54 protein-coding genes and 3 pseudogenes (1 of these 57 running past the window's edge) are annotated in these 56801 nt (G+C 72.6%); 32 read left to right on the top strand and 25 right to left on the bottom strand.

What is annotated here, in order from left to right; genetic code table 11:
• Window positions 1–267 carry the 3' portion of an AMP-dependent synthetase/ligase gene (locus tag ENC19_RS09580; RefSeq protein ID WP_164446847.1) on the top strand. The gene continues 1563 nt to the left of window position 1, outside the view, so 267 of the gene's 1830 nt are visible here — the last part of the coding sequence; its start codon lies beyond the left edge, outside the window; it ends in the stop codon at window positions 265–267.
• Here the strand turns inward: ENC19_RS09580 and ENC19_RS09575 are convergent.
• The 3 genes from ENC19_RS09575 to ENC19_RS09565 are packed head-to-tail and all read right to left on the bottom strand — an operon-like array spanning window position 261 to window position 2478.
• A complete protein-coding gene (locus tag ENC19_RS09575; protein ID WP_328824194.1) occupies window positions 261–941 on the bottom strand; it encodes a lysoplasmalogenase in 681 nt (226 codons plus the stop codon). The two genes, ENC19_RS09580 and ENC19_RS09575, sit on opposite strands and share 7 nt — an antisense overlap.
• Window positions 938–1765, bottom strand: a complete 828-nt coding sequence (locus tag ENC19_RS09570; RefSeq protein WP_164446846.1) for a sterol desaturase family protein — start codon at window positions 1763–1765, stop codon at window positions 938–940. The genes ENC19_RS09575 and ENC19_RS09570 overlap by 4 nt, the downstream gene beginning before the upstream one ends.
• Window positions 1762–2478 (bottom strand): FadR/GntR family transcriptional regulator, encoded by a 717-nt coding sequence (locus ENC19_RS09565; protein WP_164446845.1) that lies wholly within the window; start codon window positions 2476–2478, stop codon window positions 1762–1764. Before ENC19_RS09565 ends, ENC19_RS09570 begins: the two co-directional genes overlap by 4 nt.
• 148 nt (window positions 2479–2626) lie before the next feature.
• Here ENC19_RS09565 and ENC19_RS09560 point away from each other — a divergent pair, with 148 nt between their 5' ends.
• Window positions 2627–3880: a hypothetical protein gene (locus ENC19_RS09560; RefSeq protein ID WP_164446844.1), complete on the top strand. Its 1254-nt coding sequence runs from the start codon at window positions 2627–2629 to the stop codon at window positions 3878–3880.
• Window positions 3881–4042: 162 nt separating this feature from the next.
• Complete coding sequence (locus ENC19_RS09555) at window positions 4043–4753, top strand: hypothetical protein (RefSeq protein WP_164446843.1); 711 nt, start codon at window positions 4043–4045, stop codon at window positions 4751–4753.
• An 86-nt stretch (window positions 4754–4839) separates the two neighbouring features.
• On the opposite strand, the gene ENC19_RS09550 is transcribed toward ENC19_RS09555, so the two are convergent.
• Window positions 4840–6414, bottom strand: a complete 1575-nt coding sequence (locus tag ENC19_RS09550; RefSeq protein WP_164446842.1) for an FMN-binding glutamate synthase family protein — start codon at window positions 6412–6414, stop codon at window positions 4840–4842.
• A 236-nt stretch (window positions 6415–6650) separates the two neighbouring features.
• Between ENC19_RS09550 and ENC19_RS09545 the strand changes: the two genes are divergently transcribed.
• The 5 genes and pseudogenes from ENC19_RS09545 (at window position 6651) to ENC19_RS31780 (ending at window position 13315) form a co-directional block, all read left to right on the top strand.
• Window positions 6651–8336: a serine/threonine-protein kinase gene (locus ENC19_RS09545; protein ID WP_164446841.1), complete on the top strand. Its 1686-nt coding sequence runs from the start codon at window positions 6651–6653 to the stop codon at window positions 8334–8336.
• Window positions 8337–8383: 47 nt separating this feature from the next.
• Window positions 8384–9154, top strand: coding sequence for a hypothetical protein (locus ENC19_RS09540; protein ID WP_164446840.1), 771 nt, complete (start codon window positions 8384–8386; stop codon window positions 9152–9154).
• Between the two features lie 541 nt (window positions 9155–9695).
• Window positions 9696–10310 carry a lytic polysaccharide monooxygenase auxiliary activity family 9 protein gene (locus tag ENC19_RS09535; protein WP_309246035.1) on the top strand — a complete coding sequence of 205 codons (615 nt, stop codon included), beginning with the start codon at window positions 9696–9698 and terminating at the stop codon, window positions 10308–10310.
• A 269-nt stretch (window positions 10311–10579) separates the two neighbouring features.
• Entirely contained in the window at window positions 10580–11677 is a 1098-nt protein-coding gene (locus tag ENC19_RS31785) for a mechanosensitive ion channel family protein (protein WP_164446839.1), read from the top strand.
• Window positions 11678–11898: 221 nt separating this feature from the next.
• Window positions 11899–13315 (top strand): annotated as a pseudogene (locus ENC19_RS31780) (hypothetical protein).
• Here ENC19_RS31780 and ENC19_RS09515 read toward each other — a convergent pair.
• The 4 genes from ENC19_RS09515 to ENC19_RS09500 all read right to left on the bottom strand — a co-directional run bounded on the left by ENC19_RS09515 (window position 13291) and on the right by ENC19_RS09500 (window position 15693).
• Window positions 13291–13710: a YchJ family protein gene (locus tag ENC19_RS09515; protein WP_281603983.1), complete on the bottom strand. Its 420-nt coding sequence runs from the start codon at window positions 13708–13710 to the stop codon at window positions 13291–13293. The pseudogene ENC19_RS31780 and the gene ENC19_RS09515 overlap by 25 nt on opposite strands.
• Before the next feature lie 216 nt (window positions 13711–13926).
• Window positions 13927–14394, bottom strand: a complete 468-nt coding sequence (locus ENC19_RS30910) for a hypothetical protein (RefSeq protein WP_164446838.1) — start codon at window positions 14392–14394, stop codon at window positions 13927–13929.
• A gap of 66 nt (window positions 14395–14460) precedes the next feature.
• Entirely contained in the window at window positions 14461–15075 is a 615-nt protein-coding gene (locus tag ENC19_RS09505) for a class F sortase (protein ID WP_164446837.1), read from the bottom strand.
• 126 nt (window positions 15076–15201) lie between these two features.
• On the bottom strand, window positions 15202–15693 hold the full coding sequence (locus ENC19_RS09500) for a hypothetical protein (RefSeq protein ID WP_164446836.1): 492 nt from the start codon (window positions 15691–15693) through the stop codon (window positions 15202–15204).
• A gap of 698 nt (window positions 15694–16391) precedes the next feature.
• Here ENC19_RS09500 and ENC19_RS09495 point away from each other — a divergent pair.
• Window positions 16392–16994 (top strand): hypothetical protein, encoded by a 603-nt coding sequence (locus tag ENC19_RS09495; RefSeq protein WP_164446808.1) that lies wholly within the window; start codon window positions 16392–16394, stop codon window positions 16992–16994.
• 148 nt (window positions 16995–17142) lie between these two features.
• Window positions 17143–18423 (top strand): lycopene cyclase family protein, encoded by a 1281-nt coding sequence (locus ENC19_RS09490; protein ID WP_164446835.1) that lies wholly within the window; start codon window positions 17143–17145, stop codon window positions 18421–18423.
• An 8-nt stretch (window positions 18424–18431) separates the two neighbouring features.
• Here ENC19_RS09490 and ENC19_RS09485 read toward each other — a convergent pair whose 3' ends face one another.
• A complete protein-coding gene (locus ENC19_RS09485; protein ID WP_208020854.1) occupies window positions 18432–18965 on the bottom strand; it encodes a GNAT family N-acetyltransferase in 534 nt (177 codons plus the stop codon).
• A 74-nt stretch (window positions 18966–19039) separates the two neighbouring features.
• Here ENC19_RS09485 and rnhA point away from each other — a divergent pair, with 74 nt between their 5' ends.
• On the top strand, window positions 19040–19519 hold the full coding sequence (gene rnhA, locus ENC19_RS09480; protein WP_164446834.1) for a ribonuclease HI: 480 nt from the start codon (window positions 19040–19042) through the stop codon (window positions 19517–19519).
• A 112-nt stretch (window positions 19520–19631) separates the two neighbouring features.
• Here the strand turns inward: rnhA and ENC19_RS09475 are convergent, their stop codons facing one another.
• Window positions 19632–20489, bottom strand: a complete 858-nt coding sequence (locus ENC19_RS09475) for a pentapeptide repeat-containing protein (protein WP_164446833.1) — start codon at window positions 20487–20489, stop codon at window positions 19632–19634.
• Between the two features lie 154 nt (window positions 20490–20643).
• Between ENC19_RS09475 and ENC19_RS09470 the strand changes: the two genes are divergently transcribed.
• The 5 genes from ENC19_RS09470 (at window position 20644) to ENC19_RS09450 (ending at window position 27611) form a co-directional block, all read left to right on the top strand.
• Window positions 20644–23433, top strand: coding sequence for a WD40/YVTN/BNR-like repeat-containing protein (locus ENC19_RS09470; protein ID WP_164446832.1), 2790 nt, complete (start codon window positions 20644–20646; stop codon window positions 23431–23433).
• A gap of 26 nt (window positions 23434–23459) precedes the next feature.
• Window positions 23460–24311 carry a carbohydrate ABC transporter permease gene (locus tag ENC19_RS09465; RefSeq protein WP_164446831.1) on the top strand — a complete coding sequence of 284 codons (852 nt, stop codon included), beginning with the start codon at window positions 23460–23462 and terminating at the stop codon, window positions 24309–24311.
• Window positions 24308–25639: an ABC transporter substrate-binding protein gene (locus ENC19_RS09460; protein WP_166458382.1), complete on the top strand. Its 1332-nt coding sequence runs from the start codon at window positions 24308–24310 to the stop codon at window positions 25637–25639. Before ENC19_RS09465 ends, ENC19_RS09460 begins: the two co-directional genes overlap by 4 nt.
• Complete coding sequence (locus ENC19_RS09455) at window positions 25636–26670, top strand: ABC transporter ATP-binding protein (RefSeq protein ID WP_164446830.1); 1035 nt, start codon at window positions 25636–25638, stop codon at window positions 26668–26670. The genes ENC19_RS09460 and ENC19_RS09455 overlap by 4 nt, the downstream gene beginning before the upstream one ends.
• A gap of 71 nt (window positions 26671–26741) precedes the next feature.
• Window positions 26742–27611, top strand: a complete 870-nt coding sequence (locus tag ENC19_RS09450) for a carbohydrate ABC transporter permease (RefSeq protein ID WP_164447343.1) — start codon at window positions 26742–26744, stop codon at window positions 27609–27611.
• Here ENC19_RS09450 and ENC19_RS09445 read toward each other — a convergent pair.
• Together ENC19_RS09445 and ENC19_RS09440 are read right to left on the bottom strand one after the other, a co-directional pair.
• On the bottom strand, window positions 27577–28128 hold the full coding sequence (locus tag ENC19_RS09445; RefSeq protein ID WP_281603975.1) for a DUF1772 domain-containing protein: 552 nt from the start codon (window positions 28126–28128) through the stop codon (window positions 27577–27579). The genes ENC19_RS09450 and ENC19_RS09445 overlap by 35 nt on opposite strands.
• A 357-nt stretch (window positions 28129–28485) precedes the next feature.
• On the bottom strand, window positions 28486–30117 hold the full coding sequence (locus ENC19_RS09440; RefSeq protein ID WP_164446829.1) for an LLM class flavin-dependent oxidoreductase: 1632 nt from the start codon (window positions 30115–30117) through the stop codon (window positions 28486–28488).
• Window positions 30118–30167: 50 nt separating this feature from the next.
• Here ENC19_RS09440 and ENC19_RS30010 point away from each other — a divergent pair.
• Together ENC19_RS30010 and ENC19_RS09430 are read left to right on the top strand one after the other, a co-directional pair.
• Window positions 30168–30476 (top strand): annotated as a pseudogene (locus tag ENC19_RS30010) (MarR family winged helix-turn-helix transcriptional regulator); the annotation flags it as partial.
• A gap of 376 nt (window positions 30477–30852) precedes the next feature.
• Window positions 30853–31455 (top strand): MBL fold metallo-hydrolase, encoded by a 603-nt coding sequence (locus tag ENC19_RS09430; protein ID WP_164446828.1) that lies wholly within the window; start codon window positions 30853–30855, stop codon window positions 31453–31455.
• Window positions 31456–31568: 113 nt separating this feature from the next.
• Here the strand turns inward: ENC19_RS09430 and ENC19_RS09425 are convergent, their stop codons facing one another.
• Window positions 31569–32261: a B3/B4 domain-containing protein gene (locus ENC19_RS09425; RefSeq protein WP_164446827.1), complete on the bottom strand. Its 693-nt coding sequence runs from the start codon at window positions 32259–32261 to the stop codon at window positions 31569–31571.
• 18 nt (window positions 32262–32279) lie between these two features.
• Complete coding sequence (locus tag ENC19_RS09420; RefSeq protein ID WP_164446826.1) at window positions 32280–32891, bottom strand: LysE family translocator; 612 nt, start codon at window positions 32889–32891, stop codon at window positions 32280–32282.
• Window positions 32892–32949: 58 nt separating this feature from the next.
• On the opposite strand from ENC19_RS09420, the gene ENC19_RS30005 reads away from it, so the two are divergent.
• The 3 genes from ENC19_RS30005 to ENC19_RS09405 all read left to right on the top strand — a co-directional run bounded on the left by ENC19_RS30005 (window position 32950) and on the right by ENC19_RS09405 (window position 34909).
• Window positions 32950–33309, top strand: a complete 360-nt coding sequence (locus tag ENC19_RS30005; RefSeq protein WP_235944638.1) for a GntR family transcriptional regulator — start codon at window positions 32950–32952, stop codon at window positions 33307–33309.
• 159 nt (window positions 33310–33468) lie between these two features.
• Window positions 33469–34725: an aminotransferase-like domain-containing protein gene (locus tag ENC19_RS30000; protein ID WP_328824193.1), complete on the top strand. Its 1257-nt coding sequence runs from the start codon at window positions 33469–33471 to the stop codon at window positions 34723–34725.
• 43 nt (window positions 34726–34768) lie between these two features.
• Window positions 34769–34909, top strand: coding sequence for a hypothetical protein (locus ENC19_RS09405; protein WP_164446802.1), 141 nt, complete (start codon window positions 34769–34771; stop codon window positions 34907–34909).
• On the opposite strand, the gene ENC19_RS09400 is transcribed toward ENC19_RS09405, so the two are convergent.
• From ENC19_RS09400 to ENC19_RS09375, 7 genes are all read right to left on the bottom strand, one after another.
• Entirely contained in the window at window positions 34893–35612 is a 720-nt protein-coding gene (locus tag ENC19_RS09400) for a tetratricopeptide repeat protein (RefSeq protein ID WP_164446824.1), read from the bottom strand. The genes ENC19_RS09405 and ENC19_RS09400 overlap by 17 nt on opposite strands.
• Window positions 35613–35652: 40 nt before the next feature.
• The gene (locus tag ENC19_RS30905; protein WP_268968004.1) at window positions 35653–35781 is read right to left on the bottom strand and encodes a hypothetical protein; all 129 of its coding nucleotides are present in this window, start codon (window positions 35779–35781) and stop codon (window positions 35653–35655) included.
• A gap of 67 nt (window positions 35782–35848) precedes the next feature.
• Window positions 35849–36379, bottom strand: coding sequence for a hypothetical protein (locus ENC19_RS09395; protein ID WP_164446823.1), 531 nt, complete (start codon window positions 36377–36379; stop codon window positions 35849–35851).
• 48 nt (window positions 36380–36427) lie between these two features.
• On the bottom strand, window positions 36428–36844 hold the full coding sequence (locus tag ENC19_RS09390; protein ID WP_164446822.1) for a hypothetical protein: 417 nt from the start codon (window positions 36842–36844) through the stop codon (window positions 36428–36430).
• Window positions 36841–38598: an ABC transporter permease subunit gene (locus ENC19_RS09385; protein WP_164446821.1), complete on the bottom strand. Its 1758-nt coding sequence runs from the start codon at window positions 38596–38598 to the stop codon at window positions 36841–36843. Before ENC19_RS09385 ends, ENC19_RS09390 begins: the two co-directional genes overlap by 4 nt.
• On the bottom strand, window positions 38595–39872 hold the full coding sequence (locus ENC19_RS09380; RefSeq protein WP_164446820.1) for an extracellular solute-binding protein: 1278 nt from the start codon (window positions 39870–39872) through the stop codon (window positions 38595–38597). Before ENC19_RS09380 ends, ENC19_RS09385 begins: the two co-directional genes overlap by 4 nt.
• Complete coding sequence (locus ENC19_RS09375; protein ID WP_164446819.1) at window positions 39869–40531, bottom strand: ATP-binding cassette domain-containing protein; 663 nt, start codon at window positions 40529–40531, stop codon at window positions 39869–39871. Before ENC19_RS09375 ends, ENC19_RS09380 begins: the two co-directional genes overlap by 4 nt.
• Window positions 40532–40621: 90 nt before the next feature.
• Between ENC19_RS09375 and ENC19_RS09370 the strand changes: the two genes are divergently transcribed.
• From ENC19_RS09370 to ENC19_RS09345, 7 genes and pseudogenes are all read left to right on the top strand, one after another.
• Window positions 40622–41272, top strand: coding sequence for a phosphotransferase (locus ENC19_RS09370; RefSeq protein ID WP_164446818.1), 651 nt, complete (start codon window positions 40622–40624; stop codon window positions 41270–41272).
• A gap of 63 nt (window positions 41273–41335) precedes the next feature.
• A complete protein-coding gene (locus ENC19_RS09365; protein ID WP_164446817.1) occupies window positions 41336–42820 on the top strand; it encodes a flavin-containing monooxygenase in 1485 nt (494 codons plus the stop codon).
• A 188-nt stretch (window positions 42821–43008) separates the two neighbouring features.
• Window positions 43009–44094 carry an S-(hydroxymethyl)mycothiol dehydrogenase gene (locus ENC19_RS09360; protein WP_164446816.1) on the top strand — a complete coding sequence of 362 codons (1086 nt, stop codon included), beginning with the start codon at window positions 43009–43011 and terminating at the stop codon, window positions 44092–44094.
• A complete protein-coding gene (locus ENC19_RS09355; RefSeq protein WP_164446815.1) occupies window positions 44094–44723 on the top strand; it encodes an MBL fold metallo-hydrolase in 630 nt (209 codons plus the stop codon). Before ENC19_RS09360 ends, ENC19_RS09355 begins: the two co-directional genes overlap by 1 nt.
• 93 nt (window positions 44724–44816) lie before the next feature.
• Window positions 44817–45626 (top strand): annotated as a pseudogene (locus ENC19_RS09350) (DUF3626 domain-containing protein); the annotation flags it as partial.
• Window positions 45627–45735: 109 nt separating this feature from the next.
• Window positions 45736–45918 (top strand): DUF3626 domain-containing protein, encoded by a 183-nt coding sequence (locus tag ENC19_RS30900; protein WP_328824235.1) that lies wholly within the window; start codon window positions 45736–45738, stop codon window positions 45916–45918.
• Between the two features lie 208 nt (window positions 45919–46126).
• The gene (locus tag ENC19_RS09345) at window positions 46127–46825 is read left to right on the top strand and encodes a hypothetical protein (protein ID WP_164446814.1); all 699 of its coding nucleotides are present in this window, start codon (window positions 46127–46129) and stop codon (window positions 46823–46825) included.
• Between the two features lie 9 nt (window positions 46826–46834).
• Here ENC19_RS09345 and ENC19_RS09340 read toward each other — a convergent pair whose 3' ends face one another.
• Window positions 46835–48313: an MFS transporter gene (locus ENC19_RS09340; RefSeq protein ID WP_235944637.1), complete on the bottom strand. Its 1479-nt coding sequence runs from the start codon at window positions 48311–48313 to the stop codon at window positions 46835–46837.
• A gap of 46 nt (window positions 48314–48359) precedes the next feature.
• Window positions 48360–48596 (bottom strand): hypothetical protein, encoded by a 237-nt coding sequence (locus tag ENC19_RS09335; protein ID WP_164446813.1) that lies wholly within the window; start codon window positions 48594–48596, stop codon window positions 48360–48362.
• A 106-nt stretch (window positions 48597–48702) separates the two neighbouring features.
• On the opposite strand from ENC19_RS09335, the gene ENC19_RS09330 reads away from it, so the two are divergent.
• A complete protein-coding gene (locus ENC19_RS09330) occupies window positions 48703–49854 on the top strand; it encodes a geranylgeranyl reductase family protein (protein ID WP_164446812.1) in 1152 nt (383 codons plus the stop codon).
• 183 nt (window positions 49855–50037) lie between these two features.
• Window positions 50038–50940: an SDR family oxidoreductase gene (locus ENC19_RS09325; protein ID WP_164446811.1), complete on the top strand. Its 903-nt coding sequence runs from the start codon at window positions 50038–50040 to the stop codon at window positions 50938–50940.
• A 54-nt stretch (window positions 50941–50994) separates the two neighbouring features.
• On the opposite strand, the gene ENC19_RS09320 is transcribed toward ENC19_RS09325, so the two are convergent.
• Complete coding sequence (locus tag ENC19_RS09320; protein WP_164446810.1) at window positions 50995–51666, bottom strand: nucleotidyl transferase AbiEii/AbiGii toxin family protein; 672 nt, start codon at window positions 51664–51666, stop codon at window positions 50995–50997.
• Window positions 51663–52004 (bottom strand): hypothetical protein, encoded by a 342-nt coding sequence (locus ENC19_RS09315; RefSeq protein ID WP_164446809.1) that lies wholly within the window; start codon window positions 52002–52004, stop codon window positions 51663–51665. Before ENC19_RS09315 ends, ENC19_RS09320 begins: the two co-directional genes overlap by 4 nt.
• A 556-nt stretch (window positions 52005–52560) precedes the next feature.
• On the opposite strand from ENC19_RS09315, the gene ENC19_RS09310 reads away from it, so the two are divergent.
• A complete protein-coding gene (locus tag ENC19_RS09310; protein WP_164446808.1) occupies window positions 52561–53163 on the top strand; it encodes a hypothetical protein in 603 nt (200 codons plus the stop codon).
• A gap of 400 nt (window positions 53164–53563) precedes the next feature.
• A partial coding sequence (gene fdh / locus ENC19_RS09300; RefSeq protein ID WP_328824192.1) for a formate dehydrogenase occupies window positions 53564–56801 on the top strand: 3238 nt, incomplete at its 3' end.

Below are 56801 nucleotides of genomic sequence, written 5' to 3'. Positions count from 1 at the left end.
TGGACGCGCTGGCGGGAGCAGCACGGGCATCCCGGTGCGTCGGTGTCCGCGTTGCGGGACGACCCGGAGCTACGTGACGAGATCCAGGTCGCGATCGACCGGGCCAACCGCAGCGTCTCCCGGGCCGAGCAGGTCAAGACCTTCCGGATCCTGCACCGGGATCTCACCGAGGTGGACGGGGAACTCACCCCCACCCTCAAGATCAAGCGGGAGGCCGTGCAGGACCACTTCGCCGACGACGTGGCCGCCCTGTACCACGGTCACTGAGGCCGGTGCCGCACCACCGCCCAGCCGGTGCTGATCAGGAACAGCGCGGCGCTGTAGGTCGCCATCACCAGCACGCCGTGCCCGGGCACCGTCGTACCGGCCGCGCCGAGACCGATCAGCAGGTCCGAGACGAGGAACAGGCCCCCGCCGAGCGCGACCCGTCGGCCGAGGGCGGTGGCGGTCGCCGCCATCAGGCACAGCGCCAGGCTGTACCCGAGCACGGGTAGCCGCAGCTCGCCCAGCCGTGGCCACAGCACCGCGTTCGCCACCGCCCACAGCGCCAGGTATCCGGTCACCGCCGCCGGTCGGGGCCGGCGGCGAGGCACGAAAGCGCTGACGAAGGCCAGTTGCGTACCGAGGAAGCAGCCCATGCCGACCAGGAACGCGACGTCCGACGGCACCAGGAGTGCGACGTCCCCGGCGGTGGCGAGGGCCAGTCCGACCGCGATCGGGACGTCCGCCGCGCGGATCCGCCACAGCCAGGCCAGCAGCAGCGGCGCCAGCAGCGGCTTGGCCAACCACTGCACCTCGGGTACGTCGGTGGCGACGGCGACCAGTTCGACGCCGACCACGACGGCGAACGTCCAGAGCAACGCCGAGTCCCGGTGCGGCCACCGCTGCCGTACGCCCACGGGTCGCCGCTCCGGGCCGGTGCTGCTCGTCGCGGCGGTCACCGGGCCGGCTGCCAGCCCGGTCGGCGCAGCAGGTAGCCGATCCGCTCCCGCCACGATCTGGCGGTGCGCAGATCCCGCCAGATCGCCGCGTACTCGTGGGTCGCCACCCGCAGCGGGTTGTAGGTGCCGATGTTCTTGGTCAGGCCGTACCGGACCGCGTCCCCCTCGGCCTGGAAGGTGCCGAAGATCCGGTCCCAGACGATCAGGATGCCGCCGTAGTTGCGGTCCAGGTACTCGGTGTTCGAGCCGTGGTGCACCCGGTGGTGGGAGGGGGTGTTGAACAGCAACTCGATCGGCCGGGGTAGCAGATTGATCCGCTCGGTGTGCAGGAAGAACTGGTAGAGCAGGCTGATCGACTGCTGTAGGAAGATCATCCACGGTGGGATGCCGAGCAGGGCCAGACCGAGCCAGAAGGGCAGGGAGGTCATCGGCGTCCAGCTCTGCCGCAGCGCCGTGGAGAAGTTGAAGAACACGCTGGAGTGGTGCACCACGTGCCCCGCCCACAGCAGACGGACCTCGTGGTGCGCCCGGTGGAACCAGTAGTAGGCGAAGTCGTCGGCGAAGAACAACAGCACCCAGACCCACCAGTCACCGGGGGAGAGGCGCAACGGCGAGATGGTGTACGCGGCGGCGTACAGGCCGATCGTGAGCAGCTTCCACGGCACCCCGATGACCTGGCTGCCGGCGCCCATGGTCAGGCTGGTTGCGGTGTCCCGGGCCTCGTAGCCGCGCTCGGCGTCATCGGGCGCGAACCGGTACGACAGCGCCTCGACGGTGATGAGCAGGAGGAACGCGGGGATGGCGTAGAGCACGGCGGGGATCATGCCCGGCTGTCCTTTCTGGTCGGAGCGGTCAACGCGGCGGTGAGCAGGGACCGGGCCTGTTCGGCGGCCTCGACGTCCCGGCCGTCGGCGATGGCCGAGGCCAACCGGCGGTGCCCGGCCACGTCGAGCAGTTCGGTGGCGCGCCGCTGCGGCGGCACCTCGGCCACCGCCAGGGCACCGGCCACCAGACTGTTGAAGGCCAGCAGGTACGCGGTGTTGCCGCAGCCGTCCAGGATGAGCCGCCACACGGCGATGTTGGCCTCACCCATGGCGGTCAGGTCGGGCGCGAGGTCGGCGAACTCCTCGACCGCCCGTAGGATCCGTCGTCGCGCCACGTCGTCGGCGCGCCGGGCGCACAGGCGGGCGGCGTCCACGCCGATACAGGCCCGCATGTCCATCATGTCGCGTACCAGGGTGGCGACCGGCAGGACGTCGCCGGAGCGTACGAGTGACAGCGCCAGGTCCAGGCCGGCGTGCACCCGCCAGTCCAGCACCCGGGTGGCTCCGCCCTGACTGATCCGGACCAGGCCGAGCTGCTGCAACCGCCGCAGCGCCTCCCGTACCGCGTGCCGGTTCACCTCGAAGGCCGCTGCCAACTCCCGTTCGCCGGGCAGGGCGTCGTCGGTGCGGTATGTGCCGCTGACGATCGCGTCGCGCAACTGTCCGAAGACCAGGTCGGAGACGGAGGCCCGGGTGACGGGGACGAATGCCATGCCAGGCAGTGTGGCTCAGCACACATCAACCCGTCAACTGGTTGGACCAGTTGGACCGCGGATCGACACGCCCGTGGCTCGTGACCATGCTGTCGCGGTGAGTTAGGGTGCGTTCGCAGTGGGTGGCGGTCGGGTACGGGAGGCGCCGGTGCGGAGACGACGGCCTGGCCTCGTCCGGGCGGCCCTGCGACTCGGGTTCCTGACCGTGGTCGCCGGGGCGGCGTGGTACGCCTACGACGTCGCCGTGACCGATGTCGCCCAGGCCGGCGAGAAACCGCCGGCCGCCGTTGGTGACGAGCGGGCCGCCGATCGCGACGAGGCTGCTTCCCACGCCGCCGACCTCGTTCGCGGCCTGCTCGCTCCGGTCCTCCGGTCGGATCCGCCCGTCCTGGCCCGCCCGCCCCGGGACCGCCCGCCGCCGGCCCCACCCGCGCCGCCGGTCCGTCCACCCAGGGCCGATCCGCCCCCACCGCACCCATCCGACGAGCCGGCACCACCCGTCGACGCGGGGCCGGCGGGACGGCCGGCACCCGCGGGTGGGCAACCACGGCAGGACGCCGCGCCACCGGCCGACGCGACGACGCCGGCTGGGCAGGTGCCGCCGTCGACCGGTCGGAGCGCGGCGAGACCGAAGCCGACCTCACCTCGGGTAGCGACCGGGACGCCGCACGCGGCACCGCCAGCGAAGCCCTCCGCCACGCCGCCCAGCGCGAGCAGGCCCGACGACCCGTCGGCGCGGCCGCCCGCGCTGCCCGAGGCCGAAGCCGGGCCGCTCACCGCCGTGCTCGCAGAGCTGCTGGGTCCCGCGTCGCCGCTGCCCGACTCCGTCGTGGCGGGGACGGACCCGGTCCTCCGGGAGCTGACGCCGGTCCTCGACCCGCTGGAGCCGGTCCTCGACGTGCTGGAGCCGGTCGTGGAACTGCCCCAGCCCGCCCCGACTCCGGCGGACCCGACCCCTCACCCCAACCCGGACCCCACCATGCCGCCGGCACCGGCAGGTGATCCCACGCCACCGGCACCGGGGGCCGAACCCGCGCGACCGGGCAGCCCCGACCGGATCGGCCTCGGTCCGGGCAGCGCCCGACCACTCGGCGCCGCCGACCACCGCATCCGTCACCTGTCCGACTACCCGGCGGCATCGCTGTCGGCCCCCGACCAGGGGGCCGTCGACGGTGGACAGCACGACCGGAACCGGCAGGCCGACTCCACGCCGGACACTCCGCCCTCGTCACCGGCACCTGGCACCAGCGGCGCCGAGCCGGCGCCGAACTCGCACAGCGGTACGGCCGACCTGGCTGCGGCCGGCTGGTCGCCCCCGCCGGTCAGCGGTCGGGTGACCCGATCGACGCGTGACCGGCGGCAGCCCTCCCGCTCGCCACGTCCGCGCAGCCGGCCCGCCTGACCGGAGCGCAGGTCCCGTCCACGCCGCCCCGCCGGTCGTGGTCGCACGCCGCGGCACCCTCCGACGGCCGCACACCGCGGACCGTCCCCGGGCCTGCGCGCCTGTCTCCGTGGCGCGGGCCCGTCACCGTCCTATCGACCTCATGCCTTGCCAGGAGTAGTCATGCACGTCAACCTGCCGGTCAACCGTGCCCGATGGTGCGATCTCGACTGGATCGTCGACCTGCTCACCGCCACCATCGTCCCGACCCACCTCGGCGCGTGGCTCGTGCCCGACGAGCGGCGGCGCCCCGCCGTGATCGCCGCCGTCGCCCGCATCTGGACCGAGCACGCCCTGCTGTTCGGCGACGCGTTCCTGCTCCGGGACGGGACCGCCGCCACCGTCTGGTTCCATCGCTACCGCCCGATCCCGCCGCCACCTCGCTACGACGAGCGACTCGACGACGCCAGCGGAGAACACGCCGTGCGCTTCCGGCGGGTCGATCACCTCCTTGCCGCGCGGCGTCCCGCCGAGGCGCACAACCACCTCGCGTTCCTCGCCGCCCCGCCGGATCCCGACCGGGCCGGTCAGGCCGCCGCCGTCCTCGCCGGCAGCCACCGCCACATGGACAACGTCGGCCTGCCGACGTACGCGGAGGCGCACGGCGACGACGACCTCCGGCTCTACCGCCGGCTGGGCTACCGCAGCCGGCAACGTCTGTCGTGTCCCGGCGGGGCCACGGTCAACCTGCTCTGGCGACCGGTTCGACCGGTACCGATCATCCCGTCCACCCTCGCGACCCGACCGGTACGACCCGCGGGGGCAACGACACCGAACCGACCCCTCGTGGTGGCCGTCGACGTCGCCGGAGGAGGAGCCGGGGCCCGCCGCTGACCCGCCATGCGGCGGAGCCACCGTGCGGGCCGACCTCGACCGGCCCGCACGGTGGCTCCCGACGACGGCCGGTGTGACCGCCGGCGTCAGCCCTGGGCGGTCGGTGACGGCGGAGCACTGCCGCCCTGGGGCGCCTCGGTGGACATCAGCTCCACCACCGCCTTGCGGTCGGCCGCCGACGGCAGGCCCCAGCCGGGCCGGTACCCGTACACCTCGCGCAGCGGGGTGGCGCTGGTCCGCCCGCCGAGAATCTCCACGGCGTCGGCGTCGATCAGCCCGGGATGCTCCACCCCGCACGCCTCGGCGACCTTCATCAGGTCCCGGCGCAGCGTCTTGATGTAGTGCGCCGCCCGGACCGCCTTCGATGCCGGGTGCAGCCCTCGGGTCAGCCAGGCGTTCTGGGTGGCCACACCGGTGGGGCAGGTGTCGGCGTGGCACTTCTGCGCCTGGATGCAGCCGATCGCCAGCATCGCCTCCCGCCCCACCGCCAGCATGTCGCAGCCGAGCGCGAACGCGACCACCGCGTTGTCGGGCAGACCGAGCTTGCCGGATCCGACGAAGACGACCTGCTCGTGCAGATCACGTTCGGCGAAGACGGGGTAGACGCGGGCGAAGCCCTGCTGGAAGGGCAGCGACACCGAATCGGTGAAGATCAGCGGCGCGGCACCGGTGCCGCCCTCGCCGCCGTCGATGGTGACGAAGTCGACGCCCCGGCCGGTGTCGCGCATCAGGTCGGCCAGCTCGGTCCAGAAATCGAGGTCACCCACGGCCGACTTGATACCGACCGGCAGACCCGTCTCGGCGGCCAGGAGTTCCACCCAGTCGAGCAGGCTGTCGCAGTCGGAGAACTCCGCGTGCCGCGACGGACTGACGCAGTCCCGCCCGATCGGGATCCCCCGACTGGCGGCGATCTCCGCCGACACCTTCGCCGCCGGCAGCAGGCCACCCAAGCTGGGTTTGGCCCCCTGACTGAGTTTGATCTCCAGCGCCCGTACCGGCGCGCCGGCCACGGCCTCCTTGAGCCGGGCCAGGTCGAAGCGGCCCTGATCGTCACGGCAGCCGAAGTACGCGGTACCCAGCTGCAGGATCAGCTCCCCGCCGTGGCGGTGGTACGCCGACAGCCCACCCTCGCCGGTGTTGTGCAGGCAGCCGGCGATCGCCGCGCCCCGGTTCAACGCCTCGACGGCCGGACCGGACAGGGAGCCGAAGCTCATCCCCGAGATGGTCACCACCGACTCGGGGCGGAAGGCGTGGGTACGTCGGCGGGCGCCTCCCAGCACCTTCGCCGCCGGCAGCCGTACCTCGTGCCCGATCGTCGGCGTCGAGGCAGGGACCGCCCGGCCGAAGGTGCGGTGCTTGATGACCGGGTATCCCGGGGTGTACTCGATGTCGTTGTCGGTGCCGAACCCGAAGTAGTTGTTCTGCCGTTTCGCCGAGGCGTACACCCAGCGGCGCTGGTCCCGGGTGAACGGACGTTCCTCGTTGTTGCCCGCCACGATGTACTGGCGCAGCTCCGGCCCGACCGATTCGAGCAGGTAGCGGGCCCGACCCAGCAGCGGAAAGTTGCGCCTCAGCGCGTGCTCGCGTTGCAGCAGATCACGGGCGGCGAGCGCGGCGAGCGCGGTGACGGCGGCGGGTACGGCGTGACGGGCCCATCTCATCCCGCCACACTTTCCGCCACCGCCCCCGGTCAAACGTCGGGGCGGTGCAGCTCAGGGCCGGTCGGCCACCAGGCGCAGCGGAAGGCCGCCGACCGTGCCCACCGGACGACTCGCCAGGTATCCACCCGGTGAGGTCGGTGCACCCGCCGGGCCGATGGCGTCACCGGCGGCGGTGGCGATAATGATCGCGTGTTCAGCGGCACCGTCCACTTGCGCCTGTCGCGGATAGTGGCGACATGAACGGTTGGCAGGTCTCCGGCTACACCTCGGTCCGTCGGCTCGGTGCCGGTGCCTCCGGCAGCGTCGATCTCGCCGTGCACGACGCCACCGGCACCGCGGTGGCGATCAAGTATCTGACCACCGGGCCCGACGACGAGCTGTTGCGGGCCGACTTCCGGGACGAGGCGCGGCGGCTTGCCGACATCGACGACCCGCACATCTGTCGCCTCTACGAGTACGTCGAGGCGTCCGGCGGTGCGGCGATCGTGATGGAGTTGGTCAACGGCGTGTCGCTGCGCCAGATGCTGCGTGCGCAGGGCCCCACCACACCGGAGTCGGCGCTCTGCGTGCTCAAGGGTTCCCTGGCCGGGCTCGGTGCGGCGCACGCGCGCGGCGTGGTGCATCGTGACTACAAACCCGAGAACGTGCTGGTGACTGCCGAGGGCACGAGCAAGCTCGCCGACTTCGGCATCGCCATGCCGGTCGGTGCCGCCTCCGGTGGCACTGTCACCGGCACCCCCCGCTACATGGCTCCCGAGCAGTGGTCCGGTGCGCCGGCCAGCCCGGCCTGCGACATTTACGCCGCCACCGCCACCTTCTTCGAATGCCTCACCGGCCACCCGCCGTTCGACGGGCGGGATCTGGCCACACTGCGCCGGCAGCACATCCGGGCGCCGATCCCCACCGATCGGGCGCCGCGCCCGGTGCACGGCCTACTGCGCGACGGGATGGCCAAGCGGCCCGACGACCGTCCACAGCCCGCGCAGGTCTTCCTCGCCAGCCTGGAAGAGGTAGCCGCCGGTGCCTACGGGGACGACTGGGAGGAACGAGGGTGGCGCGAGCTGGCTCGCCGGGCAGCGCTGCTGGCGGCTCTGTTTCCGTTCCCGGACGGCAGCGGGGGCGGCATCAGCGTGGCCAGCACGGCGGTCGGTGTCTATGCGCCGACACCGGTGGGCGAGGCCGCCGGCGGATCCGTACCTCGACGGACCGGACGGTCCCGGGCGGCGCTGGTCGGGTCCGGCCTGGTGGCGGCGATGCTGGTCGGCGTTGCCGGGCTCAGCTACGCCGGGAAGGACGAGCCACCGTCGGTCGGTGCGGCGGCGGCCACCGAGGCCCGCACGGATCTGACCGCCGGGACCGTCCCGACCGTCGGAGTTCCGGCCGCACAGCAGCCGACGCCAACGTCCGACGTGCCGACGGTCGGCACCCCCGGTCCACCCACCCCGACCGGTACGGGGACCGTCCCGACGGGCGGCACAACGGTCGAGCCGAGCCGGTCGGTGCGTCCCCCGGGCGGCTCACCGACCGCGACGCCGGTGCCCACGTCGTCCACCAGTCCCGCACCGCCGTCGGACACCACCGCGCCCACCGTCGACCGGGTCACCGCGAGTCCGACCGAACTGGATCCGGCGGGCTGCCCGTTCGGACCGACCGCGAGCACGGTCACCGCGCTCGTCGCCGACGACCGTACCGACTCGGGTGAGCTGCGGGTCCGTCTGCGCTACACGCTCGAAAAGCGCTCGTACGAGCAGAACATGGCTCAGCTGCGTGGCGGCCAGTTCCGGGGCGTGCTCGGCGACCTGCCCAGGCCTGGAGCGACCACGCGGATCCCGGTCGCGGTCCTGGCCACCGACGCCGTCGGTAACACCACCAGCGGTGCGACGGTGCACGTGACGCTCTACTCCTTCTGCACGCCCGGCTGACCAGCCGCCCCGCACCCAGGCCCGCGACGAACGCAGGAGACGACAGCGTGAATCAGCCGGACGACGACGCCACGGAGGCCCTGCCCACCCAACGGGTACCGGCCGAGCGGACCGTCACCCTGCCCGCACACCCGCCGTCCGTGACCGCACCTAAGGCGTCACTCGACGGTGCGGAGCCGACGCTCTCACTCGACGGTGCGGAGCCGACGCTCTCACTCGACCGTGCGGAGCCGACGCTGTCGCTGGCTGGGACCGGGGGAGACACGATGGCCGCGAATGTCACGGTCGGTACGCGTACCGGCGGCACGGCCCTGCCCGCGCCCGGCGGCGAGCTGCGGTTCGGTCCCGGCGTGCCGGTCGCCCCGCCAGCGGCACCGGCCTGGCCGGCACCCGCGCCGCCGCGCCGGCCGTCACCCTGGCGTCGTTTGACCACCGTGCTCTCCGCGCTGCTGAGCCTCGCACTGCTGACCGCGGTGGGGTTGTGGATCTGGCAGCGACTCAGCCCGCTGGAGATCGCCGATGTAACCGCGAGCGTGCCCCGACCGGCCGGCGCACGCTGCGACGTCACCGTCGACGTGGTCGCCACCGTGCGAACCAACGGCAGCGCGGGCGTGATCGAGTATCAGTGGCTGCGGACCGGCAGTGCGCCAGGTGCTCTGCTCACCGAGCGCGTCGGTCGGGGACAGCGTAGCGTCACGCTGACGTTGCGCTGGTCGTTCACCGGGGTCGGCAGCACCACGGAGACCGCGACGGTGAACATCGTGTCGCCGGCACCGGCGCAGGCGGCGACCGAGGTCAGCTACGCCTGTCCAGGCTGACTCCGCCAGGCCGGTGGTCGGATGTGTCTGGGGCTGGGACGCCTTCCCGCCCCCGGGATGCAGCGGCCCCGTCCTGATCGCCTACGCCATGGAACCCGGCAGCGCCGTGGAACCGGGCAGCGCCGCGCCCAGCGGCTGCCGCTGCTCGCTGCGGACGCGACCTGACGACCTCTGCCGGCCACGCCGACATTCGCCTCTGGAACGAGCCGGCCCGACGCCGCTCTCGCACTATGAGTCGCGGGCCGTCAACAACCGAAAGTTTCGATCTGGGACGTCGTTCGGGTGATCGGGTGGGTGGCGGAGGGTGTCATCGTCGCAGCACAGATGGGGCATTGATGCCCTTCACGGTGACTCCGGCCGGCTCGGGACACAGTGGCACCAATTAAGATCATTGTTGACATTTATGCGACTCGATGCTTGTCTGGCGTTGGAAGCGCTCCCATCCACCGACACCACCGAGGAACGGAGGACGCACATGCGTTCACGCAGGCCCGATCAGAGCGGCGGGCGGTCCCGGTCAGCCGTCCGCCAGCCCCTTCGGGTGTTTGCCGTGCTACTCGCGATGATCGTTGGCGTGCTGCCCTGGGCCACCCCGGCCCAGGCTCACGGCACCATCATCAACCCGGCCTCCCGCGCCTACCAGTGCTGGCAGAGCTGGGGAAGTCAGCACACGAACCCGGCCATGCAGCAGCAGGACCCCATGTGTTGGCAGGCGTTCCAGGCCAACCCCGACACCATGTGGAACTGGATGAGCGCGCTGCGGGACGGTCTGGGCGGAAACTTCCAGGGCCGCACCCCGGACGGGCAGCTGTGCAGCAACGGGCTGTCCAGGAACAACAGCCTGAACCAGCCGGGTGCCTGGCGGACGACGAACGTGAGCCGCAACTTCACGGTCCAGCTGTACGACCAGGCCAGCCACGGCGCCGACTTCTTCCGCGTCTACGTCAGCAAGCAGGGGTTCGACCCCACCACCCAGCGGCTCGGCTGGGGCAACCTCGACTTCATCACGCAGACCGGCAGGTACGCGCCCGCGCAGAACATCTCGTTCAACGTCTCGACCTCCGGCTACACCGGACGCCACATCGTCTTCGTCATCTGGCAGGCTTCGCACCTCGACCAGGCGTACATGTGGTGCAGTGACGTGAACTTCGTCTGATCGACCAGCTCCACCATCCGTCCCACGGGTGCGGCCCAGGACCGAGGTCCTGGGCCGCACCCGTCGTGCGATGCCCGGTCGGCGGATGACGACCCCGATCCGTGGCAGCCCTGGCGCTCGACACGCCGGCCACAGACCACCGTCGCTGCCACAGATCCGGGCGGGCGGCGGTTCAGCTCAGCGGCGTACCCCGGGGGTGGTGTTTCTGTGCCGAAGCGGCGGGGTAGGTCGGGCCGGACGAACCACCCGCCCCTGTGGAGGACCATCCGATGCGAGACGACTTCGGTGACGCGGTGGGGGACACCCTCCGCTCGATACTTCTCTTCCTGCCCAAGGCGCTCGCCTTCGTGGCGATCCTGGTTGTCGGCTGGCTGCTGGCCAAGGCGGCACTGAAGCTGGTCGACCGGCTGCTCGAACGGGTCGGCTTCGACCGTGCGGTCGAACGCGGCGGTATCCGCCGGGCCCTGGCCCGATCCCGCTACGACGCCAGCGACATCGTCGCCCGACTGGCCTACTACGGGATCCTGCTGCTCACCCTCTACCTGGCCTTCGGGGTCTGGGGGCCGAACCCGATCTCCGATCTGATCGGTGGGGTCATCGCCTGGCTGCCCCGGGCCTTCGTGGCGATCGTCATCGTGGTCGTGGCCGCCGCCATCGCCAGCGCGGTGAAGGACATCATCTCCGGCGCGCTCGGCGGGCTGTCCTATGGCCGGCTGCTGGCCACCGTCGCCTCGGCGTTCATTCTCGGTCTCGGCATCATCGCCGCGCTCAACCAGATCGGTGTCGCCACCGCGGTGACCACACCGGTGCTGATCGCCGTACTGGCCACCATCGGCGGCATCCTCGTGGTCGGCGTCGGTGGAGGTCTGATTCGTCCGATGCAGAGCCGGTGGGAGTCCTGGCTCGCCCGGGCGGAGCAGGAGTCACGGACCATCGCCGAGCACGCCCGGGCGTACTCCGCCGGCCGCCGCGACACCGGCGAGCAGCCCGCCGAACCCGCACCGACCAGCGCCGCCCCCCACACCTCCCACCCGGTGACCGGTGAGGTGGCTGACCCCGCCGTGCCGTCCGCCGCCGGCTTGTCGTCCGTCGACGACCCGGAGGCGACCCAGGTCGTCACCGGACGTCCGCTCGATGCCGACGAGACCCAGGTCGTTACCGGGCCCGCCGACGATCCCGACGCGACCACGCCGCTGCCGCGCCAGAGCGCCGCCCCGACGCGGTCAGCGCCGGAGTCCTCGACGCCGCCGGAGAGCGACCCGGACGCCACCCAGGTGGTTGCCCCGAACCCGCAGGTGCCGGCACCGCGCGACTCCGCCGACAGCGACTCGACGATCGTGCTGCCGAAGACCGGCGAGCAGCGCTGACCGACGGGCGGGACGGGGCCGGCATCGGCCCCGTCCCGCCCGCATCCCGTCGACCGCTGCGGACCGGTCGTGCGGAACCGCCGCGTGCGGCGTTACCATTCGCGCCATGACCTGGCGACATTGATCCGTCACCGGAGGCCGTGGGCCGCCACGGACACCGCGAAACAGGTGTCCGTGACCCGTCCCACCTCGAAAGGCCCCGATGATCCCGAGCCCGCCGCGTGCCCGCCGCCTGGCCGGCACGCTCTACGCGTACGCGTTCCTCACCGACCTGGTGCTGCTCTACCCGGTGTACGCGCTGCTCTTCGCCGACACCGGCCTGTCGGTCGGGCAGATCTCCTCGCTGTTCGTCATCTGGTCGCTGGCCAGCATCGCGCTGGAGGTGCCGTCCGGCGCCTGGGCCGACGCGACCTCCCGGCGGCGAATGCTCTGCCTCGCCCCGCTGTGCACCGCCGCCGGCTTCGCCCTGTGGACCGTCGTACCGTCCTATCCGGCGTTCGCCGTCGGTTTCGTCCTCTGGGGAGCGGGCGGCGCACTCGCCTCCGGCGCGACGGAGGCGTTGGTCTTCGACGAGCTGGACAAGCTCGGTGCCGCCGACCGATATGCCCGCGTCATCGGCCGGGCGCGTACCGCCGGCACCGTCGGAGTGCTGGGGTCGATCGTGCTGGCCGCTCCGGTGCTCGGGTTCGGTGGCTACCCGGCGGTCGGCGCGGCCAGCGTGGCGGCCTGCCTGCTCGCCGCGGCCGTCGCGGTCCGCTTCCCGATGACCGCCGGGCCGCCGGCCGGGACCTCGACCGGGCCGGCGACGGCGCCTGCCTGCCCGGTGGCCCCGCCACTGACCACACCGTGCCGCGCCGCTCCGACACCGACCACACCGTGCCGCGCGGCCTCGGCGTCGATTCCGCCGCTCCGCCCTGGGTAGGGCGGTGCCAACCGTGGTCAGCGCGGCAGACACCGCGACGGCGGGACCCGACCCCGATGAGGACGAGCTCGGCTGGTGGAAGGGCTGCGCGCGGGGTCGCCGAGGCCCGCGGCAACCGGCCGGTGCGCCGGGCGGTGCTGCTCGTCGCCGGGGTCGGTGCCGTCTGGGGTGCCCTGGACGAGTACACGCCGCTGCTGGCCCGCGACACCGGAGTCGCGCTGACGACCGTGCCGCTGCTGCTCCTGATCGTCACGGTCGGGCAGATCGTCGGCGGTCTGCTCGCTCCGGTCGGTCAGCGGTTCGGCGGTCGCGGCTACGCGGTGCTGCTGGCCGGCTCGGCGCTGGCCCTGGCCTCGGGTGCGCTGGTGGGGCACCCGGCCGGATTCGGTCTGGTGGCGGTGGCTTTCTGCGGCCTGCAACTGGCCTCGGTGCTGGCCGACGCGCGACTACAGGCCCGGATCACCGGGCCGGGGCGGGCCACCGTCACCTCGGTCGCCGGCATGGGCACCGACCTGACGATCATCGCGGTGTACGCCGGGTACGGTCTGGTCGCCACCGTGGCGGGGAACCCGGTGGCGTTCGCGGTCGCCGCCGTGCCGTACCTGCTGATCGCGGCCGCCCTGGCGATCCGGCCTGCTGGCGACCGGAGACCGCTCGTGCCGGCGGGGGCGGCCTCGGGCGGTGACCAGCTTCAGCCGAGGTCGTCGTCCAGGTAGACCCATCGACCGTCCTCGCGGACGAAGCGGCTGCGTTCGGTCACCGTGCCCGGCTCGCGTCCGTCCCGGTAGTGGGCCCGGAACTGCACGGTGCCGGTGCTGTCGAACAGGCCACCGCGGTCGGTGTCGAGCACCTCCAGCCGCGTCCAGCGCTGCGCGGGGTCGAGGTGCAGCCGAGGGGGACGGGTCCGGGAGTGCCAGCTGCGCAGCAGGTAGTCCGGGTCGCCGACGGCGAAGGCCGCGTACCGGGACCGCATCAGCGCTTCGGCCGTGGGCGCGTCGGCCTCACCCCGGTGCAGCCGCCCGCAGCAGTCCGCGTAGGGCAGGCCCTGCCCGCACGGGCACGCCCCGGTCACCTCGGACCCGCCGGCCGGTCGTCTGTCTCGTGTGGCCACGTCGCCATCCTTCCGGTCGCGGCGTCGGCCACCGCCACCGGGGCGCGTGGCCGCAAAGGCCGACCGGCCGTCAAGACCGTCACCGCCACCGGGGCGCGTCGCCGCCACCGCCGTTCGGCCGCCAAGACTGTCGGGAAAGCCGCCGCCGCGACTACGGCGACCCGGACGCCGCCCCGCTCGGGCCCTGAGTTGCCGACGTCCTCTCCGGCGTGCCGGTCAGCGGGATCCGGTGCGGGCACCCCGACGATTGCCGAACGACTCCATCGTGGTGCCCCGCTTCGCCGGTGCCGGGCCGGCGGAGCGGGACCGGGACGCGGCGGCCTGGGAGGCCGAGGTCTTCCTGGTCGGTGCCCGCTTCGTACCCGTCGCCTTGCCGGCCGGTGCGGTCGCGCCGGATGACCTCGCCGCCGTCGCCTTCTTCGCGGGTGCCTTCTTGACCGAGGCGGTCTTCTTCGCGGTCGCCTTGGCGGTCGGGCGGCGGGCCGGGGTGGCGGTGGCGGAGACGGCCTTCTTGCGGGCCACACGGGAACTCGTCGGGGTGGGCTTCGTATCGGGCGTCTTCGCGGCGGTGGCCCCGGTGGCCCGCCTGGTCGCCGTGGCCGCCTTCTTCGCCGCCGCCTTGCGCGGCGGCGGGCCGCCCTTGTCCGCGCCGGTCCGCTTGCTGGCCCGTGCTGCCTGCGCCATCGTCGCTCCTTGCGAATCTGCCGTTGGCGACGGGTCTTCCCGGCGTCCCGACGGTCAAACGCGGGTTCAGGCTGCCCTGCTGGCGAACACGACGAGGTTGTCGACGTACTCGCCGCTGTCCCCGTCGAACCGGCCGCCGCAGGTGATCAGGCGGAGCCCGGCCGCGTCGCCCGGCCCATAGACCAGATCGGTGGGGAACCGGTCCTTCGGATACGCCTCGACCCCGAGCACGGCGAAGCGCACCAGCCGGGCGTCGGTCCGGACGATCTCGATGGTATCCCCGGGACGCAGCCGTCCGAGGTTGAAGAAGACGGCCGGCCCGGCGGGGGAGTCCACGTGACCCACCAGCACCGCGTTGCCGGTCTCTCCCGGACTGACCCCGAGCCGGTACCAGCCCGCCACGGCCGGGCGGTCCAGCGGCGGCACCTCCAGCGCCCCGGCGGCATCGGCGGCGACGGACACCAACGGTGCGCGAACGTCGATGGCGGGGATGCGTACCTCGACGGGCACGGCTCGGGGCAAGGGCGGCAGGTGCGGCGCTGGCACCGTCCGGTGCGGAGCGGCGGTACCGTCCGGTTGCGGTGGTCGCACCGGCAGCCGCGTCGCACCCGCGCCGACCAGCGCGAGCCCGGCCACCGCGAGCGCCGCGACCAGGAGACGGCCCAACCGGTACGCCCGCACGGGAACCTCCGTTCGCCGGTGCCCGCGACGGGCGCGGGAACTCCCTCTGCCGTGCCGCCTCGGGTGCCCGTACCGTCGAGCACGGTACGGGCACCCGTCGCAGGATGGGATGGGGTGGGTCGTGGGTCAGTGTGTCGCGGCGGTGACGGCGTGACGCCGTCGCCGGGCCAGGATGACGGCGCCGCCGAGCGCGGTGGCCAGCAGGGTGGCGCCGGTGGCCATCGTCCCGACACCGTCGTCGCCGGCCCGGCCCCCGGCCTCGGCACCGCCGATCGGGGTGACCGTCAGGGTCGCGCTGCCGTCGGGCGTACCGTCGCCGCAGGTGGCGGCCACCGTGTAGGTGCCCAGCGTGAAACCGGCGGTGAACAGCTCCGCGCTCAGTCCGCCACCAGCGGCGGCGGTGGTGGAGCGAACATTCTGGTCACGGTCCGGCCCGGTGACCCGGAAGATCGCGTCACCTGACTTCGGGTTGCAGCCCGTCGCGGTCAGTACGACAGTTCCACCGACCGGCGTGGTGGGCGGCGACACGGTCGTGTCGGCCAGCGCGGTGCCGGGCAGCAGCAGTGCGCCGAGAGCGACCCCGCCTGCCGCCGGTACGAGAAATCTTGTTGCCTTCATACGCGTCTTCCCTCACTTTTCGTCCGCTGACTGCGTGGGACGTCGTTCGGGTGGCCAACTCCGTGACTAGCACCGGTGTGCCCAACACTAGGTGGGCTTGAGACCCGATCCGGTGAAAATGAGAAATCCTCGTTGCCGTCCCGTGTTCCCCCGTACGCCGCAGGCGTTGTGAAAGGGGCGGTCGGGGTCCGTTGTGGGCGGGGTTGGGGGTGTGGTGCGGGGTTGGGGGTGTGGCCCGCCGTGCCCGGCTCCGGGCGGTCAGGCTTGATCCCTGCGCCGGGCACGGCGGGCCACACCCTCGTCGTGCCGGCGTTTGGGTGTGAATCTTGGTGCAGTTGTGCCCTTTGGGGGCGTTGTCGGACCAGGATTGCGGGTTGTCGGTTCGGTTGTCGGGGTTTGGGGGTGGGTGTCGGGTTCCGGGCGTGGGCTCGGGGTGGAATGGGTGCGGGCCCGGGGGCGTTGTGCACGGGTGAACGGCCGAGGAAGACACCGCCCGCGAGGGTGGGTGCGGGCCCCCCGGAATGATGGTGGGCCGGTGGTCGTTGGACATGGTCCCGGCGATGCGAAGCGGCGATACGCCCCGCGTGCCGGAAGGACTTTCCCCCCTTTCTTGTTTGGGCGCCTTTCTGGTGCTTGCGTACGCCTGACCGATCCCCCTTGGTGTGGGTGTGCGTCGACCCCCGAATGGAGCTTCTGTGATGAACACGATGCTGCGGAAGAGCGTGCTGGGTATCGCGGGTCTGGCGTTCACCGGTGGTCTGTTCGCCGGTCCGGTGGCCGCTCACGCCGACACCACCCCGGTCACGAGCAACCCGGTCGCGGCGGTGCAGGCCGACGTGGTGCGGGCCGACAAGCCGGACATGGGCAAGCTGCTGCCGCACGGCACCCCGTCCAACCAGTCGCACGTCGAGCTGAACGACGAGCAGATCGACAACGTCAAGGCGATCATCGCCGCGACGAAGAAGGCCGGCATGGACGAGCGTGCCGCCGTGGTGTCGATCGCGACCGCGTTGCAGGAGTCGAAGCTGGAGAACCTGGGTCACCTGGGTGACCGCAACGACCACGACTCGCAGGGCCTGTTCCAGCAGCGCCCGTCCTCCGGTTGGGGCACGGTGGAGCAGATCACCGACCCCGAGTACTCGACCCTGGCCTTCCTCAAGGGGTTGAAGCAGGTCGACGGCTGGCAGGACATGCCCCTGACCCAGGCCGCCCAGACCGTACAGGTGTCGGCCTACCCCGACCACTACGCCCAGTGGGAACAGCAGGCCGCCGACCTCGTCGCCCAGCACTGGACCAGCTGACCCCCTCAGCGACCAGGCGACAACCGAAGACATTCCTCCACAGGGGGAGCAGAGAACCGCTGGCCGGCACCCGAACCCGGGTGCCGGCCAGCGGGCTTTCGGCGTCCGGAGGGCGGGGAACGGCCCTGCGCCTTCGACAAGCCTGACGATGTGGCAGCGTGATCGGATGGACTCCTCGCCCGTCGACGTCGATCTCGCCCTGGTCGGTGGGGGTGGTGCGGCGTCGCTGGTGCTGGCCGCGTTGGCCCGCCACCGGGTACGCGACGTGCGGATCGCCGTCGTCGACCCGGTGCACAGACGTGGGCAGGACCGCACCTGGGCGTTCTGGGGCCAGCCCAGCAACGACCTGGACGAACTGCTCAGCGCCAGCTGGTCACGGGTCGAGGTGGTCACGCCGGACGCGCAGCGCGCCCTGGACCTGACGCCCCTGCGGTACGCGATGCTGCGCTCCGGCCCGATCTACGCCCGCGCCGCCGAGGCTGAGCGGCACCTGGGCGTGACCCGCATCGGCGCCGCAGCCGGTCGCGTCGACGACGACGGTGACCGGGTGCTGGTGCGTGCCGTCGACGGTAGACCGCTGCTGCGGGCCCGCTGGCTGCTGGACTCCCGACCGCGGCCACCGCACCGACCCGGGCGTACCAACTGGTTGCAGCACTTCCGGGGTTGGTGGTTGACGGCGGACCGGCCGGTCTTCGACCCGGCACGGGCCGTGCTCATGGACTTCCGTACCCCGCAGCCGGCCCGGGGTGTCTCCTTCGGCTACGTGCTGCCCGTCGACAGCCGGTACGCGCTCGTCGAGTACACCGAGTTCTCACCCGACCTGCTGACCGCAGCGGCGTACGACGCGGCCCTGGCCGGCTACCGCGACCTGCTCGGCCTCGATGCGGCCCGGCTCACCGTGACCGAGGTCGAGAACGGTGTCATCCCGATGACCGACGGTCCGTTCGTGGCCCGACCCTCGCCCCGGGTGGTGCGGCTCGGCACGGGCGGTGGTGCCACCCGACCCTCGACCGGCTTCACCTTCTCGGCGATGCACCGTCAGGCAGAACAGGTGGCCCGGGCGGTCGCCGCCGGCCGGCCGCCGGTGCCGGCACCCGCGTACCCCGGCCGGCACCGGTGGATGGACGCGGTCGCCTTGCGCGCACTCGACAGTGGTCTGGTGAACGGGCCGGAGTTCTTCGGCCGCCTCTTCGACCGCAACCCGGCCAGTCGGGTGCTGCGCTTCCTCGACGGTGACACCAGCCTCGCCGAGGACCTGGCGGTGATGCGCTCCACCCGCCTGCGACCGATGGTCACCGCCACCGTCGCCGACGCCGCAGCTCGGGTGCGTGATCGGAGCGCGCCGTCGCGCCGACCGGCCTGGACCGTGCCGCCGCCGGTTGTCGGCTCCGGGCCGCCGGGCGTCGAGCGGTCAGGCTCGGATCGGTAGCGGCCGGGTCAGGATCGGCCGCCGGTCGGACCCGGCCCGTGCGACCCGGCAGCGAGGGCGTGCAGGTGCTCGCCGTCGAGCCGCAGCACCTCCAACTCGTCAAGGGTGCGGGCGTGCAGTTTCCGGTAGAAGCGCAGAGCCGGATCGTTGGTGCGCAACACCCACCACTCCAGGCGGCCGCAGCCGCGCTCCACGGCCAGCCGCGCCAGGTGTGTCAGCAACGCCTGGCCGACGCCGCTGCCCCGGTGCTCCGGCCGGACGTACAGATCGTCCAGGTGGATGCCGGGCCGACCGACCACGGTGCTGTAGGTCGAGTAGTAGAGCGCGAAGCCGACCGGCTCACCGTCGACCGAAGCCACCACCGCCTCGGCGACCGGCCGTGGCCCGAACAGCGCTCGCAGCACGTCCGCCGGCTCGGCGGTGACCTCCTCGGTATAGCCTTCGGCCACGGTCAGCTCGACGATGAAGCGGTGCAGCAACTCGGCATCGTCCGGCTCCGCCGGGCGGATCGCCAGACGCGTGTCAGTAACGAGTTCGCTCACTGGCCAGACCTTACTGGAACCGGCACCTGCGTGGTGCCTGCCGGCAGCCAGCGTGGCCTCGGTAGATTCGCCGCATGGTGGACGAGACGGCCGGCCGGGTGGTGCGGATCTGGACCGACGGGGCGTGCAGCGGCAACCCCGGCCCGGGTGGCTGGGGTGCGGTGCTGCGCTACGGCTCCCACGAGCGTGAGCTGCGTGGCGGGGAGGCGAGCCCCACCACGAACAACCGGATGGAGCTGACCGCCGCCATCGAGGCGCTGGAGAGCCTGACCCGCCCGGTCACCGTCGAGCTGCACACCGACAGCACGTACGTGCGCAACGGCATCACCAGCTGGCTGGCCTCCTGGAAACGCAACGGTTGGCTGACCGCCGCCAAGCAGCCGGTGAAGAATGCCGACCTGTGGCAGCGGCTGGAGGCGGCCTGCGCCCGGCACCAGATCACCTGGCTGTGGGTGAAGGGGCACAACGGCCACCCGGAGAACGAGCGGACCGACGCCCTGGCCAACCAGGGCATGACCGAGGCCCGGACCGCCGCCGCGTCCGGTGGTCGCTGACCGGCCAGGCAGCGGATCACCTCCCGGGCAGGTGCCGGGCGTGACCGGACCGGACACGCCGTGGTCGCCGTTGCGGGGTCGAGCAGGCCGGGGAAGCGACCCCGGCACCGGGTCAGCGGCGCCGCACCGTTCTCGTCGGGGCGAGTGGCAGGTGCGACCAGTGGGCCGGGCGGCCGATCCGCTCCGGCAACCGGGTCCGCGGATCGCCCCGGGCGGCGTCGACCTGCGACCGGTGCAGGAAGAGGGCTTCGGACAGGTCGGCCCCGCGTACGTCCGCCCCGCGCAGGTCCGCGCCGGTCAGGTCGGCCCGGGTCAGGTCCACCCCGCGCAGGTCGGCGCCGACCAGCACCGCGCCCCGCAGGTTCGCCCCACGCAGGGTGGTGCGGCGCAGGTCGCGCCCGACCAGCGTGGCGCCGCGCAGGTCGGCGCCGGCTCCGTCCCGGGCACGGGCCAGCTCGGCGGTACGCGAGAGCAGTGAGTTGACCGCGGCCCGATGCGTGTCGACGTCGGTGGCGAGCAGCGTTCCCGGGTCGCCACCGGTCAACCGCTCGGTCTCGGCGAGCGCGGCTGCCAGCCCCGCCCGCAGGTCGGCTGGGGGACTCAGCCGCAGTGCCTCGGTGAGCAACCACAGCAACTCGTGCAGCGGGCGCATGACCGCGAACACGTCGAACATCTGCCGGGCGCTGCGCGGCTCGCCGCGCCAGTCCCGCCCGCCGTAGGTGACCTGGGCGACCCGCTGACCCGCGCCGAAGCAGTCGAAGACGGTGCAGCCGGGGAAACCCCGGTCCCGTAGCTCGGCATGGATGGTGCAGCCGAAGTCCGTCCCCAGGTTGCGGCACGGCTGACCGGCGGGCTTGTCGAGCGCGAAGTCCGCCGACGCGGCGAAGGCGGGGGCGACGCAGCACAGGCCGAAGCAGCGGGCACAGTCGGCCCGCAACTCGGCGTCCGTCGGCCCACCCTCCTTCGACATCTGGTCCGTTCCTCCTCGCGGCGGTTGGATAACGTCTAACAGCTCTATTGCCTGCGGTGGATCCCTCTGACATATTCCTGCGTGGACGCTGCCAGCGACGGTCGCCAATCCGGATGCCGAGCTGCGGTGACGCCGTCATGCCGGAGGAACCCTCGTGAAGCGTAGACGTCGCCATCTTCTTGTTGGCCTGGCGGTAGGTGCCCTGGTGGCGTCGACCGGCCTGGCCGGAATCCACTACGCCGGCGCCGAGGTGCCGACACCCGTCGCGGTCGGCGGGGAGATGCCCAACGCCCTCGGTGCCCACCTGGAGCGGCTGCGCCGCGCCGTTCCGGGCGACAGCGGCATGTCCCCGGACGGACCCGGCGGGGCCGCCCAGCAGGCGTTCCTGGAGCGGGCCTACCCCGCGGACGCGATCACCATCGCCCAGTTGGACCGGTCGAAGGCGGCCTTCACGGCGGCCGACAAGCGGTTCAGGGGCAGCCGGAAGTGGACGAACGTCGGCCCGAGCGAGGCGCTCTACCCGTTCACCGAGTACCGCAACGCCTTCAACTACGTGCCCAACGAGTACGTCGCCGGTGGTCGGGTCACCTCGATCGACATCAGCCCGGACTGCTCGAAGCTGCTCTGCCGGGCGTACGTGACCCCGGCCGGTGGCGGTGTCTGGGGCACCCTGAACATCCTCGCCGCCGAACCGAAGTGGTTCTACCTGGGTGGCCCGCTGGGCATCAACGCGGCCGGCGCGGTGACCATCGACCGCAACGACCGCACCGGCCTGACCATCTACGTCGGCACCGGCGAGGCCAACACCTGCGGCTCCGGCTGCGTCGCCGGCGTCGGCCTGTACCGGTCGACCAACGGTGGTCTGACCTGGTCCGGCCCGCTCGGCAAGGACGCGCTCGGCGGCAAGGGCATCGGTGAGATCACCATCAAGCCCGGCGACCCCAAGACGCTCTACGTGGCGACCACCACCGCGCTGCGCGGCATGTCCAGCTCCTGCTGCACCGGCGTCACCCGGCCGGTGCCGGACGCCGAGAAGTGGGGCCTGTACAAGTCCACCAACGGCGGCAAGAGCTGGAAGTTCATCCACAACGGCTCGGCCGACGCCACGGCCTGCACCGGCAGCGCCGCCGAGTACAACAACACGGCCACCTGCTCGCCGCGCGGCGTACGCCAGGTCAAGCTCGACCCGGGAGACGCCGACATCGTCTACGCCTCCTCGTACGGGCGGGGGGTGTGGCGCTCGTCCGACGCCGGAGCGACCTGGACCCAGATCAAGCCGTCGCTCAACCCGGCGATGTTCCAGACCCGCCCGGCGATCGACGTGACCGCCCTGCCCGGCGGCAAGACCCGGATGTACGTCTACGAGGGCAACACCGGCACCCCGTACTCGCGGCTGTTCCGCAGTGACGACGTGGCCGCCGGCACTCCGACGTTCACCGACCTGACCAGCTCCAACCCGGCCGACCCGGGCTTCGCCACCTACAACCAGTGCACCGGACAGTGCTGGTACGACGTGTTCGTGCACACCCCGGCGGGGCACCCCGACATCGTCTACACCGGCGGCTCCTACCTGTACGGCGAGACGGTGGCCAACAAGCGGGCCGTGATCCTGTCCACCGACGCCGGGGTCAGCGGCACCGACATGACCTACGACGGCACCGACGAGCTGCACCCCAACGGTCTGCACCCCGACCAGCACGACCTGGTCACCAACCCGCGTAACCCGTACCAGTTCTTCGAGGCCAGCGACGGTGGCGTGATGCGCTCCAGCGGTGAGTTCGTGGACCGTTCGTCCTGGTGCGACAACCCGGACCGCAACCTGACCAAGCCGGGCCAGCAGGATCGCTGCCGGCAGATGCTGTCGAAGATCCCGTCGAAGCTGGACGGCGTCAACAAGGGCATGAACACCCTCCAGTTCATCAGCCTCTCGGCCAGCCCGCACGACGTGAACCTGTTGCAGGGTGGTACCCAGGACAACGGCACCTGGGAGAACAAGGGTCAGCGGCAGCGCTGGGTCAACACGATGATCGGTGACGGCGGAGCCTCCGGCTGGGACGTCGCCCGCCCCGAGTTCCGGTTCCACACCTACTACGACGTCTCGCCCGAGGTGAGCTTCGCCAACGGTGACATCGCGAGCTGGATCTGGACCGCGGACCCGATCTACGGCCAGCCGGGCAGCCTGTTCTACGCCCCGGTGATCAGCGACCCGAAGGTCAGCGGGACCATGTTCGCCGGCACCGGCCTGACGGCGTACCGCACCAAGACCTTCGGCCTGGGCGACCGCACCCTGGCCGAGGCCGACCGGATCTGCAACTCCTGGACCGGCACCTACGAGGAGGACTGCGGTGACTGGGAGCCGCTGGGCACCACCAACCTGACCGGCACCGGCTGGGGTGACCGGGCCGGCGGCGCGGTGTCGGTGATCCAGCGGGTCGACTCGGACAGCTCCACCGCCTGGGCGGCCACCAGCACCGGCCGGGTCTTCGTCAGCCGCAACGTCGACGCCGAGCCGGCCGCCGCGGTGACCTGGACCCGGGTGGACAGTGCCACCACCCCGAACCGTTTCGTCACCAGCATCCACATCGACCCGGCGAACCCGGACCGGGCGTGGATCTCCTACAGCGGGTACGGCTCGAACACGCCGACCACCCCCGGTCACGCCTTCGAGGTGACGGCCACGGCCGACGGGGCGACCTGGAGCGACCGGTCGTACGACTTCGGCGACCAGCCGATCACCGACCTGGTCCGCGACGACGTCACCGGCGACCTGTACGCCTCCACCGACTTCGGGGTGCTGCTGCTGCCGAAGGGCAAGAAGTCCTGGACCAAGGCGGCCCGTGGCATGCCGAACGTCGAGGTGGCCGGGCTGACCATCGTGCCCGGCGAGCGGATCCTCTACGCTGCCTCGCACGGCCTCGGCGCCTGGAAGATGACGTTGAAGTAGGGAACACGATCATCGGTACAACATTGGTGAGGGGCCGCGCTCGCGGCCCCTCACCGCTGCCCGAGCGGGCCGCTCGGCTGTGGCGTACGCTCGGCGCCGCCTTCGTCCTGCTGGTCTTCGTCCCGCCGCTGCTGCTGCTGGTCTCCGGCTCCCTCACCGAGCCCGGCCTACCGCCGTCGCCGACGCCGCAGCTGGTGCCCGACCCGCTCTCCACCACCGGCTACGAGCGCGCCGTCGATCTCGGCGGCCTGCTGCGCGCCTCGCTCAACTCGGTGCTCGTCGCCGTGCTGGCGGTGCCGCTGAGTGTGCTGGTCGCCGCCCTGGCCGGCTTCGCGTTGGCCCGGATCGCCCCACGCGCCACCACCGTCGTGGTGGCCGCCTCCCTCGTCGCGCTGATGGTGCCGGCGACCGCCCTGCTGGTGCCCCGCTTCGCGATCTTCCGGCTGCTCGGGCTGACCGACACCCTCGTACCCCTGATCGCCCCGGCGCTGCTGGGCACCTCGCCGCTCTACGTCCTGGTCTACTACCTGGCCTTCCGCGCGCTGCCGGCCGACCTGTACGACGCCTGCCTGGTGGAGGACCTGTCGCCGCTGCGGACCTGGTGGCGGGTCGCGTTGCCGCTGGTACGGCCGGTGACCGCCGGCCTCACCGCGCTGACCTTCGTGCTGACCTGGTCGAACTTCCTCGATCCGCTGATCTACGTCTACGACCGCGAGCTGTTCACCCTGCCGCTGGCGTTGCGGTCGCTGTCCCTGCTGGACCCGACCAACTTTCCCGTCTTCCTGGCCGGGGCGGTGATCGCCACGGTGCCCGCGCTCGTGGTCTTCGCGCTGGCGCAGCGGCGGTTCCTGCGCCACGACGACCGATCCGAGGGATGACCATCGTGCGAATCAGATCCCTGTCCGCCCTCGCGGTGAGCGCCCTGCTCGCCCTCACTGGCTGCGGCTCCGGCGGCGGCTCGGCCTCCGGCGACCCGGTCAGGCTGCTGGTGTTCGGCGCGCCGGAGGAGTTGGGCGCGTACCGCACCCTCGCCGAGGCGTACCAGCAGGCTCGGACCGGTGAGCGGATCCAGCTGATCGAGGCCAGTGACCGCAAGGACCTGCTGGCCCGGCTCGCCACCTCGGTCGCCGGCGGCGCACCGCCGGACCTGTTCCTGATGAACTACCGCTTCTACGGCCAGTTCGCGGCCAAGGGGGTGGTGGAGCCGCTCGACGAGCGGATCGCCGCCTCGTCGGTGCTCGACCCGGCCGACTACTACCCGGTGGCGATGGAGGCGTTCCGGTGGGGCGGTGCCCAGTTGTGCCTGCCACAGAACGTCTCCAGCCTCGCCGTCTACTACAACCGCACCCTGTTCACCAGGTACGGGGTGCCCGAGCCGACGGCCGGCTGGACCTGGAACGACCTCGTCTCCACCGCCACGCTGATGACCCGCGACGACCGGGGGCTGGTGATCAAGGGCACCGAGGCCGAGGGTGCCGCTCGGCTGCCGGCCGTGCACGGCCTCGGCGTGGAGCCGTCGATCATCCGGCTGGCCCCGTTGGTCTGGTCCAACGGCGGTGAGATCGTCGACGACCCCGACCGGCCGACCCGGCTCACCCTGGACAGCCCGGCCGCCCGGGAGGCGCTGCGGAACCTGATCGACCTGCGGCAGGCGTACGGGGTGGTGCCCAGCGACGCCGAGGTGGAGGCGGAGGACGACGAGTCACGTTTTCTCAACGGCCGGCTCGCCATGCTGATGACCTCCCGCCGGGCCACCACCAACTTCCGCACCATCACCGGCTTCGAGTGGGACGTCGCGCCGCTGCCGGTCTACCGGCAGCCGGTCGGGGTGCTGCACTCCGACGCGTACTGCATGACCCGGGGGTCGCGGAACAAGGACGCCGCGTGGCGGTTCATGGAGTACGCGATGGGGGAGGAGGGACAGCGGATCATCGCCGCGACCGGGCGTACCGTGCCGTCGCACATGGGGGTGTCCCGCTCACCGGCGTTCCTGGATCCGGATCAGCCGCCCCGTAACTCGCAGGTCTTCCTCGACGCCATCCCCACCGTCCGGGCGCTGCCGACCGTCTCCACCTGGCCCGAGATCGAGGACCTCAGCTACGGCATCCTGGAGAACGCCGTGCACCGCGGCGACAAGATCGACGACGTGATCCGGGAACTGGACGTCAAGAGCCGGCCGATGTTCGCCCGAGGGGAGAACGGGTGAGCGAGGGGCTCGTCCTCGACGGTGTCAGCGCCGCCTACCGCGACGCCACCGTGCTGCACGAGGTGGACCTCACCGTCGCCCGGGGTGAGCTGCTGGTGGTGCTCGGCCCCTCCGGTGCCGGCAAGTCGACGGTGCTGCGGGTGGTCGCCGGGCTGGAACCGGTCACCGCGGGTCGGGTCCGCATCGCCGACCGCGACGTCACCGACGAACGGCCCGGCCGACGCAACGTGTCGATGGTCTTCCAGTCGTACGCCCTGTTCCCGCACCTGACCGTGGTCGAGAACATCGCCTTCGGGCTGGAGGTCCGCGACACCCCGCGCCGGGTGGCACGCGAACGGGCCCGGGCGGCGGCCGAGACGGTGGGCTGCGCCGGGCTGCTCGACCGCCGGCCCGGGCAGCTCTCCGGCGGGGAACGTCAACGGGTCGCCCTGGCCCGGGCACTGGTCCGCGAACCGGACGTGTTCCTGCTCGACGAGCCGCTGTCCAACCTGGACCTGGCGTTGCGCGCCGAGATGCGGACCGAGCTGCGGGCCCTGCACGACCGGCTCGGGGCGACGATGGTGCACGTCACCCACGACCAGACCGAGGCACTGGTGCTCGCCGACCGGATCGCGGTGCTGCGGGACGGGCGGGTCGAGCAGGTGGGCACCCCGGACGAGATCTGGCGCACCCCGGCGAGCAGCTTCGTTGCCCGGTTCGTCGGCTCGCCGGCGATGAACCTGCTGCCGGCCGACGGCCCGCTGCGACCGCGCGGCGACGCGCCGACGCTGGGGGAGGAGCCGTTGGAGATCGGGTTCCGACCCGAGGCGGTCACCCTCGACGCGGCCGAGGGCACCCCGGCCACCGTCGACCGGGTCGAGGTGATCGGCGAGGACGCCTTCGCGTACCTGCGCCTCGCCGCCGGGCACCAGGTGGTCGCCCGGGTGCCGGCCGCCCGCCGGCCGGAGCGGGACGCGACCGTACGCCTCGACGTGCGCTGGGCCGACACGCACCTGTTCCACGCCGCCACCGGCCGCCGGTACCAGCTGTGAGCGCCGGCGACGCGGCGCCGGGGCGGCGAGCGGCCCGGCCGGACACCCGGGCACGGCGGCAGCTGGCGTTGATGCTGACGCCCTACCTGATCGGGCTGGTCGGGCTGGTCATGGTGCCCGCCCTGGTCACGCTCGGCATGTCGGTCACCGACTACGACCTGCTGCGGCCGCCGACCTGGGCCGGACTGGACAACTTCGCCGCCCTGCTGGACGACCCGATCTTCCGCGTGGCGCTGCTCAACTCGGTGGTTTTCGCCCTCGTCGCCGTACCGCTGCGGGTGCTGCTGGCGCTGGGCCTGGCGTTGCTGCTGCACCGCCGGGCGGCCGGGGTCGGCACCGCCCGCACCGCCGCGCTGCTGCCCACCGCCGTACCCGAGATCGCGTACGGCCTGCTCTGGCTGTGGCTGTTCAACCCGTTGTACGGGCCGATCAACCAACTGCTGCGGGTCGGCGGGGAGAACGGGCTGACCGCCTTCGGGCGTACCCCGCCGCAGTGGTTGACCGACCCGACCAGCGCCCGCGCCGGGATCATCCTGATGAGCCTGTTCACCATGGGGGAGACCTTCGTGGTGCTGCTGGCCGCCCGGCGGGCGCTGCCCCGCGACGTGTACGAGATGGCCGCCATCGAGGACGCCACCGGCTGGGACGTCTTCCGCCGGATCACGCTGCCGCTGCTGGCGCCGGTGCTCGCCCTGCTGGCCGTCCGCGACGCGGTGGCCAGCCTGCACTTCACCTTCGTGCCGGCGTTCGTGGTCACCGACGGCGGCCCCCCGCCGTACGCCACCACCTACCTGTCGCTGTTCGTCTACCAGACCGGGTTCGAGTACCTGCGGTACGGCTACGCGGCGGCGGCGACCCTGGTGATGATGCTGCTGACCGTCGCCGCGGTGCTGGTGCAGTGGCGGCTCATCCGCCGCTACCGTCGCTTCTACCAGCTGTGACGACGGTGCCGGTCGACCGTGCTCCCGAGGGGGTACGGGCCCACCGCAGCAGCGCGGTGAAGGCCAGCGCGGCGGTCACCGCGCCACCGACGAGGCGCACCCGGTGCCCGGCGACGAACTCCTCCGCCACCTGGCGCAGGTACTGCGGCGAGTGGGTGCCGACCGGGTCGACGAACATGATCTCGTTGCGCGGCCAGAAGAAGACGACCGAGAACAGGAACTCACCCGCGACGAAGACCATCGTCGCGGCGGCCACCCACCACCGCAGCCGGCGATCACGCCAGGTGAGCACCGTGGTGGCGACGCCGAGCAGCACCACCGAGGCGCCCAGCGGCGGGAAGTAGTCGCTCGGGCCGCTGACCGTCAGGAAGTCTCGGGCGCGCTCCAGCGACGCCGGGGCGTCGTGGAAGATGTTCGGGTAGAGCATCACGGTCTCGGCCGCCACGCCGCCGAACGACATCATCGCCGCCCAGGTCAGCGCGACCAGCCCGAGCCAGGTCAATCTGCTGCGGGACACCGCTTCTCCTACCGTTTCGGCGCCCGTCCGGGCGCGCTCGGTCCGTTGCGGTGTGAACGGTAGGTCGGTGACGGTGAGCCATCTGCCGTCTGACGGCGCTGATGAGGATCGCCTCTCGACGTACGGCAGCCGCCGTCCGACCCGTCGGTGGGCGATGCCGCTGTCGCGTCGCGGCCCCCGCCGGGTCCTCGGGTTCTCCCATACCCTGCGGGGCGTCCGTCCCGGCGGATCCCCATGTATGCCCGCTGTCGACCTGACCCGTCCGCGCTATCGCCGCCGATCCGGCTGTGCCGTCAGCTCGACAGGTTCGCCGGACCCACCACCCGCCCCCAGCCGCGCGCCGCGCCGACCGCGACGTCAGTGCGCGCCGAGGCGGGCGATCGGCTCGACCAGCTCGCGCTCCTCGTAGGACAGGTGGGACAGCAGCGTGTCGCTGAGCAGGTCCACCGCCGCCCGCAGGTCGGCCATCCCGTCCGGGGTGGCCACGAAGGCGACGAGCGCCCGGTCGACGCCCTCCAGCACGTCGTGGATGGCGTGGTGTTCCTCCTCGAGCCGGTCGATGACCGGTGCGAGTCGCGGGTCGGCCCGTCGCAGGTGCGGGAAGAGCGACCGGTCCTCGATCGTGTGGTGGGTGGTCACCACCCGGCAGTACGACTCGCAGTAGGTGCCCAACGTCCACTTGTTCTGCCGCATGGTCATCGTGTTGATGTGTGACCGGGCCGCGCCCACGTCGATCAGCCCGGCCGCGACCTGCTCGATCAGGTCGTGGATCTGGGCCAGCTCGGCCCGCAGACCGTCGTGCACGTCGATCAGGTGCTGTGCGCCGGCCTGGTCGTGCGCTGTGTAGGTGCGCTGCGGGTCCGGCGTCGGCCCGGCCGGTCGGGCCGCCTCGTCCCACACCCGCACCTCGCTGCGGCGTACGCTGTCGTCCGGCGTCGGCACCACGGCGAACGGAGCCGCGCCGACAGTGGTCGGACGTGCGGTCGGGCCGGCCGACGTGCTGCTGCGCGTGCCGCTGGTGGTGACGGCCCGGTCGGTCGCGGTGCGGGTCCGGTCGGTCGCGGTGTGGCCCTGCCCGGCCGGAACACCGGTCGGCGGGGCGGCGCGCTCGGCGGCGACAAGTTCCCGGGTGGCCGGTGCCACCTCGGCGGCGAACCGCCGTAGGTCGTCCGGATCGTCGCTGGCCAGGATGAACGTGCTGATTCCCTCGGTCAGCGCAAGGCCGGCGAGTTCCTCGGCCCACTGCTCGGCCGGACCGTTGAGCGGGCCGCTCCCGGTGGCCGCGAACCGTCCGTTGACGTTGAGCAGCCGGCGCACGTCGGTCGGGGAGCGCCCGGCGTCGGTGGCGGCCTCGTCGATGATGGCGTTGCCCCGGGCCAGGTCGCCGGGTTGCAGGTAGGCCAGGGAGGGCAGCCAGCCGTCGGCCCGCCGCCCGGTCAACGCCAGCATGCGCGGCTTGTACGCGCCGAGCCAGATGCCGATGTCGTGGGCGGGGGCGGGCCCGCGTTTGGCGCCGACCGCCCGGTGGAACTCGCCGTCGACGCGGACTCCGCCGCGGGCGTCGACGTCCCAGATCTGGCGGATGATCTCGATCGCCTCCGCCAGGGCACGCACCCCTTCCCCGGGCGAGAGGCGTCGGCCACCCATCGCCTCGATCGCGTCCCAGAACGCGCCGGCACCGAGCCCGAGTTCCATCCGGCCGGCGGCGAGCAGGTCGAGGCTGGCCACGCTCCGGGCGAGCACGGCGGGCGGGCGCAGCGGCAGGTTCGTGACGTTGGCGGACAGCCGTACCCGTTCGGTGCGGGCGGCGACGAAACTGAGCAGTGTCCAGGTGTCCAGGAACGCCGGCTGGTAGGGGTGGTCCTGGAACGTCACCAGGTCGAGCCCGACCTGCTCGGAGAGCATGGCCAGGCCGACCGGCCGCATCGGGTCGGCGTTGCCGGGCGTGAGAAACGACCCGAAGGTCAGTGGGTGCCCGTAGTCGCTCATCTCGGCCGTCCTCCCGATCCCGCGGCGCCGCTCGCCGCAGGAAAAATGTTATGTCGTACAGAACATCATCGCACAAGAAAATATGTGACCTACGCTATCGTGGAGTGATGAGCGGTGCCCGGGCCAGCGACCCGATCAACGACGACCTCGGTTGGATGCTCGGCGTCGTCTTCCGCGCCTACGTCCGCGCCGCCGACCACGCGGTCGGTGACCTGCCCGGCGGACCGCGCGGATACCAGGTGCTCACCTCGGCCGACCGGGAACCGGCCCGCAACCAGGGCGCGATCGCCGAGGAACTGGGCATCGACCGCACCGTCCTGACGTACCTGATCGACGACCTGGAGCAGGGCGGGCTGGTGGTCCGCCGACCCGACCCGGCGGACCGGCGCAGCCGCCTGGTCACCCTCACCGAGACCGGGCGGGCGGCCGCGCGGCACCGGCGCGAAGCCCTCGGCGCGGTCGAGTCGCGGCTGCTGCGGGAGTTGTCGCCGGAGCAGGCCGGCACCCTGCAGGCTCTGCTGCGCCGGGTGGCCTGCGCGGCGCAGGCGGTCGACCCGCTCACCGACCTGTGCCAGGCGGTCGAGGCGGCGGCGGAGCGGCCGCCCACCGGACGCCGCACGGCGGCGTCCGACCCGGACCTGACGCAGCACGTCACCGGCGCGTCGGCCGGCGACAGCACGACCTGCGCCGAGCGGGAGGCACCCGGCGGCGGACTCCGCGGCGTACCGTCCCGGGATGCGGATCACGAAGTACACGCACTCCTGCGTCCGGCTCGAACACGACGGCGTCGTGCTGGTCATCGACCCGGGCACCTGGAGCGAACCGCGGGCACTGGTCGGCGCGGACGCGGTTCTGGTCAGCCACGAGCACACCGACCACATCGACGTGCTCCGGCTCGCCGGCCTCGGCGTACCGGTCTTCGCGCCGGAGGGCGCCGCCCTGCCGGACCTGGCGCCGCTACCGGTGACCCGGGTGCGGGCGGGGCAGCGGTTCACCGCCGCCGGTCTCGAGGTCACCGCGTTCGGTGGGCGGCACGCCACCATCCACGGAGGGCAGCCCGACTGCCCGAACCTCGGCTACCTCGTGGCCGACGCGGTCTATCACCCGGGCGACTCGCTGGCTCCGCCGGACCGGCCGGTGCGGACCCTGCTGGTGCCGGCGCAGGCGTCCTGGCTGAAGCTGACCGAGGCGATCGACTTCGCGGTCGAGGTCGCTGCGCCCGAGGTCCTGCCGATCCACGACGCCCAGCTCAACGCGCGTGGCCTGGCCAGCGTCAACGGCTGGTTCGGCGAGACCGTGCCGGGCTACCGCTATCTCGCGCCGGGCGAGAGCCGCTGACCCGGGCGGACCGAGATCCGCAGACGGCCGCCCCGTGCCGGCCGTCTGCGGACCTACCCGCGCCGCCGGCCGCCGCCTGAACTCGGCTCGACCGCGCGGCCTCGGCACCGGCCCTACGCCTCGAACCGAGGCTCGGACGGGGCCAGCACGCTGGTGTGTGCCGAGACGCCCCAGCCGTGCCGCAACCCGGCGGCGAGCGCGTCGAGCATCGCCGGCACGTTGCGGTCCGCCGCCTGGTGCATCGCCTCGACCACCACCAGCACGGTGCGGGTGTCGTCACGTACCGCCGACCACCCGCTCTGCCGATTGGTCCACCGTCGCGCGTGTGCCCGGCCGGCCGAATCCGTGAAGATCACCTCACCGGGCTCGGGGTGCTCCTCGACCCCGCCGAAGGTCAGGTAGCGTTCGTCGCCCCGGGCCTGCCGTACCTCGATGCCGCCACCACACCGGTCGACGTCGAAGATCCCCACCGGCACGGCGTACGCGGCCGAGACGGCGTTGCCGAGATCCACGAGCGGGTGCACCCTCGGCAGGTCACCTGAGGTGCGCAGCCGCCGCAGCAGTGACTCCGCCGCGCACCGGTACCTCGTCGGAGCCAGGCCCATCCGCGCGAACGTCCGTCGCCACGCCTGGATCTCCGGGAACGCCGCCTCGGTGGTCCCGTCGAGCCTGCGGCGGGCCATACCGACCAACTCGGCCAGCGGCAGGTCGGCACCGGGGTTCCCGGCGACGCCCTCGGCGTACAGCACACCGGCGACGAGCGTGGGGTGCTGCGCCCACAGCTGTGGTGAGTGCTGGAAGAACATCTCCGGCTCCTCGTCCGCTCACGCCTCGGCGCGGGCCAGCAGCAGCCCGAGCCCCAGGAACGACCCGGCGAAGCACCGGCGCAGCCAGTCGGCCACCCGGGGGCGGTCGAGCACCCGCCGGCGTACCGCGGCGGCGCAGAGTCCGTAGCCGACGAAGACCACGAGCGTCGTGGCCGTGAAGACCGCCCCCAGGCCGAGCATCCGGGCCAGCGCACCCGGACTGCCGGGCTGGACGAACTGGGGCAGGAACGCCACGAAGAAGATCGTCAGCTTCGGGTTGAGCAGGTTCATCGCCAGCGCCGAGCCGATGATCCGGCTGGCCGGCCGGGCGGGGCCGCTGCCGTCGACGGTGAAGGCGCCCCGTTCGCGTACCGTCGCCAGCGCCAGCCAGAGCAGGTAGCCCACGCCCAGGTACTTGACCAGGTCGAAGGCGAGCGCACTGGAGTGCAGCAACGCGGCGAGCCCGGTCACCGCCGCCACCAGGTGCGGCAGGGTGGCCAACGTGCCGCTCAGGGCGGCGAGCAGGGCGGCCCGGTGCCCACCGGTCAAGCCGGCGGAGAGGGTGAACAGCACCCCGGCCCCCGGGGTCGCGACCACCATGATCGTGGTCAGCAGGAATGCGACGGTCACGTGAACTGCTCCTTGGTCGGCTATGGTTCACCACCACCCTGCCGCCGACAATGGTCCGATGAGCAGTGCCAAAACCGTACCCGCCGACAGGTCCATAACGGCCGGCGGTGACGCTGGCCGGACGTCACCTCCGGTGCCGGAACCGAGCTTGAACGCCGGGGCGGACTTTCTGCACCTGGACGTCGGCCAGGCACCGCCGGGTGGCCGGGCCACCTGGCTGGCCGACCGGCTACGCCGGGCGATCGCCGACGGAGTGGTTCCCATCGGATCCCGGCTGCCGGCCAGCCGGACCCTCGCGGCGGACCTGGGGGTGTCCCGGGGCGTGGTGGTCGAGGCGTACCAGCGTCTGATGGAGGACGGGCACGTCGCCGGCCGGGGCGCGCCGGCACCGTGGTCGTGGCCAGCGCCCTCACGGTGACGACCACGGCCGCCGCGCCGGCCGCCGCGCCGCCGGCCCGGGAGGGATCCGGCAGCCGTTTCCGGTCCGCACTGGGCACCGACGTCTTCGACACGGTACGCACATCCCGGCCCGCACACCACCCGGCGTACCCGACCTGGCGGCGTTTCCCCGGGCGGCGTGGATGCGTGCCGGAAGGCGGTGCTCGGCCGGCTGGTCGCCGCCGACCTCGGCTACGGTGACCCGTGCGGACGGCCCTCCGGGCCGTCGCCGGATGGCTCGCCCGCAGCCGGGGCATCGGCGTCGACCCGGCCGAGGTCATGTCTCACCACCGGCGTCTCACAGGCGCTCGGCCTGCTGGCCCAGGCGCTGCGCGCCGACGGCGTGAGCACCGTCGGTGTGGAGGACCCCGGCTCGCTCGGTGTCCGTCAGCACCTCGACAACTGGCGGCTGACCACCGTGCCGATCCCGGTGGACGCCGCCGGGGTGCGGGTGGACGAGCTGGCCGCCAGCGGCGTGCCGGCGGTGATGCTCACCCCGGCGCACCAGTTCCCGACCGGCGCGGTGCTCGACGGTGAACGGCGCCGCCAGCTCGCCGCCTGGACCCGGACGGGTGGCCTGGTCATCGAGGACGACTACGACGCCGAGCACCGCTACGACCGTCCGCCGGTGCCCGCGCTGCGGGCCACCCTGCCCGAGCGGGTGTGCTACGCCGGCAGCGTGTCGAAGCTGCTCGCCCCGGCGTTGCGGATCGGCTGGCTGCTGGTGCCCCGTCGATACCGGGACGCGGTGGTGGCGGCCAAACGCAACGCCGACCTGGGAAACGCCGTCCTGCCCCAACTCGTGCTCGGCGAGCTGATCACCTCCGGAGCGTTCGAACGGCAACTGCGGCTGCTGCGCCAACGCCACGTACGCCGCCGGGACGCGATGACCGCCGCCCTGGCCCGTCACCTGCCGGAGGCCACCGTGCACGGCGCGGCGGCCGGGCTGCACCTGATGGTCACCCTCGACGGCGATGTGGTCGACACGGAACTCGCCGCCGCGGCGCTGGCGCGTGGGGTGAAGGTGCAGCCGCTGTCCTGGCACTGCCTGCGGCCCTTACCGCCCCGGCCTGGTGCCTCGGCTACGCGGCCAACACCGCGTCGGCCATCGACGCGGGAGTCGCGACCGTCGCCGCCGTGCGGCGGGGTAGCCGCCGTCGTCACCCCGGGCGCGGCTCGGCCGAGCGCTCACCGCCCAGCCGGGCGTCGGCGGCCCGCTGACCATCGTCGTCCCCGGCCACCTCGCAGATGGCCGCCGCGTCCGCCCAGTGCCCACGGGCCCTCGTCGTCGCCGAGCGCCGCCGCCGCGTCGCCCAGATGCAACAGCGTCCGGCCCAGTCCGCGTCCGGGACCCTCGCGCAACCGCCAGCTCTCGGCCAACAGCTCGTACGCCTGACGGGCCTGCCCCGGTGCCACCGCCGAGCAGTGCCACGCCCGCGTTGAGCAGCGCCACCGCCCGGTTGCTCGGGTCACCGAGCGACTCGTACTCGCGTAGCGCGGCCCGCCACGCCTGCGCCGCGTCGAGGTGCTCGCCCATCGCCGAGTGGACCAGCACCAGATTCGTCAACGCCGCCGCGTAGCCACGGGCGTCGCCGAGCGAACGGAACGAGTTCGCCGCCCGAACCAGCAGGTCGTGCGCGGTGTCCAGCTCGTACCGCGCCAGCCTCCCAGCCCGAGATCGCTGAGCGCCTGGCCGGCGCGGTCGGCGCCGGACCGGTGCCGCCGCGACAGCTCCAGGTGCTCCACCGCCTCGTCGGTGCGACCGAGGTCGAGCAGGGCCAGCCCGAGATTCATCCGCGCCTGGGCGGTGCCCCGGCGACCCTGCCCGGCGACCGCCAGGCTGAGCGCGGCCACCGCGCCGTACGGGTCGTGCCGGCGACGACGCAGCACGCCCAACTCGTTGTGGGCCCAACCGGCGATCTCCGGCCGGTCCTGGGCGGTGGGGTTGGCCAGCACCGTGCGGCAGACGTCCTCCCATTCGTCGAGCCGCTCGGTATGGGCGAGCCAGCCGCACAGCGCCACGGCCAGCCGGAACCACCAGTTCCGCACCCGACGCGGCAGCGTCTCCACCGCGCCGGCCGGCACCTGCACCACCGCCAGCAGCAGCTCCTGGTGCAGGTCCAGCCAGCCGTACGGATCGTCGTCGGGCAGTCGCTGGTCACGGTCCAGGGCACCGGCCGCCAGGGCGGCCACCTGCTGTTCGGCCCGGCGGGCCAGATGCCGGGTCAGTCGCGCCTGCACGGTGACCCGCCGGCGCACCGGCTCGGTGTCCCGCAGGTGCATCCGGGCGTACCCGGCGAGCAGCGGACGAACCTCGTACCGGTCACCGGGCGCCGACGACGAAGGCGCCGTCGGCCAGCTCGTCCAGCAGGGCGGCAACCTGGGCGGGCCGGCGTCCGGCGAGCGCGGCGATGGTCGCCCGGTCCAGTGGCACCCGGCTCAGCGACAGCAACCGCCACAGCCGGCGCGCCTCGTCGGTGAGCGCGTGGTACGCCGTGTCGCGGGCGGTGACCAGCCCGTCACCGGTGACACGCCCACCCGCTGGTGCGGCGGTGTGTCGGCGGCGCGGTGCAGCGCGTGCAGCACGTCGGCGGGCCGCCAGCCGTGTGCGCGCTGCGTCGTCCCAGCTCGGTCACCGTGCGCGGCTGCCGTCCGCACAACTCGACGATGGCCCGTACCGCCGGGTCGGTGGTGCGCGGTCCGGGCGGTGCGGGCGCGCCACCGCGGTGCCGCCCCGGCGTCGGCGAACATCTCCACCGCGTCGTCGACATCCGGCTCGGCCAGCCAGGTACGCCACCACGCCGTCGACCGCGGCGAGCCGACCGGTGCCGGCCCAGCAACCGGCAGTCCCGGGCGGTGGGCGGCAGCAGCGGCCGGACCTGCGCCGGTGCGTCCACGTTGTCGAGCCAGCCACCTTCCAGACCATCCAACTGGCCGCGCAGCTCGTCGGCGGCGTCGGCGAGATCGTCCGGTCGGCCGGACCGCGGCGCCCGGGTGCCGACGATGCGGGCCAGGGCGCCAGCACCCCCGGGGTGAGCCGGCCCGGCCACCCCGGCGCAGGTCGAGGTAGTACTGCCCGTCGGGGAAGTCCGCCCGGCTCAGGTTCGCCGCCTGGATCGCGCACCAGGACGTACCGGCACGCCGCCCACCACCGCCACCGCGTGTTCCAGGGCGAGCATGGCCACCACCGCCTCCGCCTGCCCCGCCGACCGGTGTACCCGGCCGGCCAGGGCAACGTCGGTGCGCTGCCTGCCGACCGCGCCTCGGCCCGCAGCGGCCAGCAGGTGCTCGCGTTGCCGCCGCCGCCACTCCACCAGAAACGACGCGGCCACCCCGAGCGCCGCCAGGGCCAGGCTCGCCGAGCCGAGGACGGTCAACGACCACTCGGAGACCAGGTTGCCGGTGATGTTGCCGAGGACCGCACTGATCCCGGCACCGACCACCCCACCGGCGGCCAGCAGCACGCTGAACAGGCGTGACCGCCGGTCGGCCCGCCGTGGTGGCGGCCCGGTCACCGCACACCCCCGGCGACCAGACCGGCGACGACCTGCCGGCGCGCGAGCACGAAAACCAGCACCGGCAGGATCGAGGCGAGTACGCAGCCAGCGGCGAGCGGGCCGCTGCCGGCCACGAATCCACGGGTCTGCGCGGCGAGGAACAACCCGAGGGGTGCGGCGTCCGGCCCGCTGAACAGCAGACCCACCACCAGGTCGTTCCACACCTGCACGAACTCCAGCACGGCCACCGCCACCAGGGCGGTGCGGTTGTGCCGGGCCAGTCGGCGCAACGTGCCCCACCAGTGCCGCCCGCCGATCCGGGCGCCACGGACCTGGTCGGCGGGCAGGTCGGCGAAGGCGTTGCGCAGCACCAGCACGGCGAACGGGACCCCCAGCGCGATGTGCACCAGGGCCACCCCCCGGGCCGTGCCGGAGGACAGCGCCAACCCGAGCACCTCGTTGAGCGGCCCGGCGATCACCTGCACGGGGACCACCACCGCGGCCATCAGCACCAGGCCGGTGACCTGGGCGGCCGGCCCGGTCAACCAGGCCAGCGGGTACGCGGCCGCAGCGCGACCCAGCACCGCGGCGGTGACGACGTGGCCAAGGACCAGCGAAGCCGAGGCTGCGCCACAGCTCGGCACCGCCGAGCACCGCCCGGTAGGAGTCCAGCCCCGGCGGGCCGGACCACCACGCCGGTGGCCGCCCGTACCGGGCTCTGGCGACGAGGTGGCCACCAGCACCCCCAGCGGCAACAGCCACGCGATCGCCGCACCGGCGGCGAGCAGCCCGGACCAGTCGGTGCGGGTGGCGGCGCGGTCACGGCGCTGCCGCCGGCTGCTGCGGGGCGGCCACGCCTGCCGGACGAACAGGGCCACCACCAGCATGCCGGCGGTCACCGCGACCAGCCAGACGACCCCCAGGGCGGCGCCCTCGCCGGTGGTCGTCGCACCGGAGGTCTGCCAGATCCGCAGCGACAGCACCGCCGCCTCGTCGCGCACCGAACCCGGCGTCATCACCAGGATCAGGTCGAACGTCCGGCTGGTGCCGACTGCGACCAGGGCGAAGACCACCGCGACGGTACGCAGCAGCAGCGGTCGCCACTGCGCGTCCCAGAGCACGTCGCGGCGGCTGCCACCGAAGGCTCGGACCGCGTCCGCCAGCCCGGTCGGCACCGCGTCGAGGGCGGCCCGGAACACCAGCATCGCCAGCCCGACCCAGGCCCACACGAACGCCGACATCACCGCCACGGTGACCAGGTCCGGTCCGAGCAGCTGCGGTAGCTGCTCCGGGTTCCGTCCGGTCGCCCAGGTCAGCAACCGGGTGGCCAGCCCCCGTTCCGGGTCGGGGTCGTAGAGCAGCCGAAAGGTCATGCCGGTGACCACGAGCGGCAACGCGGTCGGCACCACCAGGATGAGCCGGACCAGCCAACCCTCCTGGGAACGCCGGGAGGCCGCGGCGAGCAGATAGCCCAGGAGCGTGACCACCGTCGGCACCAGCAGCGCCCACAGCAGGGTCCGCCCGATCACGGCCACGGTGCCGGGAGCGGCGAGGGCTGCCCGATAGTGTTCGACACCCACCCAGCGGCCCTCGGTGGTGACGCTGGCGTGCACGGTGCGCAGCACCGGCCAGGCCAGCAGGCCGCCGAGCAGCAGCACCGCCGGTGTCAGCAGCGCCCAACCGACGCCCGCCGCCGGGTAGGCGCGGCCACGTCGGGGTGGCCCGACATCGTCGAGCACCGCCAGTCCACCCAGCAACGGGCCCCGGCTCACCTGCCACCCCCCGCCACCCGGGCCGCCTCGGCGAGCTGCCCGGTGGCCCGGCTCACCGCCTTCCGGGCCGGCACCCCGTCGGTCACGTCCATGAAGAAGTCCTGCATGATCCGCCAGATCCCCACCCCGTCGGTGCCGGTGAAGGTGCCGGGCAACTGGTCGGAGAGGTCGAACTGCACGGCGTCGGCGGCACGCAGCTCACCGGCGAGGCGTCGACGCAACGGGTCGCGGTAACTGTCCACCGGCACGGCGAGGTTGGGGGAGAGATAACCTCCCGCGTCGAGCCACGGCAGGAAGGCCACCGCGTCGCTGAGCCAGCGCACCAGCTCCGCACCGCCGTCGGAACCGGCGAACGCCACCGCCGCGTCACCGCCGACGATCAGCGGTTGATCGGCCACCCGGGCGCCGGGGAAGCGGAAGGTGGCCAGCGGTTCGTCGCCCCGGCGGAACCGGGCGACCACCGCGTCGACGAAGTCGGCCTCGAACACCATGACCGCCTCACGGTGGTGCACCACCTGGATGATCGACTCTTCGAACTGGGTGAGCAGGGCCCGCCGTCCTCCGCCCGGAAAGGCCCCCGCGACACTCCACAACTCGGCGAGCCGGTCCAGCGCGTACGCCACCGGCCGGCCGCGCCAGTCGGCCTCACCACGGGCCAACGCCTCGTACTGGTCCACGCCGGCGACGGCGGCGAGCACGTTCTCGAACCAGTCGGTGAGCACCCAGCCGTCGGCGGCACCGATCGCCAGCGGGGCCGGACCGGCACCCGCCCGGTGCCGTTGCCCGAGCTGACGGGTCAGGGTGACCAGCGCGTCCCAGGACCTCGGCGGTTCGGCCAGCATCGACGGAAAGTGCCAGCACAGCGATTTGTGCGCCGCCTTGACCCAGACGCCGTAGCGGCGTCCGTCGACGCTGAGCAGGTCGCCCATGCCGGCCGGGGCGGCATAGCTGGCCGCCGGACTCACCTCGCCGAGCCAGCCCCGGCGGGCGTACTCGACCACCAGACCTGGGCGGGGCAGGATCGCCACGTCGGGACTGGTGCCGGCGGCGCGGCGCGCGGTCAGGAACGCGTCGATGTCGTTGCCCACGCCGACCACCTGCACGGTCGCCGGGTAGCCGGCGACCACCTCGCGGAACCGGGCCAGCTCGCCGCCGGCCCAGACGACCGCCACCTGCACCGACCGGCGCCCCCGCCCGCAACCCCCGGTCGCGGCGGCCGTGGCCGCCGCGGCGGCACCCAGCAGCGTACGGCGGCGCAACCCGAGCCCGGTCATGACCGCACCGCCGGACGGGCCGGACCGGGCGGGCTGTCGTCACCGACCGGCACCCGGGTGCGCACGCCGGCCAGCACCTCCTCGTCGGCCGAGCAGAGCAGCACCGTCACGCCCGGGTCGTCCGGTGGGGCCGCCCGGTCGAGCAGGTCCGGCAGGCGCACCCCGTCGATCGGGGTCGGCAGGTCGACCACCAGCACCTCGGGCAGACAGGCCATGGCCCGGGCGAGCGCGACCCGGAACCGTTGCGCCTCGGACAGCAGGTGCGGGCGAAGTCCCAGGGTCGGGGCGAGTTCGAGCCGGTCGACCAGGAGGGCCGCCCAACTCTCGGCGACCTCGCGCACCCACCGGCGACGGCGCTGACCGTAGGAGATGTTGCGCCCGACCGTGAGGTGGGGCAGCAGAGCCCCGCCGGCCGGCACGTACCCGATGCGGCGGCGCAACGGAGGCAGGTCGGTGACGTCGCGACCGCCGACCAGGATCCGCCCGGTGACCGGTGCGGCCAGCCCGGCCACCACCCGCGCCACGGCGGTGGCCGGCCGGGGCGGGGCGACCACGGCAGCCGTCGCGCCGACGGCCACCTCGACGTCGAGCGGCGACATGTCCGGCACGGCAACCAGGTCGAGCGTGCGTAACGTGACCATCACCTCCGGCGGCCTCATCCTCATCCCAGCCTGTCACAGGGAAACCACGCTCAGTGCCCGGCCCGCCGTCCATCATGGTCCTGGACACCGCCGATTACCCTGCCGCCCATGGCAGCGTCGACTCCCTTCGCCGCCGGTCGCGACGCCGACGTCTACGCCCTGGACGACGGCCGGGTGCTGCGCCGCTACCGCGACGGCACCGACGTGGCCGGTGAGGCCCGGTTCATGTCCCACCTGCACGCCGCCGCGTTCCCGGTGCCCCTGGTGTACCGGGCCGCCGGTGCGGACCTGGTCCTGCAGCGGGTGACCGGACCGACGATGCTCCAGGCGCTGACGGCGGGCACGATCGAGGTGGAACCGGGAGCCGCCATCCTCGCCGGACTGCACCGCCGACTGCACGCCGTCGCACCGCTGCCCGGCGCCCCGGACGGCGAGCGCATCCTGCACCTGGACCTGCACCCGGACAACGTCATCCTCAGCCCGGCCGGCCCGGTGCTGCTCGACTGGCGCAACGTCCGGCACGGTCCACCCGGACTGGACGTTGCGATGACCGCCCTGATCCTCGCCCAGGTCGCCGTCGACCCGGATCAACCGATGGCGGCGGGCGCCGACGAGATGCAGCGTGCCTACCGGTACGCGCTGCGCGACCACGCCGCCCCGCTCGTCGCCGAGGCCGTGGCCATCCGGCGGGCCAACCCCACCCAGAGCTCGACCGAACTCGCGCTGCTCGACGCGGCGGCGGCCCTGCTCACCTCGTGACCCGGCAACCCGTCAGCCGCAGGCGATAGGGTTCCGATCATCACTGGACGGGCGGGAGACGAGATGACCCCAGAGCATGTCGACGTGCTCATCGTCGGCGCTGGTCTGTCCGGTGTCGGAGCCGCCTGCCACCTCCGGCGCCGCCATCCGGGCCGAACCTTCGCGCTGCTCGAGGCGCGTGCCGCGACCGGCGGCACCTGGGACCTGTTCCGCTACCCGGGCGTGCGGTCGGACTCGGACATGTTCACCCTCGGCTACTCGTTCGCGCCGTGGACCGCCCCGAAGAGCCTGGCCGACGGCGACACCATCCGCGACTACCTGCGTCGTACCGCCGACGAGCACGACGTCACCCGACACATCCGGCTCCGGCACCGGGTGCAACGGGCCGAATGGGACAGCCACCAGGCACGCTGGACGGTGCACGTCCACCGCGAGGACACCACCGACACCGTCGTGCTGACCTGCTCCTTCCTGTACGCCTGCACCGGCTACTACCGGTACGAGGCCGGCCACACGCCGCATTTCACCGGCCAGGACCGGTTCACCGGCCGGATCGTGCACCCGCAGCACTGGCCCGCCGGCCTCGACCTCACCGGTTGTCGGGTGGTGGTGATCGGCAGCGGCGCCACCGCCGTGACGCTGGTGCCGGCGCTGGCCCGACAGGCGGCACGGGTGACCATGCTGCAACGCTCGCCGACGTACCTGCTGCCGCTGTCCTCCCGCGACCGGATCGCCGACGCGCTGCGGCGGCTGCTGCCGGCGCACCTGGCCCACCAGACCGTGCGGTGGAAGAACATCCTGCTCGCCACGGCCAACTATCAGCTCAGCCGGCGCGCCCCCGGCCTGGTACGCGGGCTGCTGCGTCGCGCGGCGGCGCGCCGGCTGCCCACCGGCTTCGACGTCGAAAGCCACTTCACCCCCCGCTACGACCCGTGGGACCAGCGGCTGTGCGTGGTTCCGGACGGTGACCTGTTCACCGTGCTCTCCGACGGGCGGGCCGAGATCGTCACCGACACCGTGGCGACCTTCACCGCCCAGGGCATCCGGCTCGCCTCCGGTCGGGAGCTGCCCGCCGACGTGGTGGTCACCGCCACCGGGCTGGACCTGCTCGCCCTCGGCGGGATCACCCTGCGGGTGGACGGGACGGACGTGGATCTGCCGGAGACCGTCGCGTACCAGGGCATGATGCTCTCCGGGGTGCCGAACTTCGCCATGACGATCGGCTACACCAACGCCTCCTGGACCCTCAAGGCCGACCTGGTGGCCGGCTACGTGTGCCGGCTGTTGCGTCACCTGGACCGCACCGGAACCCAGATCGTCACCCCGCTCGCCCCGCCACCGGGCCCGCGTACCCCGTTGATCGGCCTCACCTCCGGGTACGTGCGGCGCGGTGTCGCGCGGCTGCCCCGCCAGGGCACCCGGGCACCCTGGCGGCTGCACCAGAACTACCTGCGCGACCTGCTGCCCATGCGGTACGGACGGCTGACCGACGCCACCATCCGGTTCGACCGGGCCGGCGCGTCGCGACGCAGCGCCGTCGATGCGTAGGCTCGCCCCACCACACCACCGGTGTGCCGGGTCGGATCGCCGCACCCGCTGCCGTCCGCGCCGTCGCCGGTGGTGAAGCGGTGCCGTTCCGTCGTCGCGGCGGTAGGTTCGCCACCGGAGGCGAAGGTGGCAGCCGCCGCCCTGCGGCGACGGCGGGGCCGCGGGCCGGTGCGGAGTAGGAGGACAGCGTGAGCCAGCAGGTACGAGGAGTCATCTCGCGCAGCAAGGGCGCGCCCGTCGAGGTCACCGAGATCGTGGTGCCCGACCCCGGTCCGGGCGAGGCGGTGGTCCGGGTGCAGTCGTGCGGTGTCTGCCACACCGACCTGCACTACCGCGAGGGTGGCATCAACGACGACTACCCGTTCCTGCTCGGCCATGAGGCCGCCGGCATCGTCGAGCAGGTCGGCGAGGGTGTGGACGGTGTCGCACCCGGTGACTTCGTGGTGCTCAACTGGCGGGCCGTCTGCGGGGTGTGCCGGGCCTGCCGGCGCGGTCGCCCGTGGTACTGCTTCGCCACCCACAACGCCGCCCGGAAGATGACCCTCACCGACGGCACCGAACTCGCCCCGGCGCTCGGCATCGGCGCCTTCGCCGAGAAGACCCTGGTCCACGCCGGCCAGTGCACCAGGGTGGACCCGGCGGCCCGGCCGGCCGCCGTCGGGTTGCTCGGCTGTGGGGTGATGGCGGGCCTCGGCGCGGCGATGAACACTGGCGGGGTGACCCGCGGCGACTCGGTGGCGGTGATCGGCTGCGGGGGCGTCGGCGACGCGGCGGTGGCTGGCGCGGCCCTGGCCGGAGCGACGACGATCATCGCGGTCGACACCGACTCCCGCAAACTCGACTGGGCCCGCCGGTTCGGCGCCACCCACACTGTCAACGCCTCGGAGGCCGACCCGGTGGCGGAGATCCAGGCGGCGACCGGCGGTTTCGGCGCCGACGTGGTGATCGACGCGGTCGGCCGGCCGGAGACCTGGAAGCAGGCCTTCTACGCCCGCGACCTGGCCGGCACCGTCGTGCTGGTCGGCGTGCCCACGCCAAAGATGCGTATCGAGTTGCCTCTGCTCGACGTCTTCGGCCGTGGTGGCGCCCTCAAGTCCAGCTGGTACGGCGACTGCCTGCCCAGCCGGGACTTCCCGATGCTCACCGAGCTGTACCTGCAGGGCCGCCTCGACCTGGACGCCTTCGTCACCGAGGAGATCGGCCTGGACGGGGTGGAGGAGGCGTTCGCCCGGATGCACCGGGGCGACGTGCTCCGCTCGGTGGTGGTTTTCTGATGGCCGCCCGCATCGACCACGCGGTCACCTCCGGCACCTTCTCCCTCGACGGTCAGACCTTCGACGTGGACAACAACGTGTGGGTGGTCGGTGACGACACCGAGTGCGTCGTGATCGACGCTCCGCACGACGTCGACGCCATCGTCGAGGTGGTGGCCGGGCGGCGGGTGACCGCGATCGTCGCCACGCACGCCCACGACGACCACGTCCGGGTCGCCCCGGCGTTGTCCCGCGCCACCGGCGCCCCGGTGCTGCTGCATCCCGCCGACCGCGTGCTGTGGGATCTGGTGCATCCGGACGAACCACCGGGCGGCACCCTCGACGACGGTCAGACCATTGAGGTGGGTGGCACCGCGCTGACCGTGGTGCACACCCCCGGGCACAGTCCCGGCGCGTGCTGCCTGCACGCCCCCGAGCTGACCGTCGTCTTCACCGGCGACACCCTGTTCGCCGGCGGGCCGGGCGCCACCGGTCGCTCGTACAGCGACTTCGGCACCATCGTCGACTCGATCCGCGAGCGGCTGCTCACCCTCGCGCCGGACACGATCGTGCACACCGGGCACGGCGACAGCACCACCATCGGGGCCGAGGCTCCACAGCTACCCCAGTGGCTGGCCCGGGGGCACTGAGCTCGGTGCCCGGTGGGCGGTCCGAGCCGCTGTCGGGGCGGCGGCCCGGAAACGGGGCTGCGAGGAGGAGCCGGTTGCCACGAGACTGCCGGCATGTCCGGTGATCCGACGCTGACCGCCGCCCAACGGGCGGCACTGCGCCACGTACGCGCGGTGGCACTGCGAGACCGCCCCACCGCGCTGGCCGTGATCGGGCGGGCGTTGGCCCGCACCGGCGTACGCCACGAACCGGAGCGGCTGGTCGCGGCGATCGGCCGGCAGGGGCGGGTCACCCTCAACTTCCATCCGGACCGGCTGCGGGCCGACGGCCGCACGGTCGCCGAGGCGCTCGCCACCGAGGGGGTCTACCGCAACCAGTTCGAGACGCGGATCTCCAACGGCGGCCTCACCGCCTACCGGGGCGGTGACCGCGACCGCTGGGAGGAGCGTCTGTTCGGCGGCGCCTACCAGCGACCGGGCGTCGGCCCGGCGGAGCGGCCGAAGTACGGCGGCCTGAACCTGCTCGACCATCCCGACGGTGCCTGTCCCCGGTTCGGCTCCTGTCACCTGCGGCTGCGCCCCGAGGTGCTGGCCCGCACCACCTTCTGCTTCGGCGACAGCCACCTCGGACCGCGCGACGTCGGCACGGTCGACGTGGTCGAGCCGGTGCTGGCCGCCCTGATCGCCGCGACCGTCGACACCGGCGTGTGTCTGGGCCGGCCCGGTACAGATCTGGTGACCCTCACCGGTGAGCTGCTGCGCCGTCGGGAGGCGCTGGCCGCGGCGCCCCGGGCCGCCGGCCGCGCCCTCGACGACTACGTCGAGGCCCAGGTGCACGGCGAGGTGCGGTTGGATCGGGACGTGCTGGACCTGGTCGTCGATCCCTCGTTCCGGGGCACCGACACCGAGGCTGTGCTGCGCGCCGCCGCCGACCGGTACGGCTTTCCGATCCGCTGGCACGGCGGCTTCGCGCTGCCGGTGGACGGGTGGACGCCGAGTTCCGGGGCCGGCGATCCCACCGCTGGCGGCCCGGGTGCACGCCGAGTTCGCCAGCGCGGGCGAGCCGCTGCACGCCGCACTGATCGGCCGGGCCGCCGCGTCGGTGGTGACCGACCCGGGCCGATGGGCCGATCGTGGCCCGATCCCGGACACGATGCAGCACCTCAAGCAGCTCTGGCACGTTCTGGTGCGCTTCGGAGCCCCGTACGAGGTCTGAGGCGGCCGTCCGTTTCGTGCCCCGCTGGGCATGCCCCCGTCGTGACCTGGGTCGCAGCCGACCACGATCACAGCATTTCCGGAATGGCGGACATGCCAGCCGAGTTGTGTCCCCCATAGTGCCGGTCGGCAAACGTCGCCGGCCCCGTGCAGCCCCCGAGAGCGGCTCAACCCCGAGCGGCTCGTACCCGATCGAAAGGGCAACCATCGTGAAGCTGGACTTCACTCGATGGCTCCCGGCCATCGCGACGATCCCGAACCGGAAGACCGCGCTCAGCGTGGTGGGCGCCACCGCCCTCGCCGGACTCGCCTTCGGCCCCACCGCCGTCGCCGCGCCGATCACCACCGGCCCGCACTCCGGCGCGGTCGCGGCGATCGACCGGGCCACCGGTCGCACCAGCACCGGTGTGCCGGTGGAGTCCGGGCTGACCACCGCCGGCAGCACCGACCAGCCGGAAGCCGGGAAGCCGACCCGCGACGAGCTGATCCCGCACGGTGTGCAGGGCGCCCAGTCGCGTGTCCCGCTCGACGACGCGCAGCGGGACAACGCCAAGACCATCATCGAGGTGGCCAAGCGCACCGGTGTCGGTGAGCGTGGTGCCGTGATCGGCATCGCCACCGCCCTGCAGGAGTCGAAGCTCTACAACCTCGGACACCTCGGCGCGTGGAACGACCACGACTCGCAGGGCCTGTTCCAGCAGCGTCCGTCCACCGGCTGGGGCAGCGTGGACCAGATCCGGGATCCCGAGTACTCCTCGACCGTCTTCTTCGAGGCGCTGAAGAACGTCGGCGGCTGGCGCGATCTGCCGCTTACCTCCGCCGCGCAGACGGTGCAGGTGTCGGCCTACCCGTTCCACTACGCGCAGTGGGAGGAGCAGGCGGCGGACATCGTCTCCCAGCTCTGGTGATCTCGCCAATCACCGACCGACCGGCCGGCCCCGCTCGCGGGGCCGGCCGCGACGGTGGTTGGCGACGATGTCGACGGTGGCCGCCACCAGGGCCAGCGCGATGATCGCGGCCGAGGTGAGCAGCGACCGTTCGAACGCTCTCGACCAGGCGTCCGCGCCGTCGGCGAGTGCGGAGAAGAAGACCGCGCCGACCACCGCGATCCCGGCGGCCGAACCGATCCGCTGCCCGGTCTGCAACATCCCGGCACCACTGCCGGCCTGCGGAACCGGCACCTCCGTCAGGGTGAGCGTCTGGTTGGGCGCGATCACCAGGCCACTGCCGATGCCGGCGAGCAGCAGCGGCAGCGCGGTCACCCAGGGCACCGGCGCTTTCGGTGCCAGCTCGATGGCCAGCGCCGCGAGACCGAGACCGGTCACCACGCCGACCAGCCCGACGGCGACCAGGGGGCGGCCGTACCGGTTGACCAGCCGCCCGCCGACGGCGGACGCGACGGCGGAGCCGAGCGCGAACGGGGTGATCGCCGCACCGGCGACCAGGGCGCTGTAGCCACGCCCGTTCTGCAGGTACAGGGTGAAGATGAAGAAGGTCGCGGTGAACCCGCCGAAGTAGAGCAGCGCGATCGTCGAGCCGAGGGCGTACGACCGGTGCCTGAACAGGCGGACGTCGAACAGCGGCGGGCCGTGTCGGGCGTAGCGGCGCTCCCAGGCGACGAAGCCGGTGAGGATGGCCAGGCCGACGGGCAGCAGCAACCACTTCGTCGCGCCGGGCCACTGTTCGCGCTGCACCAGCGGCAGCAGCACGAGGGTCACGCCGACGCCGAGCAGCAGCACCCCGACGGGGTCGAACCGGCGTCGCGCACCGCGTGGGGTGACCCGGCCGGGCAGCAACCGCCAGCCGAGCAGTACCGCGACGATGCCGACCGGCACGTTGACGAAGAAGACCCACCGCCAGCCGTGGTCCGGGCCGCCGGCGGCGATCAGCAGGCCACCGAGCAACGGACCGATCGCGGTGGAGATGCCGATGGTGGCACCGAGCCAACCGAAGGGTCGACCCCGTTCGGGTGCGGCGAACAACTGCTGGATCAGGCCCGTCACCTGCGGGTTCACCACTCCGGCGGCGGCACCCTGCAGCAGCCGGGCGGCGACCAGCCAACCGGGCGACTGGGCCAGCCCGGCCAGCGCGCTGGTCAGCGTGAACAGGGCGATGCCGAAGACGAACGCGTTGCGTCGCCCCCGGACGTCACCGAAGCGTCCCGCCGGCACGAGGACCAGGCCGAAGCTCAGCGCGTACCCGGACAGCACCCATTGCAGGTCGCTCGGATCGGCCCGCAGGGCACGCTCCAGGGACGGTAGGGCGACGTTGACGATGCTGATGTCGAGCAGCGTCATGAACGCCGCGACCAGTCCCACCCCGAGCGCCTGCCAGCGGCGCCGCTCGTACGACGTCGCCTCGGATCCCGTCGGACCGCTGGACTTCGCGGGGTTCAACCGGCGGTCCGACGCCGTGGCGCCGGTCGACGTGTGCGGTTGCCGGTCATGCCAACTGCTGCGCGCAGAATCGAGGGCCGAAGTCCAGGCCGGCCATCGGCGAGTCCTCCCGGTGCAGCAGGTTCTTCTCGGTCAGCAGGTGCAGGGGGGTCTGCAACTGCTCTTCGGTCAGTCCACACTCCTGGGCGATCATGTCGGGGTACGGTACCTGGCCGCGGGCCTCCAGGGCCGCCACGGCGTCGTACACCCGCGCCTCGTCCTCCGACAGCCGCACCTCTTGCATGGTGTCCTCCTCGCGCCTGGTCCGCCTGCGGCAGGCGGTCTGCGGCCGGCGGTTACCCGGTGCGGCGGGGAAGATGCCCGCGCCTCGGCTGATCTACCCTGCATCGGTGAGTGTCTGGGAACTCGTGGTGGTCGGTGGTGGCCCGGCCGGGCTCTCCGCCGCGTACGCCGCCGCCCGTCGCGGGGTGCGCACGCTTGTCGTCGAGCGCGCCGCGCATCCGCGCTACAAGACCTGCGGCGGTGGTCTGATCGGCGCCTCGCTGGCCGCGGTGGCCGGACGGATCGAGGTGCCCGCCCACGACACGGTGGACCGGGTGACCTTCACCCTCGACGGGCGAGGCGGGTTCACCCGCCGGCACGCTGCCGGGCCGCTGGTGAGCATGGTGCGCCGGGAGGAGTTCGACGACCGGCTGCGGGCCGCCGCGGTGGCCGCCGGGGCCGAGGTCCGCGAGCGGGCGACGGTCCGGTCGGTGGAGCAGGACTCCGACGGCGTACGGCTGCGACTTGCCGACGGCGAGGTGCTGCTGGCCCGTACGGTCGTCGGTGCCGACGGTTCGTCCGGGGTGACCGCCCGCCATGTCGGGGTGCGCCACCGTCAGGTGGACCTGGGGCTGGAGCTGGAGCTGCCGGTACCGCCGCCCGAGCAGGCGCGCTGGCGGAGCCGGGTGCTGCTCGACTGGGGGCCGTTGCCCGGCTCGTACGCCTGGGTGTTCCCGAAGGGGGACCGGCTCACCGTCGGGGTGATCGCCGGTCGAGGGGAGGGGGAGCGGACCCGGCAGTACCTGCGGCGGTTCGTCGACCGCCTCGGGCTGGCCGACGTGTCGCCGGTCCACGACTCGGGCCATCTGACGCGCTGCCGGTCCGACGACTCGCCGCTGCGGCGGGGGCGGGTGCTGGTGGCCGGTGACGCCGCCGGTCTGCTGGAGCCCTGGACCCGGGAGGGGATCAGCTATGCGCTGCGTTCCGGCGAGCTGGCCGGGGCGGCGGTGGCCGGCGCCGATCTCGCCGGCTACGAGCGGTCGGTGACCGAACGTCTCGTCCCGGCCATGCGGGCCGGGCAGCGGCTGCTCGACGTCTTCGCCCAGCGCCCGGCGCTCTGCCACCGGGCGCTCGCCACGCCGCCGGGCTGGCGCGCGTTCACCCGGTTCTGCCTGGGCCGCGCCGACTTCGACGAGGTGGTCGGCCGGGTGTCGGTGCGGGCCGCACTGGCGCTCGCGGATCGCCTGCCCGCCCCGAGGCGCAGCCGCACCGCCGGCTGACCCTGGCTGGCCGGTCCACCGTCCGACAAGCAGCCATCCAGGATCCTAGGATGCCTTACGGGTGGTGACACACACTGCTCCGCCGACGACTCTCGTCCGGGTCGCCGGCCCGGTTTCCGCCGACTTCGCCCGGGTAGGTGCTTGCGGGTCGGCACCCCCACGATTCCGGGCGAGGAGACCTCCGTGAGCGAGACGCAGTACACCCAGCAGGACCCGACCGAGCAGTACGGCCAGCAGTCAGGGCAGCCGAACCAGCAGCAGAGCCCACCGGGTCGTACCGACGAGATGACGCCGAAGCCGGACCACGGAGAGGACTCCTATCGGGGCACCGGCAAGCTCGACGGCAAGAAGGCGGTGATCACCGGCGGTGACTCGGGTATCGGTCGGGCGATCGCCATCGCGTACGCCCGGGAGGGCGCCGACGTGCTGATCTCCTACCTCGGCGAGGAGGAGGACGCGGACGCCCGGGAGACGGTACGTCTCATCGAGGCCGCCGGTCGCAAGGGTGTCGCCGTCCGGGGTGACATCGCCGACGAACGCAACTGCTCGGCGTTGATCGAACGAGCGGTGACCGACCTCGGTGGCATCGACATCCTGGTGAACAACGCTGCCTACCAGATGGCGCAGGACAAGGGCATCGCCGGCATCAGCACCGAGCAGTTCGACCGGGTGTTCAAGACCAACCTGTACGCGATGTTCTGGCTGTGCAAGGCGGCGTTGCCGCATCTGGGCGAGGGGTCGACGATCATCAACACGTCGTCGATCCAGGCCTTCGACCCGTCGCCGCAGTTGCTCGACTACGCCACCACCAAGGCGGGGATCGCGAACTTCACCAAGGCACTCGCCGCCGACCTGGTCGACCGGGGCATCCGGGTCAATGCGGTGGCACCGGGTCCGATCTGGACCCCGCTGATCCCGGCGACCATGCCGGAGGGGAAGGTCGAGCAGTTCGGCACCGACACCCCGGTCGGTCGGCCCGGTCAACCCGCGGAGCTGGCACCCGCGTACGTCTTCTTCGCCTCGCAGGAGTCGAGCTTCATCACCGGTGAGATCCTGGGCGTCACCGGCGGCCGCTTCACCAAGTGACATCCCCGTCGACCCGGTGCTCCCGTCGACCCGAGGCCGGTCGGCGGGGCCGGGTCAGCGCGGCCAGTCCGCCAGCTGTCGCCGGACCTGGGCGATGTCGGTGGGGCCGAGACCGTAGCGGGTGAACCGGGCGTCCGGGATCCGGTCGAGGTACCGGCCGGCCGCCCGCACGTCGTCGTCATCGAGGGCGGGATCGAGCTGCCGGGCGAGTGTCAGCAACTCCGCCACCGACCGGTGCGCCAGGGCGGAGGCCACGTCGATGTAGTCGCGTACCTCGCGCCGGTTGACCAGGGCGGCGGTCTTGTTGGCGATGAGGTCCCGGACGTCCATGACCGGCCCGAGGTCCATCACCACCGGGCTGCGGTGCCGGTCGAGACGGGCCAGGCTGAGGCGGATCCGCCGGCCGTCCCGGGCGACGACGAAGTCCCGCAGGTCCCGGTCGAAGCCGTCGAAGAGGTAACCGAGGTCGCTGGCCGGGTCGGCGTCGGAGACCTGGAACCCGGCGTACTCCAGCGCGGCCCGCACGTCGGCGGCTGCCGCGGCGGCGGCCCCCTCCACGTCGGCGAACAGGTCGACGTCCTCGGTGGGCCGGGTGACCAGCCCGTACGCGGCCCAGGCCACCCCGCCACCGAGCACGAAGCGGTGCGGCCCGGCGACGGTCAGCGCGACCCGGGCGACCTCCCGGTAGAACTCGTGGGGGTGCGCGTCGGGGGATGCCCTGGTCACGCCGGCCGGAGACCCGGGTGTCGGCTCTCCCACGCCAGCCGTACGCCCCGGGGCAGATTGAGCAGTTGCCACACCCGGCGCAGCGTCCGTCCGTCGACCAGCCGACGCAGATCCTCGACGTTCGTGGTCTCGCGCAGCACGTTCTCGTACAGCCAGAGCAACTGGTCGGGGTCGGCGAGGTCGAACGCCCGGTCGGCGCACCACATCAGTCGCACCGGCAACTCCACCACTCCTCGGGTGGGTCCGCGCAGCTCGGCGAGGGTCCGGGCCACCACGGCGGGCCGGCCGGGTCGGGCCAGGTGCGCCACGCCGGTCGTGGTGGGGGAGACCGCCTGCATGGTGTCAGGGTAACCCCAGATCGGGTCGATTCGAACTCATGACCTGTTCGGGGCGGCTGCGGGCTGGTGTCGGTTGCGGTTGGGGGTGTGGCCCGCAATGCCCGGCTCCGGGCGGTCAGGCTTGATCCCTGCGCCGGGCACGGCGGGCCACACCCTCGTCGTGCCGGCGTTTGGGTGTGAATCTTGGTGCAGTTGTGCCCTTTGGGGGGCGTTGTCGGACCAGGATTGCGGGTTGTCGGTTCGGTTGTCGGGGTTTGGGGGTGGGTGTCGGGTTCCGGGCGTGGGCTCGGGGTGGAATGGGTGCGGGCCCGGGGGCGTTGTGCACGGGTGAACGGCCGAGGAAGACACCGCCCGCGAGGGTGGGTGCGGGCCCCCCGGAATGATGGTGGGCCGGTGGTCGTTGGACATGGTCCCGGCGATGCGAAGCGGCGATACGCCCCGCGTGCCGGAAGGCCTTTCCCCCCTTTCTTGTTTGGGCGCCTTTCTGGTGCTTGCGTACGCCTGACCGATCCCCCTTGGTGTGGGTGTGCGTCGACCCCCGAATGGAGCTTCTGTGATGAACACGATGCTGCGGAAGAGCGTGCTGGGTATCGCGGGTCTGGCGTTCACCGGTGGTCTGTTCGCCGGTCCGGTGGCCGCTCACGCCGACACCACCCCGGTCACGAGCAACCCGGTCGCGGCGGTGCAGGCCGACGTGGTGCGGGCCGACAAGCCGGACATGGGCAAGCTGCTGCCGCACGGCACCCCGTCCAACCAGTCGCACGTCGAGCTGAACGACGAGCAGATCGACAACGTCAAGGCGATCATCGCCGCGACGAAGAAGGCCGGCATGGACGAGCGTGCCGCCGTGGTGTCGATCGCGACCGCGTTGCAGGAGTCGAAGCTGGAGAACCTGGGTCACCTGGGTGACCGCAACGACCACGACTCGCAGGGCCTGTTCCAGCAGCGCCCGTCCTCCGGTTGGGGCACGGTGGAGCAGATCACCGACCCCGAGTACTCGACCCTGGCCTTCCTCAAGGGGTTGAAGCAGGTCGACGGCTGGCAGGACATGCCCCTGACCCAGGCCGCCCAGACCGTACAGGTGTCGGCCTACCCCGACCACTACGCCCAGTGGGAACAGCAGGCCGCCGACCTCGTCGCCCAGCACTGGACCAGCTGACCCCCTCAGCGACCAGGCGACAACCGAAGACATTCCTCCACAGGGGGAGCAGAGAACCGCTGGCCGGCACCCGAACCCGGGTGCCGGCCAGCGGCGTCTGCGGAGACCACCGGCTCCTACTGTGGCGGTGGTCACGACAGGGGTAGGAAGAAGCGGAGCGGGTAACCTGTTGACTCGGGTGTCGGTGTGTCCAGTGTCCCCGGGCCTCACCTAAATTGCCGTCGCGGAATACCGTTCGGCTGGAGCCGCGTCGCGCCACTCGCCGAGAGGCGACCTGCACACCGGCACCTTCGTCGCCCCCGGCCCGTCCTCGGGCCGGGGGCGACGTCGTGTGTGGTTCCGGTAGGTGGGTCGCCGATCCCGGCCCGCTGTCCTAAGGTCGAGACCGGAGGTGTCGAGCGTGGGGCTGCGGGACAGGTTGCTGGGCTGGCCGGTCTACCGGCAGCTCACCGGCACCGACCCGTTGGGTCGGGGTGCCGCGGCGTGTTCGAGCCGCAGTGCCGAGTTGACCGCCCGCACGCAGGACGCCGACCGGGTCGCCCGTTCCGTCTGCCCGTACTGTGCCGTCGGCTGCGGGCAGCGGGTCTTCGTCACCGACGAGCGGGTCACCCAGATCGAGGGTGACCCGGACAGCCCCATCTCCCGGGGCCGGCTCTGCCCGAAGGGTGCCGCCAGCCGGAGCCTGGTCACCAGCCCGTTACGCCAGACCAGGGTGCGCTACCGGCGGCCGTACGGCACCGAGTGGGAGGACCTGGACCTCGACACCGCGCTCGACATGATCGCCGACCGGGTGCTCGCGGCGCGTGCCGACACGTGGGAGGACGTCGACGCCGAGGGCCGGCCGTTGAACCGCACGCTGGGGATCGCCAGTCTGGGCGGGGCCACCCTGGACAACGAGGAGAACTACCTCATCAAGAAGCTGTTCACCGCGATGGGGGCGCTTCAGATCGAGAACCAGGCCCGGATTTGACACTCCGCCACCGTCCCCGGTCTGGGGGCCAGCTTCGGTCGCGGTGGCGCGACGGATTTCCAGCAGGACGTGGCGAACGCCGACGTCATCGTCATCCAGGGTTCCAACATTGCCGAGGCCCATCCGGTGGGCTTCCAGTGGGTGATGGAGGCGAAGCGGCGCGGGGCCAAGGTCTTCCACGTCGACCCGCGGTTCACCCGTACCAGCGCGGTCGCCGACGCGTACCTGCCGATCCGGGCGGGCACCGACATCGCGTTGCTGGGTGCGGTGGTGAACCACATCCTCAGCAACGAGCTGGATTTCCGGGAGTACGTGCTGGCGTACACGAACGCCGCGACGATCGTCAGTGACGACTTCGTCGACGCCGAGGACGCCGACGGGCTCTTCTCCGGCTTCGACCCGGCGACCGCCAGCTACGTGCAGGACAGCTGGCAGTACGCGGGCCACGAGCGGGACTCCGGCAGCGGGCACACGGCCCGGGAGCGGGAGACCGCGGCCGGGCTGCGCCACGAGTCGCACGGTGCTCCGGTCGCCCGGCAGGTGCAGCGGGACGAGACGCTGCAACACCCGCGCTGCGTGTACCAGATCCTCAAGCGGCACTTCGCCCGCTACACCCCGGAAATGGTGGAACGGGTCTGTGGCGTACCTCGGGACAAGTTCCTGGAGCTGGCCCGGGCCTGGACGGAGAACTCCGGGCGGGAGCGCACCGGCTGCCTGATCTACTCGGTCGGCTGGACCCAGCACACGGTCGGCGTGCAGTACATCCGCACCGGGGCGATCATCCAACTGCTGCTGGGCAACGTGGGTCGGCCCGGCGGTGGGGTGCTGGCGCTGCGAGGGCACGCCAGCATCCAGGGCTCCACCGACATCCCGACCCTGTTCAACCTGCTGCCGGGCTACCTGCCGATGCCGCACCACGCCCGGCATCCCGACTTCGACGCCTGGACGGACAGCATCCGGCACCCGGGTCAGAAGGGTTTCTGGGGCGGTGCCCGCGCCTACGCCGCCAGCCTGCTCAAGGCGTACTGGGGGGACGCGGCCACCCCCGACAACGACTTCTGCTACGGGTACCTGCCCCGGTTGACCGGTGATCACGGCACCTACCAGCAGGTGCTCAACATGATCGACGGCAAGGTGAAGGGCTACTTCCTGCTCGGCCAGAACCCGGCGGTCGGTTCGGCGCACGGCCGGGCCCAGCGGCTGGGCATGGCCAACCTCGACTGGCTCGTCGTCCGCGACCTGTTCATGATCGAGAGTGCGACGTTCTGGCAGCGCGGCCCGGAGGTGGCGACCGGTGAGATCGTGCCGGAACAGTGCGCCACCGAGGTGTTCTTCCTGCCGGCCGCCTCGCACGTGGAGAAGGAGGGCACCTTCACCCAGACCCAGCGGCTGTTGCAGTGGCGGGAGAAGGCGGTCGACCCGCCCGGCGACGCTCGCTCCGAGCTGTGGTTCTTCTACCACCTGGGGCGCCGGATCCGGGCGAAGCTGGCCAGCTCTGCCCTGCCGCGCGACCGGGCACTGCTCGATCTGACCTGGGACTACCCCACCCACGGCCGGCACGCCGAGCCGGACGCCGAGGCGGTGCTGAGGGAGATCAACGGGTACGACACGACGACCGGTCGTCCGCTGTCGGCGTTCACGCAGGCCCGCGAGGACGGGACGACCGCGATCGGCTGCTGGATCTACACCGGGGTGTACGCCGACGGGGTCAACCAGGCGGCCCGCCGTCGGCCCGGACACGAACAGGACTGGGTGGCCGCCGAGTGGGGGTGGGCGTGGCCGGCGAACCGGCGGCTGCTCTACAACCGGGCCTCCGCCGACCCGCAGGGCCGCCCCTGGAGCGAGCGGAAGCGGTACGTGTGGTGGGACGCCGAGGCCGGCCGGTGGACCGGCCGCGACGTGCCGGACTTCGAGGTGACGAAACCGCCGTCGTACCGGCCGCCGGAGGGCGCCACGGGATCGGCGGCGCTGGCCGGTGACGATCCGTTCATCATGCAGTCCGACGGTAAGGGCTGGCTGTACGCGCCCAGCGGGGTGCTGGACGGGCCGCTGCCGACGCACTACGAGCCGGCCGAGTCGCCGGTGCGCAACCCGCTCTACGGCCAGCAGGCCAATCCGACCCGCAAGATGTACGCCCATCCGGTGAACTCGACGAACCCGAGTCCACCGCAGCAGCACGATCAGGTCTTCCCGTACGTGTTCACGGTCAGCCGGCTCACCGAGCACCACACCGCGGGCGGGATGAGCCGGACCGTCGCGCCGCTGGCGGAACTGCAGCCGGAGATGTTCGTGGAGGTCTCCCCGGAGTTGGCGGCGCTGGCCGGGCTGACCCACCTCGGTTGGGCGCACCTGATCACCGCCCGGGCGGCGATCGAGGCCCGGGTGCTGGTCACCGATCGGCTGGTGCCGCTGGCCGTCGACGGTCGGGTGATCCACCAGTTGTGGCTGCCGTACCACTTCGGCTTCGAGGGGCTGGTCACCGGGGACTCGGCCAACGACCTGTTCGGCATCACCCTGGACCCGAACGTGCTGATCCAGGAGAGCAAGATCGGCACCTGTGACGTGCGGCCGGGGCGCCGGCCCACCGGGGCGGCGCTGCGGGACCTGGTGCAGGATTACCGCACCAGGGCCGGCATCGTGCCGGGTGCCGTACCGCCGGCGGTCACCC

The sequence above is a fragment of the Verrucosispora sioxanthis genome (assembly GCF_010560025.1).
Classification (GTDB): domain Bacteria; phylum Actinomycetota; class Actinomycetes; order Mycobacteriales; family Micromonosporaceae; genus Micromonospora; species Micromonospora palythoicola.
This window is presented reverse-complemented; position numbering and strand designations above follow the sequence as displayed.

Excerpts from the sequence above, each read along its gene's own strand:
- ENC19_RS09555 (WP_164446843.1), top strand. The coding sequence starts at position 4,043 with ATGCACGTCAACCTGCCGGTCAACCGTGCCCGATGGTGCGATCTCGAC.
- ENC19_RS09355 (WP_164446815.1), top strand. The coding sequence starts at position 44,094 with ATGGCCGCCCGCATCGACCACGCGGTCACCTCCGGCACCTTCTCCCTC.
- ENC19_RS09440 (WP_164446829.1), bottom strand. The coding sequence starts at position 30,117 with ATGAGCGACTACGGGCACCCACTGACCTTCGGGTCGTTTCTCACGCCC.
- ENC19_RS09365 (WP_164446817.1), top strand. The coding sequence starts at position 41,336 with ATGACCCCAGAGCATGTCGACGTGCTCATCGTCGGCGCTGGTCTGTCC.
- ENC19_RS30910 (WP_164446838.1), bottom strand. The coding sequence starts at position 14,394 with ATGGCGCAGGCAGCACGGGCCAGCAAGCGGACCGGCGCGGACAAGGGC.
- ENC19_RS09565 (WP_164446845.1), bottom strand. The coding sequence starts at position 2,478 with ATGGCATTCGTCCCCGTCACCCGGGCCTCCGTCTCCGACCTGGTCTTC.
- ENC19_RS09550 (WP_164446842.1), bottom strand. The coding sequence starts at position 6,414 with ATGAGATGGGCCCGTCACGCCGTACCCGCCGCCGTCACCGCGCTCGCC.
- ENC19_RS09450 (WP_164447343.1), top strand. The coding sequence starts at position 26,742 with ATGCTGACGCCCTACCTGATCGGGCTGGTCGGGCTGGTCATGGTGCCC.
- ENC19_RS09425 (WP_164446827.1), bottom strand. The coding sequence starts at position 32,261 with ATGTTCTTCCAGCACTCACCACAGCTGTGGGCGCAGCACCCCACGCTC.
- ENC19_RS09475 (WP_164446833.1), bottom strand. The coding sequence starts at position 20,489 with ATGTCGAAGGAGGGTGGGCCGACGGACGCCGAGTTGCGGGCCGACTGT.
- ENC19_RS30005 (WP_235944638.1), top strand. The coding sequence starts at position 32,950 with ATGAGCAGTGCCAAAACCGTACCCGCCGACAGGTCCATAACGGCCGGC.
- ENC19_RS09380 (WP_164446820.1), bottom strand. The coding sequence starts at position 39,872 with ATGACCGGGCTCGGGTTGCGCCGCCGTACGCTGCTGGGTGCCGCCGCG.
- ENC19_RS09545 (WP_164446841.1), top strand. The coding sequence starts at position 6,651 with ATGAACGGTTGGCAGGTCTCCGGCTACACCTCGGTCCGTCGGCTCGGT.
- ENC19_RS09370 (WP_164446818.1), top strand. The coding sequence starts at position 40,622 with ATGGCAGCGTCGACTCCCTTCGCCGCCGGTCGCGACGCCGACGTCTAC.
- ENC19_RS09375 (WP_164446819.1), bottom strand. The coding sequence starts at position 40,531 with ATGAGGCCGCCGGAGGTGATGGTCACGTTACGCACGCTCGACCTGGTT.
- ENC19_RS09315 (WP_164446809.1), bottom strand. The coding sequence starts at position 52,004 with ATGCAGGCGGTCTCCCCCACCACGACCGGCGTGGCGCACCTGGCCCGA.
- ENC19_RS09310 (WP_164446808.1), top strand. The coding sequence starts at position 52,561 with ATGAACACGATGCTGCGGAAGAGCGTGCTGGGTATCGCGGGTCTGGCG.
- ENC19_RS09460 (WP_166458382.1), top strand. The coding sequence starts at position 24,308 with ATGACCATCGTGCGAATCAGATCCCTGTCCGCCCTCGCGGTGAGCGCC.
- ENC19_RS09335 (WP_164446813.1), bottom strand. The coding sequence starts at position 48,596 with ATGCAAGAGGTGCGGCTGTCGGAGGACGAGGCGCGGGTGTACGACGCC.
- ENC19_RS09500 (WP_164446836.1), bottom strand. The coding sequence starts at position 15,693 with ATGAAGGCAACAAGATTTCTCGTACCGGCGGCAGGCGGGGTCGCTCTC.
- ENC19_RS31785 (WP_164446839.1), top strand. The coding sequence starts at position 10,580 with ATGCGAGACGACTTCGGTGACGCGGTGGGGGACACCCTCCGCTCGATA.
- ENC19_RS09430 (WP_164446828.1), top strand. The coding sequence starts at position 30,853 with ATGCGGATCACGAAGTACACGCACTCCTGCGTCCGGCTCGAACACGAC.
- ENC19_RS09490 (WP_164446835.1), top strand. The coding sequence starts at position 17,143 with ATGTGGCAGCGTGATCGGATGGACTCCTCGCCCGTCGACGTCGATCTC.
- rnhA (WP_164446834.1), top strand. The coding sequence starts at position 19,040 with ATGGTGGACGAGACGGCCGGCCGGGTGGTGCGGATCTGGACCGACGGG.
- ENC19_RS09400 (WP_164446824.1), bottom strand. The coding sequence starts at position 35,612 with ATGCACCTGCGGGACACCGAGCCGGTGCGCCGGCGGGTCACCGTGCAG.
- ENC19_RS09495 (WP_164446808.1), top strand. The coding sequence starts at position 16,392 with ATGAACACGATGCTGCGGAAGAGCGTGCTGGGTATCGCGGGTCTGGCG.
- ENC19_RS09570 (WP_164446846.1), bottom strand. The coding sequence starts at position 1,765 with ATGATCCCCGCCGTGCTCTACGCCATCCCCGCGTTCCTCCTGCTCATC.